Origin of the sequence: Streptomyces sp. KL109B (genome assembly GCF_030766935.1) — a bacterium.
Taxonomy (GTDB): Bacteria; Actinomycetota; Actinomycetes; order Streptomycetales; family Streptomycetaceae; genus Streptomyces.
In genome coordinates, this window is sequence record NZ_JASERL010000002.1 from 974,461 (window position 1) to 1,030,873 (window position 56,413).

Consider the following 56,413-nt stretch of genomic DNA (forward strand, 5'->3'; position numbering starts at 1 on the left):
GTACTTGTCGTCGAAGCGCTCCTTGATGACCTTGCGCAGGTCCTTCGTGTAGACGTCGCCCTCGCGGGTGTCCCAGACGAGGAAGCCGCTGCCCTCGCCCCGGTGCTCGCGCAGATACGCGTCGAGGGCGCGGACGAACTCCTCGTTGTTGGGTGAGGTCTTGAAGAGGTACTGGTAGTTCAGCGAGGTCGCGCTGATCACCGGGCCCACGGTGGGGATGGAGCGCCCGGACAGGTCGGCGACCGCGCTGCGGGTCTCGGCGGTGCTGTTCGGGATGCCGGTCACGCCGATCAGCGGCGTCTTCTTGTCCTGGGCCAGCTCGTCGAGCCGGTCGACGACGTCCTCCCACTGGTCGAGGCCGCGGCCGTCGGGGGCGAGCAGCAGCTGGTAGTGCGGGCCGCCGCCGGCCCGGTTCGCCTCCTGCTGGGCGGCGAGGGCGCCGGCCAGACCGCGGCGGATCGTGTCGTGGGTCATCGCGCTGGTGGCGTCGGCGGTGAACGGCATCATCAACGCGATCCGCGCGTACGGGACGGGAGCCTGCCGGCCCTCCGGGTCGTCCCGCTCGCGCTGGACGCGCGCGTTCTCGTCGGCCACCTTCCGGATCAGGCCGTCGATGGCGGTGTCCCCCGTCTCGAAGGCGTGCGCGGTGACCCCGACGCAGTCCTTGCCGCGCGGTTCGAGGTCGTCGCCGCAGTCGCCGGGGCGGGACTGCACGAACCAGATGACGCCGCCGACGAGTGCGAGCACCGCCAGGAGGGCGACGCCCCAGTCCAGCGGGCCCCATTCCTTGGGTCGACCACGGAACATCAGGATCCTTCGCTGGCTGGGATGGGCAGGGGAAGCCGCTTGCGGGCGGCGGGCGGCCAGTCGCGGGCGGCCCGGCCGAGCGCCCCGTGCCACGTGTCGTGGCGGCGGGCGAGAAAGCCGAGTTCGGTACCGACGGCCTGGCACATTTCTCCGGCGTCCTCATCGATGTCCGCGTCGGCGTACGGCTCGGACAGGTACCACAGGGCGTGCAGCAGCCGGTTGATGGCGCGGTCCGTCTCGTCACGCGGGGCGGAGCGGCCCTGGTGCTCCTCCCGCGCGAGCCGTACCCGCTGGTCGGTCCAGGGCTCGACGCCCTCCGGAGCGCTGCCCGCAGGCGGTGTCGGCGCGGTGGCGCAGCTGCGCAGGCACGCCATCCAGTGTTCGACGCTCTCCTGGACCGCGGGGCTGCTGAACCCCTCGTAGAGCCGGTCCACGACCTTCCGCGCGTCCCCGGTGGCGAGCTTGTGCCACAGCGCCTCGGCCTCTTCCGTGTCGGCACGCGGTACGTGGTACTTGTGCAGGAAGTTGTGGATCCCGTGCCAGCTGTGCGCCCCTTCGGTGGGCGGCAGCGTGCGGCGCGCCTCGTGCACGAGCAGCCGTTGCAGCAACGGGTCGGCCACCAGGGGCTGTTCGAGGGGGACGGGCGGCTGCCACTGCCGCTCGACGAGGTACTGGGCGGCGGAGTTCACCGGCAGCTCCGGGCCGTCGAGGTGCAGATGTTCCTTGGCGAGTTCCTCGGCGGCCGCGTGATTCCTGGCCAGGCAGAACGTGATCAGCCGGTCGCGCTGGCGGCGCTCGGGCAGCAGCTGTTCGAGCAGCACTTCGGTGACGGGTCGCCCGCCTTCGGTCTTCAGGTGGAGCAGGTCCTTGGGCGTGACGGCGCGGCCTTGCCCCACCGCGTGCACCACGGCGTCGCACAGCAGGCTCGCGGAGAGCGGGTGCCCGTCGGTCAACGCGTGCAGGGCGGACGCCAGATGGGGGTGGAGCAGCAGCGAGGCGGTCGGGTCGAGCAGGTTCAGTATGTCGTCGCGGCCGAGCGGGGTGAGCGGCACGACGAGCAGTCCGGCGGACGCGTGGTGCCCGACGCGTTCCCATACGGGTGGCGCGTGCTCGCGCTGCGCGGTGCCGGCCGGGGGCAGCAGGTCGGCGAGTTCGCAGCGCACGGCGTACGGCGCCTCGTCCTCGGTCAGGTCGCCGAGGTGGGTGGCGACGACGGTGATCCGGTCGCGGCCCGGCCGCTGGGGTGCGGCGCGGTGGTCGAGCAGCAGCTCCAGGAAGCGCCGCCCCGGCGGGGTGTGTGCCTCGTCGAGCAGGATCAGCGGCCACGCCTCGCGGTTCCAGCGGCGTACGGTCGCGTAGGCGGAGCCGATCTCGTCGAGGAAGGCCGCCATCAGTTCGGTCTCACCGGCCCGCCGGAAGTCGCCGCCGTAGCGGAAGTTCCCGCCGAGCCGGACGAGGGCTTCGTGCCCCGCGTCGGGCGGGTGCCCTGGTGGTCGGCGCTGGGCGTACCACTTGCGGACGGCGGAGCCGATGCCGCCCAGCGAGGCCAGTTCCCGCAGGACGGCCCGTGTGACGCGCGGCGCATCCGGTGCCTCCCCGCCGTCGGCGCCCGGCTCCGTCTCCGGGTCCTCCTGCGCGTTCCCGGCCAGGGACGCCTCCACCTTCGCGGCCCATTCGCGGGCCACCGCGCGTTCGTCGCCGCGCATCAGTCCGCAGGCGAGGAGCATGCGGGCGTGGCGGGCGCAGACGGCGTCGCGTTCCTCGGCGTTCCCCTCGCGCCAGCCGGACACGGCGAACAGGCTGGGCACCAGGACGGGAAACCGGCTGAGCCCGGGGGCGAACGCGCACACCAGGCGCTCCAGGATCTCCACCAGGTCGGCGGCGGGCCCGACCCCGTCGGGCCGCGCCTCGCCCGGCTGTGCGGCGCGGCCCGACGGCACCACGCTGACGTGGGCGAGCGGCAGCCGCCCGCGGTAGTGCTCGTCGAGCGCGTCGAGGACGGCGCTGCGGCCCGTCCCGTGCCGGCCGGTGAGCAGGACGACGGGCAGATCGTCGCCGAACGTCTTCTTCCTGCGGGCCCGTTGCTCGTAGGCGAGGCCGACGAGGGCCGGTACCAGAGCGTGCACCACGGGGTCGCGCGCGTACAGTGGCGGCACCTGCGACCTGCCCATCAGAAGCGTCCCGCTTCCCCTCGGCGTGCTCAACTCCCCTTCGAGCCCACGAATTTACCGGGACGGCCGATCGCCCACCAGGGGATCAGCAAGGTGGTCGCGGCAGGTCGGAACCGGGCCGGGGATGTCCGTGACGGATCAGGAACGGGGGTACATTTCCAGCTCGACGCCGTCCCGCAGCTCTTCGGCGGCCCGTACGTTCCCGGGGTAGGCGAGCCGTACGCGGCGCAGCGCCGCAAGCGGATTCAGGTGGGACAGGTCGATGTCGTCGACCTGGATGAGGTGCAGCTCCACCAGGCCGGGCAGCCTGAGGGCGATACGCCCCAGGGGCACGGGCTTTCCCGGTTTCGCGTACACGTAGAGGTGGGTGACCTGGGGCATCCGGACCTGCGCGTCGAACAGCAGCAGGCTCAGCTGTTCCGGCGACAGGGTCAGGGTGCGCAGTTCGGCGACTTCGGCGAGGGGCCTGCCCCAGTCCTCGGGCAGCAGCTTGTCCCCGGCTTCGTGCAGCCGCAGTTCCCGCAGCCGGGTGCAGCGGGTGGTCGCGGAGAGGTCGATGGCGCCCGGGGGCAGCGCGAGAGTGTGCAGCCGGTCGAGGTAGGGCAGTTCGGCGAGGCCGCGCCAGGGCACGCCGGGTCCCAGGTGCAGGGCTTCGAGGCCGCGGCAGCCCGCGAGGCCCGACAGCGGCTCGAACTGCGGAAGGTCGGCGAGGGTGAGGCCGCGCAGCCGCGGCAGCCGGGTGAGCGGCGCCGATTCGGTGAGGTTGCGGCAGCTCTGCAGGGTCAGCTCCTCCAGGGCGTCGAAGCCGTCGAGGAGGGCCAGGTCGGACACGCGCAGGGCGCCGCGCAGCCGCAGTCCGCGCAGCACCTCCGGGTCGAGTGCGGCGCGTACGGCGGCGGGGTCGAAGTCGCCGTGGATGCCGACGCGTTCGCAGCCGGGCAGCTCGGCGAGGACCGCGAGCTCGGCCGGCGAACGCACGGTGACGGTGTCCCCGCGGGGCTCGGCGAGGAGCGGCCGGATGATCTCTTCGGCGTACACGTCGGTGTCGAACCGGTCCCAGTGGCCGAGGAGTTGGCCCCGTACGGCGGGTTGGGTGGTGCCGAGGAACTCGCGCAGGCGCGGGATGGCGGCGTCGCCGCCGATCTGGCAGAGGGCGTGCACGGTGGCGAGTTCCTCGTCGCCGTGCAGGTCCTCGGCGCGCGGCAGCAGCCCGAGCAGGAGGGGGCCGGTGCGGGCGAGGTCCTTGGCCTGGCGCAGGCTGCGCGGCGGCAGCATGCGGGCCGCTTCGGCCTCGATGGTCTGCCGTACGGTCGGCTCCAGGCGGGTCGCCTGTTCCAGGGAGGCGAGGGCGAGCAGCCGGATGCGGGCCCGGACGGTGGTGTCGTGCTCCCGGTTGCCGCGGTCGCTCAACTGCCGCAGCAGTTCGGCGCGTTCCCTGTGGTCGCCCTGTGCGACGGCCATCTGGACCACATCCTCCCACTGGTCGAGGTGGGCGTGCTTCACCAGCATGCCGAAGTCCCGCTCCTCCAATACAGCCTTGGCTCCCAGGTAGTCCTGAAACGTGCGGTGGATGAAGTCGATGGCGCCCACGGAAGGTTCACGGAGCAGACCGGAGCGTTCGAGTAGGTACTGGAGGGCGCCTTCGGCCTTCCCGAAGGCGTCGAGGCCGGGAACCTGGGACTGGAGCCGGCGCACCACGTCGACGGCGACGCTCCGCTCGATCTGGGCGCGCTCATTGCGGATCAGCCAGTACGCGAGGCGTTTGAGGGGCTCGGTGGCGGCCTCCTCGTCGAGCAGGGGGCCACGCTCGTACAACTCCTTTTGCGTGTCGCGCCGTTCGAGCAGCATGGACAGGGCCGCCTTGTAGAGGGCGGCGCGTCCGCGCGGCAGGAAACCGCGGCGTTCCCGGTGCAGGGCGCAGATCAGGCTGCACATCAGCGGGTTGGTGGCGAGCCTGCTCAGCCCGTGGTTCGCGCGCAGCGCCTGCGTCAGTTCGTCGTCGAGCCCCGCACGCGCGCCGACCGCCTCGTGCCAGCGGCGGATGAAGTGCCGCAGTTCGGCGGGGCGCAGCGCGTCCAGCGTGCACTCGTGGAAGTCCTCGCCGCGCAGCCAGTCGGGGCCGAGGGCGGCGGGCCGGGTGGTGGCGAGCCACAGGTTGCCGGGGAGCGTGCGCAGGAGCCCGACCAGCCACTCGCGGGTGCGATTGCGGTCGTCCTCGGGGATCTCGTCGAGTCCGTCGATGAGGACCACGCCACGGCCGTTCTTCAGCACGCGCGGCGCCCAGCCGTCGGGTTCCGTGCCGACGAGCGGGCACCTCATCCACCTCAAGAAGTCCTGGGGCATGGGCAGTTTGCCGCCCTCGCGGGCGAGGTTGCGCAGCGGCAGCACGAACGGGACCCGCCCCACGAGCTGTGGCAGATGTCCCGGCACGGTGTCCTGCCGTGCGGTGGTGACCGCGAGCCACTGCACGAGGGTCGTCTTGCCGGTGCCCGCGAGACCGTGCAGCAGGACGCGGCTGTGCGTGGCGAGCGCGTCCTCGACGCGCTCCTCCACACCGGCCTCCGGCTCACCGCCGGACTCCTCGGAGGTGTCGGTGGCGCCGGAGACCGGAGCCGCGATGGCGCGCTGGCCCAAATAGGCGGTCTCCAGGGGCCATTCCAGGCCGCCGGGGTCGCGCAGGTCGACCCCGTAGATGGTGATCCGCCTGTGCCGGTCGATCACGTATCGCGAGTAGTCCTCCTCGAAACGGATGTCGGCGGCCAGGTGCTCCTCCCCGGACACGATCCGCAACAGCTGCTCCAACAGTGCGGTGTGTTCGTTCAGTTGACCGGCGATCGAGAGTTGGGCGCGGGCGGCGAACCCCGGCCGCTCGGTGAAGATTCGCACGAGGTGCGTACAGGCGGTGACGAGCAGTCCGTTGTAGAAGTCGGCGGCTTCAGGAGTGAGCAGCCCCTTGATGTGCCGCTCCGCCGCCTTCCTGAGCTTGTCGGCCAGCGCCTCCGGACCGAGCAACAGCACATCGATGTCGTTCATGTCGAAGTCGCCGAGGGCACTGAGCGTCTCGGTGAGCGCATGCCCCACGGCGATCTGCTCGTCGTCGGACAGCGTGCCTTCGAACGAGGAGTCGGAGGCACGCACGGCGCGACGCACGAGTTCCAGGGACAGCCGGTGCATGTCGTCGCGGCTGAGGGCGGGACGGTCGCCGACGAAGGCCAGCAACGACCGTACGCGGACGGGCTTTTCACCGGGATACTCGGCGCCCGGCGCCTTCTTCGGCGGCAGCACGAACCGCTCAAGCAGCGGCTTCACCACCGAGGACGCCACCTTCAAGCCCACTGTGCCCAGTTCCATGGCCCACCCCCGTCACCCATGTGTCCTCACACCATACGAGCACGGGCACACGGCGACAGGAGGCCGAACTCACACCACACCACCTTGCCCGGGTCCCGCTCCCCCACTCCCCACGCGTCCGCGATCTCCGCTACGAGGACCAGGCCGCGGCCGCCCTCCCCGGTGCGCACCTGGCGCGGTACGCCGTCGCCGCTGTCGTGCACCTCTACGCGGAGACCTTGTTCGTGGGGCAGGAGGCGCAGGAGGTAGCCGCGGCCGGGCGGGACGCCGTACAGGAGGGCGTTGGTGGTGAGTTCGCTGACGCAGAGGAGGACGTCGTGCGCGCGGTCGGGCGCCACGTGCCAGTCGGTGAGCGCGGCGCGGGCGAACTCCCGGGCGGCGGGGATCGATTGGCGTTCGCGGCGGTAGAAGTGCTCGCGGGTTTCGCTGTTCATGCACCGCATGGTTACGGAGGGTGATTGACTGGCGGCAGTCGATCCACCCCGACAGATTTTTTGTCGGGGTTCGAGTGGGGTCAAGAAGGAACGGGGGCGGGGAGATTGCCCGTCATGAGCCCTGCGCAACATCAGCCGAAGAACCCGTCGGCGATGCGGTTGGTCGCCGACCTCGTCGCCCTCTTCCGCAAGGCCGCCGGTTACACCCAGGCGACGCTCGCGGAACGGCTGATAGTGGCCGAGTCGACCATCGCGGCGATCGAGCAGGCGCGGCGCCCGCTGGTCCCGAAGATGGCGGAGGCGATGGACCAACTCCTCGTAACGAAAGGGGCGTTGGCGACGGCCGTCGCGGCGATGCCGGAGATCGACCAGTTCCCGCTCTTCGCCGAGCAGTACATCCAGCACGAGCGGGAGGCCATCACCCTGGCCTGGTACGACGCGCTGGTCATCCCCGGCCTCCTCCAAACCGCCGACTACGCAAGGGTGTTGCTCCAGCAGCGCGTGCCCGCGTACGACGAGGACGAGATCGAGACGAAGGTGGCCGCCCGTGTCGAACGCCGGGAGATCCTGCACCGCAAGGACCCGCCGACCACGAGCTTCGTCATCTGGGAGCCCGCGCTGAAGATGGCCTTCGCCGAACCCGCCGTACGCAAGGCACAGTTGAGGTTCCTGCGCGAGTGCGCGGATCTCCCCGGGATGTCGGTGCAGGTACTGCCGCTGGATGCCCCCGAGAACGCTGGAGACGCCGGGTCCTTCATCCTCCTGGAGACTCCGGACCACCAACACCTCGCGTACACCGAGTCGCAGCGCGGCAGCCAGTGGGTTTCCGACCCGAACGAAGTGTCCATCCTGGAGCGCAAGTATGCGATGCTGCGATCACAGTCCCTCACTCCCAAGGAGACCAAGGGCCTGCTGGATCGCTTGCTAGGAGAGTCATGACCATCGCGCTTCACTGGTTCAAGTCGAGCTACAGCAGCAGCGAGGGCGGCGCCTGCCTCGAAGTCGCCTACGACTGGCGGAAGTCCAGCTACAGCAGCGACGAGGGCGGCGCCTGCGTCGAGGTCGCCGCCCACCCCACCGCCGTCCACGTCCGCGACTCCAAGAACGCCGACGGCGGCCCGCACTTCACGGTCACGCCGGAGGCGTGGACCGCGTTCGTCACGCGCCGCGCCTGAACCCCGGTCACTCCCCCTCGTAGAGCCGCTCCAGGTCCACGAGGATCACTTCGCCGCGCCGCTCGGCCTCGCGCAACTCCGGCGTGAACCCGGCCCCGCTGTAACAGGCGGGCCGCGTACGGCTGGTGTCCACTCCGCGCGCTGCGAGGAGTTCCAGGATGCGACGGAGCCGGTGCAGGTCGCGGCCGCTCATCTCGCGGTGCCACTTGGCCTCGCCGATGGAGAGCAGGATGCCGGTGTCCTGGCCGACGATGCCGTGCACCGCGACATCGACCTCGTGCGCGGTGCGCCCGCCCGGGTCGGAGACCACCCCGCTGCGCACCTCGGCCGGCAGTCCGCCGAAGGTCTCCGGCGCGGCGAACGACACCGCCCACTGACGGCACAGCTCCTCGAAGTGCGGTCCGAGGACCGCGCTCGCGAAGCGCTCCTTGTGCTGGAGCCACGCCGTCTCGGGGCGATGCCGTTCGATGTGGGTGAGAGCGGGCTGCATCACCGCGTGGTGGAAGGTGAGCAGCGGTTCGGCGATGCGGTACGTATTGCGGTTCGCGCGGAAGGCGTCGGGTTCGGCGCGGACCAGGCCGCAGCCCTGGAGAACCTTCAGTACGTGGGTCAGATCGGTGGCCGACCGTCCTACGTAGTTGGTGATCCCGCCACGCGTGTGGTTGCCGCTCGCGATGGCCGTCACCACGGCGGCGTACAGGGACCGTTCCCGCATGTCGGGTTCCTCGGCGAGGAGGTAGCGGGCCTCCCGGAAGAGCGCGTTGTTGGGGTTCATCACGGTGCGCATCAGCCACGGCTCGAAGTCCGCCGGGGAGTCGGGGCTGTCGCCTTGCGCGTAGTCCCGGTAGGCGGGCGTGCCGCCCACCACCGCGTGGACGAGGGCGGCGAGGCGCCGGTCCGTGATCCCCCAGAACTCGGCCGCCTGCCGGAAGTCCAGCGAGTGCACCACCATGTCGAGCGAGGCCCGGCCGCGCAGGGGCGCGGCTCCGGAGAGGAGCCTTCCCATGAACGAGATCGCGCTGCCGCACAGCAGCAGCCGGGTGCGCGAGTGGAGACGTTCCTTGCGGCGCGGGCCGTACGCGGCCTGGATGACCGAGGGCAGGGCACCGCTCTGCCGTGCCAGATAAGGGAATTCGTCGATGACGACCGGCACCGGCCGCTCCGCCCCCAGCAGGAGCAGTTCGTCGACCGCCTCCTGCCATGACTCAAGGCGGAGCGGGCTGGTGCCTCGAAAGCGCCCCAACGCGGCACCGAGTTCGTGCAGCGACACGGCCTCGGTCGATTCGAGCGCCTGGAAGTAGAAGCCCCCTGCCGCCTGACAGAGCGAGTCGAGCAGGAACGTCTTCCCCTGCCGCCTGCGCCCGGAGACCACCCCGAGCGTGGCTCCGGGGGCGTCCTGGGTACCGAAGGCGACGAGGTCGCTCCACTCCACCTCACGGTCGAACATGGCCGGGGGCCGGGGCAGATGTTTCGTCCGGGGGCGGGGCATGGCACTCCAGGAGGTCGCCGATTTCCTCGTTCATTTCCTAGTTCTACGTTTCTAATAACTGTGCGACTAGGAAAACGACACGCCCCTCAGGCGTATACGACGGGAGGCGGAGCGCCATGCCGGACGAGGACGGGCACCCCACGACCCACCCGTGGTGCCCCGCCTCCTCTGCCGGCCTGGTCGGGGCCGACCGGGGACGACGTCGAGGCGTTCCTGCGGCTCGCCGCCACCCTCGGCGTACCCGAACCACCAGGCGTACGAGCCGAGTTGGCGGAACTGCTGACGCGCCTGGCGCGGACCGCGCGTCCTGGCGCGAGGCCACCGGGACCGAGGCGCTTGGCGATGTCACGGACGCCTGCTCGGGGTGGGCGCTGCGCGGCGACGCGCTGGTGCCGAGGGCGGAGCGCGGCACGGTCGACCACCTGGGCCGGGTGCCGGAGGGCGACTGGGAGTGGGGCACGGCCACGGCGCGGCAGCGGAGCTTGACGTACGCGAGGGCTTGCCGCCAACTCCCGTTGGTGCAACGTTGATTACATGCTTACAGCCGAACAGCACGAGAAGTTGCGCGGCTGGTTCGCCGGCCGTCTGCCGGACGGGCTCTTCGAGGGGCCCGTCGACATCACCGTGGACCGCGAGGAGATCACCGTCGTCGGCCCGATCGCGGAGCCACAGCTCGCCGAGGACGCCTCCGACGCGGAGCGTGCCGCCGCCACCGAAGGCCGCATCCAGGAGTTCCGGGAGCGCACGCGCGAAGACCGCGTCGGCGTCGCCCGGGAGGCCGAGCACCGCTTCGGCAAGAAGGTGTCGTGGGGCGTGCGCTGCGGCACGGAGCACGTTCTGTTCACGCACGTGTCGGCGCCGGTGATGACCCGCCTTCGACAGCCCGAACGCCAGGTCCTCGACACGCTGGTCGCGGGCGGCGTGGCGCGCAGCCGCAGCGACGCGCTGGGGTGGTGCGTGCGGCTGGTGCAGCGCCATGCGGACGACTGGCTGGGCGAGTTGAGCGAGTCCCTTGAGCAGGTGCGGCGGGTGCGGGCGCGGGGGCCCGACGCGTCGACGTAGAGAACGGGGAAGGGCCCCTGGCCACCTACAACTCCTCGTCAACTGGATTGCCTCTCGCGGCGGCCGAAGCAGAGCCTGGAACAGCACCTCGCTCTTCCTTCGTGAATCCTCCATCGAGAAGGGGCCCACCTCGCCATGGCCACCGCACCGCCGAAGGACGCAGGAACCGCCTACAGCGCGGAACACGCAGCCATCTACGACCTGATCCACGCCGCCCGCGGCCGGAACTGGGCCGCGGAGGCGGACGACTTGGCCGCCCTCGTCCGCGAGCGGAACCCCGGGGCGCGGTCGCTGCTCGACGTGGCCTGCGGCACCGGCGCCCATCTGGCCGCCCTTGCCCCCCACTTCGAGGAGACCGCGGGCCTCGAACTGTCCTCGGCCATGCGGGAGATCGCGCGGCGCAGCGCGCCGGACACCGTCATACACCCGGGTGACATGCGGGACTTTGACCTCGGCAGGACGTACGACGCCGTGCTGTGCATGTGCTTCTCGCTGGGTTACATGACCTCACAGGCCGAGCTCGACGCCGCGGCCGGAGCGCTGGTACGGCATCTGGCTCCCGGCGGCGTGGTCGTCGCGGAACCGTGGTGGTTCCCCGAGAAGTTCCTGGACGGCTTCGTCTCCGCCGCGCTCGCCGAGGAGCCGGGCCGCGCCGTCAGCCGCCTCTCGCACTCGGTGCGGGACGGCGGCCTCAGCCGGATGACGGTCCGCTACACCGTGGCCGACGGCGACGGCATCCACGAGTTCACCGAGTACGAGACCTACTCGCTGTTCCCCCACGACGCCTACACCACCGCCTTCCGGCGGGCCGGTGCGGCGGTGGAGTTCCTGGAGGGCGGGCCGAACGGACGCGGCCTGTTCGTCGGCCGGCGCGGCTGACCCCAGAGCGGCCACCAATCCGGAGACGGCTGAGCCCCGGACCCGGTCACGCCGGGCTCGCGGCGATCTCCCCGGTGAAGGTGAATCCCACGCCCCTGACCGTACGAATCCAGGCGCTGGAGCCCAACTTGCGCCGGAGGATGCTCACATGGGTGTCGATCGTGCGGCTGACGGCCGAACCCGCGGGGTAGTTGCGCATCGGGTCGCCCCAGATCTCGGCCATCAGCCGCCTGCGCGACACCACCACTCCCGGGTTGCTGGCGAGGTAGTACAGCAGCTCGAACTCCTTGCGGCTGGTTTCGATCGTCCGGCCGGCGAGCTGCACCTCACGGGTGGCGGCGTTGATGCGCAGCGCACCGTGCTCGACCATCTTCATCCGCTCCGCGATCCCCCCGGCACGCCTCATGACGGCGTCTATACGGGCCACCAGTTCCCGGAATCCGTAGGGCTTGTCCAGGCAGTCGTCCGAGCCGGCCTGGAGGCCGAGGACCCTGACGAGCTCGGAAGGCTCGCTCGTGAACGAGATGATCGGTGTGTCCGACACGGCACGGATACTGCGGCACACCTCCAGGCCGTCGATGTCCGGGAGCTGTAGATCGAGCAGGACCAGATCCATCTGCTCGTGCACCTTCAGCGCCTGCGCCCCGGTGCGCGCCTGGGCCACGCCGTACCCCTGCTGCCGCAACCCACGGAGCAGGCAATCCGAGATGCCGAGCTCGTCTCCGACCAGCAGTACATGCATCGTGCGCTCCCCAACCGTGAGTACAGGACCGTACGCCACCCAGCATAACAAACCAACCTGATTGTTTTTCAAGGTGACGTCAACTTCTGCCCCGTCCGCACATCACCGCTGCTCGGCAAGGTACAAGTACACATAACGGGTCAGGCTTGCGGGGGCGCCTGCGAGGGCACTCCCTGAGGGGACCCGCCCCGCGGTGGCAGGTGACCAAAAAACAGATGAGTTGGTTTTTTCCGAGACGGACGCACCACCGCCTCCGTCGGAGAGCAAGGGAAGTGCCCCTGTGCAGCTACGTGCCGAGCAAACCCGCAGCGCCCTGATCGATGTCGCGGCATCGCATTTCTACGCCCGGGGAACGAGGTCCACCGGACTCGTCGAGATCAGCCGGGAGGCGGGGGTGAGCAAGGGGGCGCTGTACTTCCACTTCTCCTCGAAGGAGGAGCTCGTGGCCACGATCCTGCGCGAGGCCCGGGAGCACGCGCACGCCCTGGTCCGGCGCTACCTCGGCGAATCCGCCCCGCATCCGGGCGACTTGGGACGGTTCACCGCGGCGTTCGCCCGCGAGCTGCGCCAGAACGTGGTCCTGCGCGCGGGGCTGCGCCTGGAGAGCGACGGCGAGGGGGAGCCGCCCACCCTGCGCCAGGAGTGGACCGCCTACCTGCGCCGCCACTTCTCCCGGGGAAAGGGGGGCGAGGGGGAGCTGGCCGAACTGATCTCGGTCGTCACGATCGGCCTGGCCGAGCTGGGGCGTGACGACTGCACGTGGTGGGCCGAGGACACCGTCTGCGGCATTTGGAACCTGATGCTCGCAGGCCCGGCCGAACTCCAGGACCGGCTCGGGGGCATGCCGCTGGAGGACCGACTCACGCTCGCGCCGGGCGACATCGATCCGGCATGACGCCCCTACTCCCCCGGCCCGAAGTGGTGCGCGTGGTCGCGCACCCAGTCTGCGAAACCGCCCGCGGGACGGCCGAGCAGCCCGGGCAGCGTCGGGTCGACCTCGCTGCGCCGGGCGGCGACCGCGAGCAGCGCATCCGCCAACTCGCCGCCGTAGCGGCGTGCGTGCCCGGCGCGCACCCGATCGGCCGGCTCCTCCTCGAAGCGCAGCGGCCGGTCGAGCACCCTCGCGACGATGTCCGTCCGCTCCCGCGCCGTCAGCGGCTCGGGGCCGGTCAGCGCGTACGCGGCTCCGGCGTGCCCGGCGCCGGTGAGCGCGGCGGCCGCGACGGCCGCCACGTCACGCGGGTCGACGCAGGCCGCCGGGACGTCGGCCGGCCAGGTCCGCACTGTGGCCGACTCCCGGACGGAGGCCGCCCAGGACAGGGTGTTGGACATGAAGGCACGCGGCCGCAGCAGCGTCCACTCCAGGCCCGAGGCCCGTACGACCTCCTCGGTCTCCCGCTGCCAGGCGGTGATCCGGTCCTGCGCCCCGGCATCGGTGACGCCGAGCCCGGAGAGCTTCACCAGCCGCCGCACTCCGGCCTCCCGCGCGGCGCCGGCCAGGCGCTCGTCGTCGGCGGCGCTCCTGGGGTCGTTGGTCACCGCCAGGACGGCGTCGACGCCGACCACCGCCTTGCGCAGCGAGTCCGCGTCGGCGTAGTCGCCCACCGCCACCTCGCAGCCGCCCGGAGGCGGACCGAGGCGGGCGCGGTCGCGGGTCAGCAGTCGTACGGCGTGGCCCTCCCCCGCCAGGATGCGGGCGGTGTACCCGCCGATCGTGCCGCCGGCACCGGTCACCAGGATCATTGCGCTCCTCCCCTTTTCCGCCCCCGCGCACGCGGGGACAGGCTCACACGGCCAGGTGCCGCTGCTCCTGCTCCTGCTCCTGCTCCTGCTCCTGCTCCTGCTGCCGAGCGAGTTCGGCAGCCACCCGGGTGCCCCGGTCCGCGCCCACGTCGAGGGTGATCAGCATGGCCGGCACGGCGATGGCGGGCAGCACGTGCCGGAACAGCGTGGCGACCCGCGGCTCCATCGCCTCCGGAGCTTCGCTGGCCTGTACCACCAGCTGGATACCGACCCACGACTGGAGCGCGAAGGTGGCCGTCTCCGCGGGGACGACCTGCGGCAGCAACTCGCCCCTGCGGCCGGCCTCATCGAGCAGCCGGGTCGACCGCTCGATCCACGAGCCCCACGGCCCCCGGGCCATCCGCTCCCGCAGCGCCCCATCGGCACTCAGCCGGACCCCGGCCCGCAGCACCGGATCGCGGAATGTCCGGTAGGCCAGCAGCATGCCCAGGTCCGTCCACTCCTGGAGCTTGCAGGCGCGTTCCGGCACCCGCACCTCCAGGATCTGCTCGTCGAGGACGGCCTGGAGGAGCTCCTCCTTCGAGTCGAAGTGGAAGTAGAGCGCGCCCCTGGTCACGTCCGCCCGCTTGAGGATCTCGGTGATGGTGCTCGCGCCGTACCCCGCCTCCGCGAAGACCTCGGCTGCCGCCTCAATGATCTGGCGACGGGTCCGCAGCGCCCGCTCCTGCTGTGCCACCGGCCATCCCTCCTGCGTCATCACCCGGGTCCCGGCGTTGTCGCGGCCTCACGTTCCCCGGAAAACAAACCGAACAGGTTGCACTTTACATGCCGTCAGGAGCGGACGTACCCGTCGTCCGCCCCAGCAATACGGGCAATGCGCGGTGGCCGTGCGAGATGAACGACTCCAGCGGCTGGAGCCCGCCGGCCTCGCGGGCCGGCCGCATCGAGGGAAAACGGGCGAAGAGAGCGGACAACGCGATCTCCGCCTCCAGCCGCGCCAGGGGCTGGCCCAGACAGAAGTGCACCCCGTGCCCGAACGCCAGGTGCTCGTCACGGGTCTTGCGGGTGAGGTCGAACTCCCCCGCGTCCGCGCCGTGCACGGCCGGATCACGCCCGGCCGCACCGAGCGCCACCAGGATCGGCTCGCCCTTGGCTATCACCCCGCCCGGCACCTCGATGTCCTCGACGGCGTAGCGCAGCGGGATGTTGGCGACCGGCCCCTCGGCGCGCAGGGTCTCGTCGATGACGGCGTCCCAGCCGACCTCCCCCGACTCGACGAGGGCGCGCTGGTCCGGGTTCCGCAGCAGCGCGCACACCGCCTGGTCCAGCAGGTTCACGGTGGTCTCGTGGCCGGCCCCGATGATGAGCAGCACGGTGTCGACGAGCTCCCGCTCCGACAGCCGGGAGCCGTCCTCTTCACGGGCCGCGATCAGGGCGCTCATCAGGTCGTCGGCGGGGGTGGCGCGGCGATGGGAGACCAGGCGGTGGACCAGCTCGTACAACTCGCCCTGGTTGGCCCGCGCTTCGTCGGCGGAAATGTTGGTGGAGAACATGACGTCGACGTGCCGCCGCAGCGCCGGCTGGAACTCCGGCGGGACGCCGAGCAGGTCGCAGATCATCTTCACGGGCAGCGGGTAGGCGAACTCCCGCCGCAGGTCCACCGCTTCGTCCGGTGGCAGCTTGGCCAGCCCGTCCAGCAACTCCTCGGTGGACGCCTCGATCCGAGGACGCAGCGCGGCGGTCCGGCGCGCGGTGAAGGCCTTGGCCACCAGGCGCCGCAGCCGGACGTGGTCGTCTCCGTAAGCGGTGAGCATGTTGCGGACCGACACCCAGAAGGCCAGCGGCCACTGCTCGTCGACCTCACCGCTGATCCAGGCGGGCCAGTGCTGGTAGGCGTCCTTGGAGACACGGGGATCGAGCAGCAGTTGCTTGACGAGGGCGTGGCTGGTGACCGCCCAGGCCCGCACGCCCCCGGGAAGTTCGACCCGGGCCAGTGGGCCGCGCTCGCGCAGCCGGTCCTGTTCGCCGTGCAGGTCACCGCCGTCGGGGTCGAGGCGTATCGGGCAGGACTGCGAACTCATGATCTGTTCTCCCCTCGTCACTGCGGGCAGCAGGTACGCCGCGGGTGGCCGCGGCGTCCAGCCAAGGAGAGCAGATTTTACTTGAAAAAAACCGTCTTATCGGTACTGTTTTACTCAGTTTCCATGTCGCCATCCACCTTTGTCGAGGGAGATGACCTTGCCTGGAACAACCCTCTCACCTGAGCCAGAGGCGTTGCCCGCACAGAGATCCACTGCGCCACCATGCCTCACCACGACGGTGCCACGAGAGCTCGTCCACCGCAGTGCCCTTGCGGAAGTGCTGCTCACCGGGAGTGCGAAGCTTTCCGACGGCCGCTTCACGCTCACCGGCCAATGGCCGCGCGCGCACTCGTTCTTCACCGAGGACACCAGCGCCGGCCCTCGGCACGACCCCTTGATCGCCGCGGAAACAATCCGTCAGGCCGGACTGTATCTGGCACATACGGAGTTCGATGTTCCGGACAATCACGTCTTTCTGATGCGCCGTATGGAACTAAACGCCGTCGAGGACCAGCTCGCCATCGGCACCGAACCCACCGACATCACTCTTGACGCTAAGGCCGGAAAGGTGCGGCAGAGCCGCACCTCCACCGTGGTGGAGCTGGGCTTCACCATTCGCCGCGGCGGTCGCACAGCGGCCACCGGCGGCGGGGAGTTCACCTCCCTCTCGCCGGCGGTCTACCGCCGTGTGCGCGGACCGTACGCGGGGCTCGACGTCCGCACCGCGGACCTTCCCCGGAAGCACGCCGTGCCCCCGGCCCTCGTCGGCCGGAGCCGGCCCCAGGACGTGGTACTCGCCGCGACGAGCACGCCCGGCCGCTGGACGGTCGGCCCGGATCCGTGCAACGCGGTCCTGTTCGATCACGGCGGTGACCACCTGCCCGGCATGGTGCTCCTTGAGGCCGCTCGCCAGGCGGCGCACATTCTTCTGGCCCCCGAAGGCGGCCGTCCGATCTCCGCGTCCGCCACCTTCGACCGCTATGCGGAGCTGCACGCGCCGTGCGTCGTGGAGGCGCGGTGGCACGGTGCGCCCGGCCCCACCGGCAGCGTGCGGGTCACCGGCGTCCAGGCCGGCGAGACCATATTCACCAGCCTCCTCGGTGGCGGCGTCCAGTCACCGGCCGCGGCGCGGTAGCCCCGGGCACCGTCGCACCACACGCATGACGGGCGGCGGCCCGGTGTCACAGGACACCGGACCGCCGCCCGCCCCGTTGCTAGCCGACCCGGCCCTCGCGCTGCCGCATGCTCGCCGCCACATCGCCGCCGTGGTAGTACGTGCGCCGGGCGCGGCACTGTCGCCGCCAGCCGTGCTCGCCGGCGATCCGGTACACGCTGCCGGTGGGGATGCGCCACAGCCGTGAGATGTCCGCGGCCGTCAGCCAGGACGCGCCGCGCCGGCCGGCCGCACTCCCGCTCGCGCCCGCACTCCCACTCGCGCCCGCACCTCCGCCCGCGATCCTGCCGCCGGCCACCAGCCGCCCGAGACGGGTCCACTCCTCCCCGGCCCAGCGGTGGCCGGCGTCCGCCGAGCACCGGATCTCGGCCGACCCGCCGGCCCGCTCCGGGCGTACGTACGCGGTGAGTTCACCGGCACACCCCGGCTCGACGCACGCGCCCACCGGTATGCGGCGCCGCGGCTCGGGATCGGTCACCCGGCGGGCCCGGCGGGCGAGCCGGGTCACCTCCTCGCTGAACTCCCCCGCGGCGGGGTGGCGGCCGAGCCAGTCGTGATGCCGCTCCAGATAGCCGGCCAGGTCCGCCACGCTCCGCCGCGGCCGGCGCAGCCCCCGCTCGTCGGCCACCGTGGCCGCCCAGGAGCCGAGCGTGGCCAGCAGCGACGAACGCACGTCCGCCGCGGCGTCGTTGAACGGCATGCCGGTGGCAGGCGAGCCCCCGGTACGAGCCGCCGGATCCGCGGAGCGGCCGCCCCCCAGTATCTGCTCGCAGGCGACGAACAGCCGCGGCAGCGACTGCAGGTCGACGACGAGCCGGCGCAGGCAGGCCGCGCAGAGCCTGCGGCCGCCGTCCGCGATGCCGTGGCCCCGTGCGGCCCTTCCCCGGCCGCGGCAGCCGTAGCCGCTGCAGAGCGCCAGAGTCTTCATGAAAATTCCCTCCCCTTGCGTTCGGACGCATCCATTCCGAAACAGAAGGTACGGGCCTGACGCAGAAATCTTCAAGAAGTTCTCCGCAGGGTTATCAGCCCCGTAACCCCTTCTTTAGCGACCGGGTGGCTTTCAGTTGACACACAGGGACTTGTCACTCCCTTAAAAGTTCGACCTTGACGCGGCGAGCAGCGGCGAAGAAGCTGTTGTCTAGCTTCAGCAGGCATGTGCCCGACGGGAATCGACCCCGCGGCCGAGCGCCGGCGCAGACCGGACAGCCCGAAGCCTCACCAAGTCATCCGGCCAGGTCAGCCGCTCTGTGCTGAGACCTGCGCCCGCTCATTCCCGCTCCTTTGAGGAGAGGTTGATGAATGTTCCAGTCATTGTCGTGGGTGCCGGCCCCGCCGGGCTCATGCTCGCGGCAGAACTTCGGATTTCCGGCGTCGAAGTCACCATCCTGGAAAAACTCCCCGAACGCACCGGAGAATCCCGCGGCCTGGGGTTCACCGCGCGCACGATGGAGGTTTTCAGTCAGCGCGGAATTCTTCCGCGTTTCGGCGAGGTGGAGACGAGTGACCAGGGCCACTTCGGCGGAATTCCAGTGGATTTCGGGGTGCTCGACGGCGCCCAGCAGGCGGCCAAGACGGTGCCGCAGTCCACGACCGAGGCCATCCTCGAGAGGTGGGTCCTTGACCTGGGCGCGGACCTGCGCCGGGACCACGAGGTGCTCTCGGTCGACGACGACGGCGACGGCGTCGACGTAAGGGTGCGCGGCCCCGAGGGCGAGCAGACGCTGCGCTGCGACTGGCTCGTCGGCTGCGACGGCGGCCGCAGCTCCGTGCGCAAGGCGTGCGGCTTCGACTTCCCCGGCACCGCCGCATCGATGGAGATGTACCTCGCCGACCTGCGCGGCGTGGACCTCGAACCCCGCATGATCGGCGAGAACCTGCCCGGCGGGATGGTCATGGTGGGCCCGCTGCCCGGCGGGATCACGCGCATCATCGTCTGCGAGCGCGGCACGCCCCCGCAACGCCGCACAGGGCCCCCGCCGTTCCAGGAGGTCGCGGACGCCTGGAAGCGGCTGACGGGGGTGGACATCTCGCACGCCGAGCCCGTCTGGGTCAGCGCCTTCGGCGACGCCACCCGGCAGGCGACCGAGTACCGGCGCGGCCGCGTCCTGCTGGCCGGGGACTCCGCGCACATCCATCTCCCGGCCGGTGGCCAGGGCATGAACACCAGCATCCAGGACTCGGTCAACCTCGGCTGGAAGCTGGCCGCCACCGTGCACGGCACCGCCCCGGCGGACCTGCTGGACAGCTATCACACCGAGCGGCACGCGGTGGGGCGCCGGCTCCTGATGAACACCCGGGCACAGGGGCTGATCTTCCTCGGCGGCCCCGAAGTCCAGCCGCTGCGGGAGGTGTTGGGCGAGCTGGTGGGCTACGAGGACGTCAGCCGCCACCTCGCGGCGATGGTCAGCGGGCTCGAGATCACCTACGACGTGGGCGGCGGCGGTCATCCGCTGCTCGGCAGGCGCATGCCCCGGCTCGCCCTGCGCCCGGCCGCGGGCGGGGCCAGGACCAGTGACACCACGACCGCCCTGCACGCGGCGCGGGGCGTCCTGTTCGACCTCGCGGACAATCCGCGGCTGCGCGAGCGGGCCGCGCCGTGGACCGACCGCATCGATGTGGTCACCGCCGCGCCCGACGCCGACGCCGGGCCGATACCCACCGGGCTGTCCGGTACGTCCGCGCTGCTGGTACGTCCCGACGGCCACGTCGCCTGGGCGGCCCCCGGCAGCCACCACGACCTGCCGATGGCCCTGGAGCGCTGGTTCGGTCCCGCCAGGCGCTGACCGGACCCCGACCTTCCCGACAAGGAGGCACGTACATGCACAGCACGTTGATCGTGGCCCGGATGGCCGAACACGCGGCCACCGACGTGGCGGACCTCTTCCGCGCGTTCGACGACACCGAGATGCCGCACCGCATGGGCACCCGCCGCCGGGAGCTCTTCGCGTACCGCGGCCTCTACTTCCACCTGCAGGACTTCGACTCGGCGAACGGCGGCGAGCGGATCGAGGACGCGAAGACCGACCCCCGCTTCGTGCGGATCAGCGACGATCTGAAGCCGTACGTCGAGGCGTACGACCCGGCGACCTGGCGCTCGCCCGCCGACGCCATGGCCCGGCGCTTCTACCACTGGAGCGCGCGGTGAGCGGGCGCCGTGTCGTGATCACCGGCATGGGCGTCACGGCCCCCGGCGGCGTGGGCACCAAGTCCTTCTGGAAGCTGCTGACCGACGGGCGCACCGCCACCCGCCGGATCAGCTTCTTCGACCCGTCGCCCTTCCGCTCGCAGGTGGCGGCCGAGGCCGACTTCGACGCCGAGTTGCACGGGCTGACGCCGCAGGAGACGCGGCGGATGGACCGCGCCGCCCAGTTCGCGGTGGTCACCGCGCGCGAGGCGGTGGCCGACAGCGGTCTCGAGTTCGCCACGACGGCCCCGCACCGCATCGGCGTGAGCATCGGCAGCGCCGTCGGCGCGACGATGGGGCTCGACCAGGAGTACCGCACCGTCAGCGACGGCGGCCGGCTCGACCTCGTCGACCACACCTACGCGGTGCCGCACCTGTACGACTACTTCGTGCCCAGCTCCTTCGCGGCCGAGACCGCCTGGGCGGTGGGCGCCGAGGGGCCGGCCACGGTCGTGTCCACCGGCTGCACCTCGGGCCTCGACGCGGTGGGCCACGCCGTCGAGTTGGTGCGCGAGGGGTCGGTGGACGTGATGGTCGCCGGGGCCACCGACGCGCCGATCTCCCCCATCACCGTGGCCTGCTTCGACGCGATCAAGGCGACCACGCCGCGCAACGACGATCCCGAGCACGCCTCCCGTCCGTTCGACGCCTCCCGCAACGGCTTTGTGCTCGGCGAGGGTTCGGCCGTCTTCGTACTGGAGGAGCTGGAGAGCGCCCGCCGCCGCGGCGCCCACGTCTACGCGGAGATCGCGGGCTTCGCCTCGCGCTGCAACGCGTACCACATGACGGGGCTGCGGCCGGACGGCGCCGAGATGGCCGAGGCCATCACGGCGGCGCTGGACGAGGCCCGGATCCCCGCCGAGGCCATCGACTACATCAACGCGCACGGCTCCGGCACCAAGCAGAACGACCGGCACGAGACCGCCGCGTTCAAGCGGAGCCTGGGCGAGCACGCGTACCGCACGCCCGTCTCCTCCATCAAGTCGATGGTCGGGCACTCGCTCGGCGCCATCGGCTCCATCGAGATCGCCGCCAGCACCCTGGCCATGGAGCACGGCGTGGTGCCGCCCACCGCCAACCTGCACAGCCCCGACCCCGAGTGCGACCTGGACTATGTGCCGCGCACCGCTCGCGAGCAGCGCACCGACACCGTGCTCTCCGTCGGCAGCGGGTTCGGCGGCTTCCAGAGCGCCATGGTGCTGGCCCGTCCCGACAGGAGTGCCCGGTGACCGAGACCGCCACCGCCCCGGCCGCCGCCCCCGCGGACGCACGGCCGGCCACCGCCCGGGTCGTGGTCACCGGCCTCGGCATCGCCGCGCCCAACGGCCTGGGCACGGAGAGCTACTGGTCCGCCGTCCTCGCGGGCCGGCACGGGATCGGCCGCGTCCAGCGGTTCGACCCGTCCTCCTACCCAACCCGACTCGCAGGGGAGATCGACGACTTCGTCGCGGAGGACCACCTGCCGGGACGGCTGCTCCCGCAGACCGACAGGATGACGCGGATCGCCCTGGCCGGCGCCGACTGGGCCTTCGCGGACGCCGGTGTGACGCCCGGCGAACTGCCCGCGTACGACATGGGCGTGGTCACCTCCAGCTCCTCCGGCGGCTTCGAGTTCGGGCAGAACGAGCTGCGGAAGCTGTGGAGCAAGGGCGGCCGGCACGTCAGCGCGTACCAGTCCTTCGCCTGGTTCTACGCCGTCAACAGCGGCCAGATCTCCATCCGGAACGGTCTGAAGGGTCCCAGCGGAGTCCTCGTCAGCGACCAGGCGGGCGGGCTCGACGCGCTCGCGCAGGCCCGCCGGCAGATCCGCCGGGGCACGCCGCTGATGCTCTCCGGCGGCATCGACGCCTCGATCTGCCCCTGGGGCTGGGTCGCCCAGCTCACCGGCGACCGGATGAGCACCAGCGAGGACCCCGAGCGCGCCTACCTGCCCTTCGACGCGGCCGCCCGCGGGCACGTTCCGGGCGAGGGCGGCGCCCTGCTCGTCCTGGAGGACCTGGAGCGGGCCCGTCGCCGCGGCGTGCCCCGCGTTTACGGGGAGATCGCCGGGTACGGGGCTACCTTCGACCCCCGGCCGGGCAGCGGCCGCGGCTCCCGCCTGGGCAAGGCCGTCGAGGTGGCGCTGGCGGACGCGGAGCTCGAACCCGGGGACGTCGACGTCGTCTTCGCCGATGCCGCCGGGCTGCCGGAGCCGGACCGGGACGAGGCCGACGCCCTCGTGGAGATCTTCGGCCCCCGCGGGGTGCCCGTCACCGTGCCGAAGGTCCTGACGGGACGGCTCAACTCCGGCGCCGCGCCGCTGGATGTGGCCACCGCGCTGCTGGCGATCCGGGACGGGATCATCCCCGCGACGCCGCACGTGGCCCTCTCCGACGGCTACGGCATCGACCTCGTCACGGGCCGCGGCCGCACGGCCGACATCCGTACCGCGCTGGTGATCGCGCGCGGCCACGGCGGCTTCAACTCCGCCGTCGTCGTACGCAAGCACGGCCGCTGACCGGCCCTCGTACCGCACCACCACCCAGCAACCCAGGAAGGCAGACCTGTATGTCCGACAGCCGCTTCACCCTCGACGACCTCAAGCGGATCCTGCGCGAAGGCGCGGGCGCCGACGAGGAGACCGACCTCGACGCGGACATCCTCGACACCGAGTTCGAGCTGCTCGGCTACGACTCGCTCGCGCTCCTCGAGACGGGCAGCCGCATCGAACTCGCCTACGGGGTCGTCCTCGACGAGGCCGTGCTGCCCAAGGCGAGCACGCCCCGGGCCTTCATCGACCTGGTCAACAGCCTGCTGCCGACGGACCAGCCGGCCTGACGCCGCGAGACGACCCGCATCACCGACCCAGGAGACACCATGACCGAGCAGCACAAGCCCGTCGCCCTCGTCACGGGAGCGACCAGCGGCATCGGGCTCGCCGTGACCCGACTGCTGGCCGAGCGGGGGCACCGCGTGTACCTGTGCGCCCGTACGCAGGACACCGTCGACCGCACCGTCAAGGAACTCCGCGGCGAGGGCCTCGAAGTGGACGGGACGGCATGCGATGTGCGCTCCTCCGACGACATCACCCGCTTCGTGCGCTCCGCGGTCGACCGCTACGGCCCGGTGGACGTGCTCGTCAACAACGCCGGCCGCTCCGGCGGCGGGCCCACCGCCGGCATCGCCGACGACCTGTGGGAAGACGTCGTGGCCACCAACCTCACCAGCGTCTTCCGGATGACCCGGGAGGTGCTGAACGCGGGCGGCATGAGCGCCAAGGACAGCGGCCGCGTCGTCAACATCGCCTCCACGGCGGGCAAGCAGGGCGTCGTGCTGGGCGCGCCGTACTCCGCGACCAAGCACGGCGTCGTCGGCTTCACCAAGTCCCTGGGCAACGAGTTGGCGCCGACGGGCATCACCGTGAACGCCGTCTGCCCGGGTTACGTCGAGACCCCGATGGCCGAGCGGGTGCGGCAGGGGTACGCGGCCGCCTACGACGCCACCGAGGAGGAGATCCTCAAGAAGTTCCAGGCGAAGATCCCGCTCGGCCGCTACTCCACACCCGAGGAGGTCGCGGGACTCGTCGGCTACCTCGTCACCGACACGGCCGCCTCGATCACCGCGCAGGCCCTCAACGTCTGCGGCGGCCTCGGCAACTTCTGAGCCCGTCCGCCGGCCGGAGCACCCGCGAACCACACCCGAGAAAGGAGCGCGCATGACCACGCGCGAGGTCGAGCACGAGATATCCGTCGAGGCGCCGGCGGCCGAGATCTACCGGCTGCTGGCCGAGGTCGGCAACTGGCCGCGGATCTTCCCGCCCTCCGTGCTCGTCGAGCAGGTGTCACAGGACGGGGCGCAGGAGCGCATCCGGATCTGGGCCACCGCCAACGGCACGGCGAAGTCCTGGACGTCCCGCCGCACGCTCGACCCCGAGCGGCTGCGCATCTCCTTCCGGCAGGAGGTCTCCGCGCACCCCGTCGCGGCGATGGGCGGCACCTGGATCGTGGAGCCGGACGGCGCCGCCGCCTGCCGGGTGCGGCTGCTGCACGACTACCGCGCGGTCGACGACGACCCGGACGACCTGGAGTGGATCGACCGCGCCGTCGACCGCAACAGCCGCTCCGAGCTGGCGTCGCTGAAGGCGAACGTCGAACAGGCCACGCACCGCTCCGAACTGACCCTGTCCTTTGAGGACTCCGTGGAGATCGGCGGCTCCGCCAAGGACGTCTACGACTTCCTCAACGAGGCCGGGGAGTGGAAGGAGCGGCTGCCGCACGTCGCCGAGGTGGACCTGCGCGAGGACGTACCCGGGCTGCAGGTGCTGCGCATGGACACCCGTACCAAGGACGGCTCCACGCACACCACCGAGTCGGTGCGCGTCTGCTTCCCGCACGAGCGCATCGTCTACAAGCAGACCACCCTGCCCGCCCTGATGACGCTGCACACCGGCTACTGGCAACTGGCCGAGGACGAGCGCGGGGTGACCACGGCGACCTCGCAGCACACCGTCGTGCTGAACACGGAGAACATCGCCGCCGTGCTCGGCCCCGACGCCGGGGTGCCGCAGGCCAGGGAGTTCATCCGTAACGCACTCGGCGGCAACAGCCGCGCCACGCTCGGCCACGCCAAGGAGTACGCGGAAGCGCGGAGTTGACCGTGGGCGCACCGGACACCGACGTGATCGTGGTCGGCGCGGGCCCCGTCGGACTGCTGCTCGCCTGCGAGCTGCGGGACGGCGGGGCCCGGGTCACCGTGCTGGAGCAGCTGACCGCGCCGACCACCGAATCCCGGGCCTCCACCCTGCACACCCGCACCATGGAGCTGTTCGAGGAGCGCGGGCTGCTGCCGGAGCTCGGCCCGCCCCCGGCCGGCGGTCCTGGCCACTTCGGCGGCCTTCCGCTCGACCTCACCGCGGCCGACCCCGGGCACCGCTTCGCGGGCCAGTGGAAGGCGCCGCAGACCCGCATCGAGGCCGTGCTGGCCCGCCGCGCCACCGCCCGCGGCGCCGAGGTGCGGCGCGGCACGCGGGTGACGGGGCTCGCGGAGCACGCCGGCTCCGTCACCGTCGAGGCCACGGGGCCCGGCGGGGCGGCGTACACCCTGGAGGCCCGCTACGTCGTCGGCTGCGACGGCGAGCACAGCACCGTGCGCCGCCTGGCGGGATTCGGCTTCCCCGGCAGCGACGCCACCAAGGAGCTGCTGCGGGCCGACGTCGCCGGGATCGACATTCCCGGCCGCCGCTTCGAGCGGCACCCCGGCGGGCTCGCCATCGCCTCCCGCTGGCCGGACGGTACGACCAGGGTGATGCTGCACGAGTACGGCCGCGCGCCCGAACCGCGCGCCGGGGACCCGGAGTTCGGCGAGGTGGCCGCGGCCTGGCGGCGGATCACCGGCGAGGACATCGGCGGCGGCACCCCGCTGTGGGTGAACGCCTTCGGCAACGCGCGGCGCCAGGCGGACCGGTACCGCCGAGGGCGGGTGCTGCTCGCCGGGGACGCGGCCCACGCCCAGCTGCCCGTCGGCGGCCAGGCCCTCAACCTCGGCCTCCAGGACGCCGCCGACCTCGGCTGGAAGCTCGCCGCGCAGTGCCGCCCAGGGGCCGACCCGGCGCTGCTCCACTCGTACCACGAGGTCCGTCACCCGGTCGGGCGGCGGACGCTCGCCAACATCGAGGCGCAGGCCCAACTGCTGCTCGGCGGGCCCGAGGTGGACGCGCTGCGCACGGTGACGGGCGAGCTGCTCGCCCTCGCCCCGGCCCGCCGCCACCTCGCCGCCATGATCAGCGGCCTCGACGCCCCCTACCCGGGGCCGCCGCGCAGCGGCCAACAACTCGCGGCGGACCGGCCAGGACCGACCCCGCACCACGGCACGGACAACGGCACGCACAGGAGGACCTCCATGGGAACGCTCAACGGCAAGGCAGCGCTCGTCACCGGCTCCAGCCGCGGCATCGGCCGGGCCGTGGCCGAACGGCTCGCGCGCGACGGCGCGCTGGTCGCGGTGCACTGCGCCGGCAACCGGGAGGCGGCGGACGACGTCGTCGCCTCGATCGAGGGCGACGGCGGCCGCGCCTTCGCCGTCCAGGCGGACCTGGCCGAACCGTCCGCCGTGCACGACCTGTTCGTCCAGCTGGAGCGCGGGCTCAAGGAGCGCACCGGCGGCACCACCCTCGACATCCTCGTCAACAACGCGGGGGTGATGGGCGGGGTGGCCCCGGACGAGGTCACGACGGAGCTCTTCGACAAGCTGTACGCCGTCAACGCGCGGGCACCCTTCTTCCTGGTGCAGCGCGCGGTCGGCAACATGCCGGACGGCGGCCGGATCGTGAACATCTCCTCCGGCCTCACCCGCTTCGCCAACCCCGACGAGGTGGCGTACGCGATGACCAAGGGCGCCGTCGACCAGCTGACCCTGCACTACGCAAAGCACCTGGCGCCGCGGAACATCACCGTGAACAGCGTCGGCCCCGGCATCACGAACAACGGCACCCCCGTCTTCGACATCCCCGAGGCCGTCGAACAGATGGCGGCGCTCTCGGCGTTCAACCGGGTCGGCGACACCACGGACATCGCGGACGTCGTGGGCTTCCTCGCGAGCGACGACTCCCGCTGGATCACGGGTTCCTACCTCGACGCCAGCGGCGGCACGCTGCTGTGATCCCCCGGACCGGACCGCAGGCGCCCCCGCGCGGGGGCGCCGCGGCGGGCGCCCGGCTGGGGGCGCTGCTGTTCGTACTCGCGGGGAACATGCTGATCGACGCGCTGGAGGTGTCGGTCGTCCTGCCCGCGCTGCCCGCCACCGCCGAGGGGCTCGGGCTGTCCCTGAACGAGGTGCAGTGGGTGATGAGCGGCTTCGCGCTCGGCTTCGCGGCGCTGCTGCTCATCGGCCCGCGGCTGACCGCCCGGTTCGGCCGCCGCCGCGTCTACCTCGCGGCGCTGGTGGTGTTCGTGCTCGCCTCCCTGGCCGGCGGGGCGACCGACAGCGGGGCGCTGCTCGTCGCGACCCGCGTGGTCAAGGGCGGCTGCGCCGCCCTCACCGCCCCCGTCGGTCTTGCCATCATCGCCACCGTCTTCCCCGACGGGCCGCGCCAGCGGCGCGCCGTGTCCGTCTACTCGCTCTTCGGCGCCGCCGGGTTCACCGTCGGGCTGCTGCTCTCCGGGCTGCTCACCGCGTTCAGCTGGCGCCTGACCCTGCTCGCCCCGGCCGCCGCCGCACTGGTGCTGCTGCCGTTCGCCTGGCGGCTCGTCCCGGAGCAGAGCGGGGAGCAGAGCGGGGAGCAGAGGCACCCTGTCGTGCCGCGTGCGCTGCTGGGCCACCGCCCGCTGCTGCGCGCGGCCGCCGGTGCGGCCTCGCTCAACGGCTCCCACCTGGCCCTGCTCCTGACGGCGGTCTTCACCCTTCGTACGGAGCGGGGCTGGCCGCCCTGGCTGACCGCCGTGGCCTTCCTGCCCGCCTGTGTTCCCCTCGTGGGCGCGGCGCTGTTCTCCGGCCGCATGGTCGAACGCTTCGGCACCGCACGGCTGGTGGCGCTCGGCGCCCTCGCCTCGGTCCTCGGCTACGGCTGGCAGCTGGCCGGGCCAGGACCCGGCGCGTACGCCACGGGGCTGCTGCCCACGCTGCTGCTGACCGGGACCGCCTTCGTGCTGGCCTTCGGCGCGCTCAACATGCAGGCCACCGCCGGGATTCCGGCGGCGGACCGCGGCCTGGCCGTCCCGCTCTACCAGACCGGTGTCCAGCTGGGCGCGGTGGTCGCCCTCACCGCCACGGCCGCGCTGCTGAGCAGCGCTGCGGGCACCGTCCCCGCGCTGGCCTTCATCACGGCCGCCGGAGCGTTCGGCCTCGTCGCCGCGCTCGCCGGCCTGGCGGACCGGACGTCCACGGATGCCGCAGCCGTCCGCTGACCCGGTCACCCCGATTGATCCGATCGCCCCGATTCCGCACAGCCGAGAGGGAGTTGAACCAGGCATGCTGACTACGGACGCGCCCACCGGCGCCGCCGAACGGCTCACCGAGCTGGCCGAACGCAAACGGGAGGCCCATCAGGGCCCGGACCCCCGCGCCACCGAGCGGCAGCACGCGAAGGGCAAGCTGACCGCGCGCGAGCGCATCGAACTCCTCATGGACAAGGGGAGCTTCACCGAGGTGGAGCCGATGCGGCGGCACCGCGCCACCGGCTTCGGCCTCGAGCACAAGCGTCCTTTCACCGACGGGGTGGTCACCGGCTGGGGCACGGTCGAGGGCCGGACGGTCTTCGTGTACGCCCACGACTTCCGCATCTTCGGCGGCGCCCTCGGCGAGGCGCATGCGCAGAAGATCCACAAGCTGATGGACATGGCCCTGGCGGCCGGCGCCCCGCTGGTTTCGCTCAACGACGGTGCGGGCGCCCGCATTCAGGAGGGGGTGGCGGCGCTCGCCGGGTACGGCGGGATCTTCCGCCGCAACACCCGGGCCTCCGGGGTGATCCCGCAGATCAGCGTCATGCTCGGCCCGTGCGCCGGCGGCGCGGCGTACTCGCCGGCGCTGACGGACTTCGTCTTCGCGGTGCGCGGCAGCTCGCAGATGTTCATCACCGGGCCCGACGTCGTGGAGACGGTGACCGGCGAGAAGGTCTCGCTGGACGGCCTCGGCGGCGCCGATGTGCACGGGGCGACGTCCGGGGTGGCGCACTTCGTCCACGACGACGAGGAGTCCTGCCTCGCCGACGTCCGGTATCTGCTCTCCCTGCTGCCGCTGAACAACCGGGACCTCCCGCCGGCCGAGCGCGGCGAGGACCCCGTCGACCGCGAGGGCACGGCGCTGCTGGACCTGGTGCCCGCGGACGGCAACCGCAGCTACGACGTCACCGCGGTGATCGCGGAGCTGGTCGACGACGGCGAGTACCTGGAGGTGCACGCGGACTGGGCGCGCAACCTGGTGTGCGCGTTCGCCCGCGTCGACGGGCAGGCGGTGGGCATCGTCGCCAACCAGCCGGCCGTCCTCGCGGGGGTCGTCGACATCCACGCGAGCGAAAAGGGCGCGCGGTTCGTGCAGTTCTGCGACGCCTTCAACATCCCCCTGGTGACCCTGGTGGACGTGCCCGGCTTCCTGCCCGGCGTCAGCCAGGAGCACGAGGGCATCATCCGGCGTGGGGCGAAGCTGCTGTACGCGTACTGCAATGCCACCGTGCCGCGTATCTCGGTCGTGCTGCGGAAGGCCTATGGCGGGGCGTACATCGTCATGGACTCGCAGTCCATCGGGGCCGACCTGGCGTATGCCTGGCCCACCAACGAGATCGCCGTGATGGGCGCCGAGGGCGCGGCGAACGTCATCTTCCGCCGCGAGATCGCCGCGGCGGCGGACCCCGAAGAGGCGCGCCTGGCCCGCGTCAAGGAGTACAAGGCCGAGCTGATGCACCCGTATTACGCGGCCGAGCGCGGCCTCGTCGAGGACGTCATCGACCCCCGGGAGACCCGGGAGGTGCTGGCCCGCTCGCTGGCGATGCTCCGCTCGAAACACGCCGACCTGCCGCGCCGCAAGCACGGCAACCCGCCGCAGTGACGGGCCCGGTGGGCGAGCCGACGCCCCTGCTGCGGGTGGTGCGCGGCCGTCCGGACGCGGAGGAGCTGGCCGCGCTCACGGCGGTGCTGCTGTCGGCGGCGGCCCCCGGCGCCGAACCCGACGACATCTCCCGCAGGGAGCGCGCCGTGGCCCGCTGGTCGCGCCTGGAGCGCGCCCCTGGCTTCAGCGGCGCCCGCAGCTGGCAGGACGAACCCGGCTGAGCCCGCCGCAGGAGAGCGGACCGGCCACCGTGGCGACGTGGAATACAAGCCTTCGTTAACTGCCTTGCCCGGGGCCATCGCGATCACCAACAGTGGAAACCAGGTGAATTCGCCCTGGTCGTCCCAGTACCGCGAGTCACCTTCAGCACCCCAGATTCAGGAGGATCCCCATGTCCGGAGAGCCCATCCGCGTCGCAGTGATCACCGGCAGCACCCGGGACGGCCGGTTCGGTCCGACCGTGGCCGATTGGTTCGCGGACCAGGCGCGGCAGCACGGCGGCGTGGCCGTCGAGGCGATCGACCTCGCGGACTACCCGCTGCCCACCGTCCTGCCCGACATCGCGGTCGGTGCGGAGCCGCCCGCCGCCACCCAGAAGGTCCTCGACGCGCTCGCCGCCAGGCTCTCCGCGGCCGATGCCTTTGCCGTCGTCACCCCCGAGTACAACCACTCGGTGCCGGCGTCGCTGAAGAACGTCATCGACTGGTACCTCGACGAGTGGAAGGCCAAGCCGGTCGGACTGATCTCGTACGGCGGCATGGGCGGCGGCCTGCGGGCGTCCGAGCACCTCCGCCAGATCTTCGCCGAGGTACACGCGGTCACGGTGCGCGACATGATCAGCTTCCACAACGCCTGGAACGCCTTCGAGCAGGGCGGGAAGCGGGTGTGCCCCGAGGGCAGCGACGCCGCGGCGAAGGGCCTGCTCGACCAGCTGGTCTGGTTCGGCCGCGCGCTGCGCGACGCGCGGGAGAAGGTCCCGTACCAGGGCTGAACCCACCAACTGCCGCACCACCCCTGAGCGGGCACGGACACCGGGAAGCACTCCCGGGCCGTGCCCGCTTCGCGTGCGGCCCGTAGCGAGACGACCCAGCAGACCCAGAAGACCCAGAAGACCCAGAAGCAAGCGAGCGAAGGAGAAGCCCGCATGGATACGACACGACGCGTCCTGGTCACCGGCGCGACCGGGAACGTGGGCCCGCACGCGGTCGCCCAGTTGCTGCGGGCGGGGGTGCCGACCCGCGCGCTTCTGCTGCCGGACGACCCGCACGCCGACCGCGTCCCCGCTGCCGCGGAGGTCTGCCACGGCGACCTCGCGGATCCCGCCGGCCTCGACGCCTGCCTGGAGGGGGTCGACGCGGTCTTCCTCATGTGGCCCTTCTTCACCCTGGACGTCGCCACGGTGCCCGCCGTGCTGGACAAGCTGCGCGAGCACGACTGCCGGGTGGTGTTCGTGTCGTCCATCGGCGTGCACATCGGCCTGGAGCCCGTCGACAACAACTGCCACGCCTACCTGGAGCAGCAGATCGAGAAGGCCGGTCTCGAGTGGACCTTCCTGCAGACCACCGGATTCGACTGCAACGCCAGGCTCAGCTGGGCCGCGCAGCTCCAGGCGGGCGACGTCGTGCGGTCCCCGTACGGCGAGGCCGCCCGCACCCCCGTCCACGAGGCCGACGTCGCCGCCGTGGCCGTGCGCGCGCTGACCGAGGACGGACACGCGGGCAAGCGGTACGTGACCACCGGGCCCCAGGCCCTGACGCAGATCGAGCAGCTGCGCATCATCGGCGAGGTCGCCGGGCGCGACCTGCGCTGGGAGGACGTGCCGGGGCACGCCGCCAGGGCGGCGATGGTCGAGGCCGGTTGGCCGGAGGCGTACGCCGCGGGCGCGCTGGACTACTTCGAGACGCTCGTGGACCAGCCGGAGACGCTCACCGACCACGTCGCCGGCGTCCTCGGCCGCCCGCCACGCACCTTCCGGGAGTGGGCCGAAGAGCACGCCGGCGACTTCCGGTGACCGGGCGGCACAGGGAGTACGCCATGACGCAGCACGCACCGCGGCCGGCGGACGGCGCCGGACCGCCGACACCCGGATACGTCACCTTCTCCACCCTGCGGGCCGACGACCGCACCGCGGCGGCCGAACTGGCGCGCGCGCTCGCACACGAGACGCGGCGGTGGCTGCGGCATCGCGAGGGGTTCGTATCGGCCCGGATCCACACCGGCGTGGACACGGCCGCCGCCGTCGTCGTCCGCGAGGAGTGGCGGTCGCGGGCGTCCCACCGCGCGGCCGGGGAGGACGCCGCGGGCGCGGCGCTGCGCGCTCTGCTCACCGGCCCAGGCGTACGGGAGACCAGCGTGTTCGGCGGCGTACCGGAGGAGGGCATCGCGGGCCCGTACCCGAGCGCCCCGCCGGGGCTCGTCTGCGTCGCCACGCGCCACCTCGGCTCGCCCACGAACGCCCGGCGCCTGGCCGGGCTGCTGCGCGAAGGCGACTGGAAGCGGCACTTCCCCGGCTTCATCTCGGCCACGCCCTACATCGGCGACGAAGGCACCTACGTCAACTACCCGCAGTGGACGGACGCGGCCGCCTTCGACGCCTACATGAGAGACCCCCGCAACGCGGCGGGTCAGCCGGGCATCGCCGAGCTGGAGGTGGCACCGCCCGAGATCGTGATGTGCACCGTCCTTGACGAGGTCATCGCCAGAACACCGACGCGAGGTACGAAATGACGTCAACGTCAGGTACGAGCACCGGCTCGCTGACGCGGGGGCAGCTGTCCCCGCTCGATCAACTTCGGCTCTTCGAGCGCAAATACGACCCGACGACCCGGTCCGTCATCGATTCCCTTTCGCCTCGGCCGACCTGGCGCTGCCTCGAACTCGGGGCAGGCGCCGGCTCGATGGCCCGCTGGCTGGCCGAACGCGCCACCAGCGGCAGCGTCCTGGCGGTCGACACCGATCCGCGGCACCTGACCGGCTCCGACGCCCCGAACCTGACGGTGCGCGAGGCCGACATCACCGAGGCGGAGTTCGGCGACGCCGCGTACGACCTCGTCCTGGCCCGCGCCGTCCTGGAACACCTCGACCGGCCGCAGGAGATGCTCGACCGGGCCGTGCGATGGCTGGCGCCCGGGGGCCGGCTCGTCGTGCAGGACTTCTACTACCTGCCGAGCGAGCACGCGGCCTCCCCCGTGACCAGGGCGCTGGTCGCCGGCTATGTGCGGCGCATGCAGGAGCAGGGCGCCGATCTCAGCTGGGGCCGGCACCTGCCCGCGGCGCTGGGGCGCGCCGGGCTCACCGGAATCGGCTCCTCGGTGACGCCCGCGGGGCCGGGCCAGTCGCCCGCCGACGACGAACTGATCGGCACCCGGATGCGGCAGGAAGGCCACACGCTCGTGAACAGCGGTCTGGTGACCAGGGAAGAGCTCACCGTGTTCCTCGACGCGCTCGGGACACCGCAGGGGCGGGACATGACGACCCTGCTCGTCTCCGCCTGGGGCCGCCGGCCGGAGGAGTCATGAAGGTCCTGTTCGTCGGCGGCGGCAGCCCCGCCACCATATTCGGGCTCGTCCCCTTCGCCACCGCCGTGCGCAACGCGGGCCACCAGGTCTTCATGGCGGCACCCAAGGGGATGGCTTCGGTGATCTCCGGCAGTGGACTGCCCGCGCTGACCGTCACCCCGCACGACTTCTGGCACTACCTGGGGCGGGACAGGGCGGGCAACCCCACGACGGTGCCGACGGAGCACCGGCCGCTGATGGAGTACACGGGCTCCTGGTTCGCCCAGGTCTCCGCCGTCGCGTACGCCGAACTCAAGGACGTCACCGCGCGGTGGCGCCCGGACGTCGTGGTCGGCGGCACGATGTGCTACGCCGCTCCCCTGACCGCGGCCCGCCTGGGCGTGCCCCACGTCCTTCAGGCCTGGGACGCCAGCGAGTGGGAGTGGACCGACGAGGGCGCACGCCGCACGCTCCGGCCCGAGCTGGACGAGCTGGGTCTCGACGACATTCCCGCGCCCCGGCTGCGCATCGAGGTGACGCCGCCCAGCATGGCCGTCCCCCGCCCCGGCGACGTGCGGCTCATGCGCTGGACCCCCGGCAACCTGCAGCGCGATCTGGAGCCTTGGATGTACGCCCGGCCGGACCGGCCGCGCATCTGCCTGACGGCGGGCAGCCGCGCGAACAAGGAACACAGCCTGGAACGCCTGGTGTGGCTGGCCGAGCGGCTGCAACAGCTGGACGCCGAAGTGGTCGTCCCCGCCCCCGAGGAGCTGGCCGCGGAGCTCGGACGGCGGCTGCCCGCGGTGCGTACGGGCTGGATTCCGCTCGACGTACTCGCCCCCACCTGCGACGTGTTCGTGCACCACGCGGGCGGGGCCACCACCATGACGGCGCTGAACGCGGGCGTGCCCCAGCTGATCATTCCCGAGTCGGTGGGCTTCATGGCCCAGGCCAGGCTCCTGGAGAAGCTCGGCGCCGCGCTGGCCCGCAGTCCGCAGGAGGCCGACGACGCCGAGCTGGTACGGGCCTGCCGGCGGCTGATCGAGGACCCCGGCTACCGGCAGGGCGCCCAGGCGCTGAGCCGCGAGATCGCCCAACTGCCGCCGCCCGCCGAGTTCGTCGGCGAACTCGAAAGGCTCGCCGGCCGCTGAAGCGGGTGCGGCACCCCAGGCACCCCAGGCATCCCTGGCATCCCCGGCATCCCAGGCACCCCTGACACAACTGGACAACTGGACAACTGGACAACTGGAGAAGACATGCGCAGAGCGTTCCGTATCACCGCTGTCGGACTGGCCGGCGGCGCGCTGGCCATCGGGGTGGGCATCTCCCCGTCCCTCGCCGGGACCCCCGCGCCCGGCCCTGCCGTCGCGTCCGCGGTCGCGCCCGCGGCGGAGGAGCAGATATTCGACATCCACTCGACGGCCGACGCCTTGCGGGCGCCGAGCACGGCGCGGCCCGGAGCGGCGACGTTCCGTACCACGACCGACGCCCAGGGCTCGGGCACGGTCGGGCTCGCCCGCCCGCACCCGGGCGTCGGCTGGGACGAGTTCCGTACCGTGCTGCGGAAGGTCATCCAGAACGACCCGGACGACATCATCGCGGGCAGCAGGGAGCTGGAGAGCACCGCGGACCTGCTCGGCGGCACGGTCATCTACCCGGGCATGAAAGCCTCGTTCAGCCAGAAGCTGGAGACCGGCAGCTACTTCCTCTTCGACTTCAGCCACATCCACGATGCGACGCCGCGTTACCAGACTTTGCAGGTCAGCGGCGAGCCGGCCGGCGCCCTGCCGCAGGCGGAGACCACGCTGACGGCCACGATGGACGGCGACGAGCCCGTGTACGAGCTGTCGGCCCCCGTGCGCGCGGGGCAGCCGCTGCGGTTCGTGAACTCCATGCCGGCCCGGCAGCCCGCCGAGGCGATCGTCTTCAAGCTGGAGGACGGGGTGACCGAGGAGGAACTCGTCGCGTGGTTCGACAAGTTCGGCGACCACGGCGAGTTCCCGCCCGGCGAGGACCCGCTCGGCTACGGGCCGGGCGCGCTGCCGCTGACCCCGGGTCAGGCGCAGGTCGTCGACCTCCCCCTGCAGCCGGGCCGGCACATCGTCATCGACTGGTTCCGGGACGCCAACGACGCCGTGATGCTGCTGAAGAAGGGCCACTACAAGATCATTGAGGTGGTCTGAGGCCATGCGGGCCGAACTACCCACCACCTGCCACAGCGTCCGGCTCGCCGCCCGGCCCGACAAGGCGCTGGGGCCCGAGCACTTCGAGCTCGTGGAAGGCCCGGTCCCCGTCCCCGGTCCTGGCCGCCTACTGGTGCGCAACCGGATGATGGCGGTCACGGCCGCGATGCGCAGCCTCATGGCGGAGGACTGCCCGCTGCCGATGCCCGGCTTCGCCGTCGGCGAGACGATGCGCTCCCCCACCGTCGGCGAGATCGTCGATCCCGGTGACACCGGCCTGCAGCCGGGCGGGCTCGTCAAGCACCGTGCGGGGTGGCGCGAGTTCGCCGTGCTGGAGCCGGGCGAGGCGACGCCGCTGAACGTGGCGGACCTGCCCGACCCGGCCGCGCACCTCTCCCAGGCGTTCGCGGCCTGGGTCGCCGTGACGCGCGGCGCGCAGGTGCGTGCCGGGGACCAGGTGTTCATCGCCGGCGCGGCAGGCGGAGTCGGCGTCCTGGCCGGCCAGTTCGCCCGGCTGCGCGGCGCGACCCGGGTCGTCGGCAGCGCGGGCTCGCGGCAGAAGGCGGACTTCCTGGTCAAGGAGCTGGGGTACGACGCCGTGGTGCTCAGGGGCGAGGGCGAAGGCACCTTCGAGGAGCGGCTGAGCGCACAGCTGCCCGAGGGGATCGACGCGACGGTGGACAGCGTGGGTGGCGATCAGCTCAGGGCGGCGCTGTCGCTTGCCCGGCGCGGCGCCCGCGTCTCGGTGTTCGGCACCCTGGCCGAGCAGGCCGGGGGCGCGGCGCTCACAGGGATCGACACCGCGGCGCTCATCGGCAAGGGCATCACGCTGCGGGGAACGCTGGTCCACGATCACACCGACGTCGTGCCGGAGTACGAGGCGGCGTTCGGGGCCGGGCTGCGGGACGGCTCCCTCGCCTTCCCGCACGTTCGCTACACGGGAATCGAGAACGCCCCGTTGGCACTGCGGGAGTTGCTCGCCGGCATCCACACGGGCTCGGTTCTCGTCGAACTCTGATACGGCCGCGAACTCGCCCGCTCCTGCAAGTCTTTGTTAAGTGCCTTGCTCCCCCGACGTGGGCCGAAGACGATTGTTGATGTGCTCGGAGAGCGTTCCGGAAACCATCCGCGCACCGTAAGAGAAAGGTGGTTTCCGGTGAAGATCCTGATAACGGTTCCTCCTGCGTTCGCGCATATCAACCCGGTAATTCCGCTCGCCGGAGCCCTGCAAGGGGCGGGCCACGAGGTGCGCGTCGCCACCCATCCGGAGAGGGTGGAAACGGTGCGTCAACTCGGCTTCTCGGCGGTCTCCGTGGGCACCGAGGGATTTGGCCGGGTCGCCGCGCCCGGCCAGCAACAGCTTTATTCCGAGGTAATGGCGGCGCTCGCTCCCGAAATCGAAGGGCCGGACACCGTCGGGCGAATTCCCGCGCAACCCGTTCTCCATGCCTTCGCGTACTACTGCTCTCTTGAACCGCTCACTCCCGGCGGTCGAGCGATGGTTGTCGACCTCGTCGAATTCGCCCGCTCCTGGCAGCCGGACCTCGTCCTGTGGGACACGGTGTCCTTCCCGGGTGCCATCGCGGCGCGCGCCTGCGGGGCCGCCCACGCACGCATGGTGTGGGGCAAGGACGACTTCGGCTGGGCCCGGCTGCGGCTGGCCGCGCGGCAGCAGCCGGACCCGATGGCCCGGATGCTGCGGCCGGTGCTGGCACACTTCGGCCTCGAGTACGACGACGAACTGCTGCTGGGCCAGTGGGTGCTGGACAACTTCCCGGCCATCGGCCTGCGGCTCCCGCTCGGCCTGCGCAGCCTCCACGTCCGCCCCGTGCCCTTCAACGGCGCCGCCGTCGTGCCCGAGTGGCTGCACCGCGACCCCGGCCGCCGGCGCGTGGCGCTGTCGCTCGGGGCCGGCATCCGCAGTTTCTTCCCGGACAGCAGCGTCGTCGGGCTCGACACTCTCTTCGCGGCGGCCGAGGAGCTGGACGTCGAGGTGGTCGCGACACTCGACGAGGCCCAGCTCCGCTCGGTGAAGCGCCTGCCCGAGCACGTGCGCACCGTCGACTACCTGCCGCTCAATCTGCTGCTGCCGACCTGTTCCGCACTCGTCCACCACGGCGGCGGCGGGACCTTCGGGGCCGCGGTCGCCCACCGGGTCCCGCAGCTGGTGTGGCCGGAGCGGAGCCAGTACTACGACGACATCGCCGGGTACGTGGAGCGCAGCGGCGCCGGACTGGCCGTGGACCGCAACCGGGCCTCCTACGACGTCGTCAGAAAGCAGCTCGCCCGGGTGCTGGACGAACCCGCGTTCCGTACGGGCACCGAGGCGCTGTACCGGGACATGCTGGCCGTGCCGAGCCCGGCCGATGTCGTCCCCGTACTCGAAGGACTCACCTCGTGCCACCGCGGCCACGCCGCGCCGCCGCGGTGAGCCCGCACCTGCGGCGGCGGCCCGTCGAGCCCGCCGACCCGATACGCATGGGGGTGCTGGGCACCGCCTCGATCGCCTGGCGGCGCGTGCTGCCCGCGATGGCCGCGGTGCCCGGCATGGAGCTGGTGGCGACGGCGAGCCGGCGGCGGGAGAAGGCGCAGCGCTTCGCGGACCGGTTCGGCGGCGTGGCGGTCGAGGGATACGAACGGCTGCTGGCCCGCGACGACCTCGACGCCGTCTACATCCCGCTCCCCGCCACCCTGCACGCCGAGTGGGCCGCGCGGGCGCTGCGCGCCGGGCTGCACGTGCTGTGCGAAAAGCCGATGACGAGCGACCGGCACGGCACCGCCCGGCTGCTGAACCTGGCCCGCGAGCGAGGGCTGACGGTGATGGAGAACCTCATGTTCCCGCACCACTCCCAGCACGAGACGGTCCGGGAGCTGCTCGACGCCGGCCGGATCGGCGAACTGCGCAGCCTGACCGCGGAGTTCGCCTTTCCTCCGAAGCCGCCGGGCGACATGCGCTATCTGCCGGTCGGCGGCGGCGCGCTCGTCGAGATCGGGGTCTACCCGCTGTCCACGGCTCTGCTGCGGCTCGGCGAAGACCTCGAGGTCCTGGGCGCCGTGCTGCGCCACGACGGGCCGTACGGCGTGGATCTGTCGGGGGCCGCGCTGCTGGCCGACCCGCGGGGCGTACCCGCGCACCTCACCTGGGGCATGGAGCACGGCTACCGGTCCTCCTACGAACTGTGGGGAACCGCCGGGCGGATCGTCGTCGAGTGGGCCTACACCCCGCCGCCGTCGCACTCCCCGGTCGTCAGGGTCGAGACGCAGGGCCGCCAGGAGCGGATCACGCTGCCGCCGGACGATCAGTTCGCCAACGTGCTCCACGCCTTCGCCGAGGCGGTGCGCGGCACGGACATCCGCGACTGCACCGACCGGAGCCTGCGGCTCGCCGAGCTCATGGACGAGGTCGCCGCGCGAGCGGGGCTGTCCGGCACCGACGTGTCCAGACGCCTGCCCACACGCTCACTGCACCCGGCGTGACCCGGCCCTCCCGGGCCACCCAACAACCAACGGAGAGAGACCCATGGCTGAACAAGCGCCACCCCGCGCCGGACGGCGAGAGTGGCTGGGCCTGGCCATTCTCGCGCTGCCGACGCTGATGCTCGCGCTGACGATGACGTCGCTGAACCTGGCCATCCCGCACATCAGCGCGGACCTGAACCCCAGCGGCACACAACTGCTGTGGATCATCGACATCTACGGGTTCCTGATCGCCGGGACCCTGATCACCATGGGCTCGCTGGGTGACCGCTTCGGGCGGCGCAGGCTGCTGCTGATCGGATCGGTCTTCTTCGCCACGGCGTCCGTGGTGGGCGCGTTCTCCACCAGTCCGGGCATGCTCATCGTGATGCGGGCGGTGCTGGGGCTCGCCGGAGCGACGCTGATGCCGTCCACGCTGTCGCTGCTGAGCACCATGTTCAAGGACAAGACGCAGCAGGCCTTCGCCATTTCGGTGTGGATGTCGGTGTTCATGGGCGGCATGGCCGTCGGCCCGCTGGCCGGCGGTGCGCTGCTCGACCACTTCTGGTGGGGCTCGGTCTTTCTGATGGGCGCGCCGGTGATGGTGCTGCTCGTGCTGACGGGGCCGTTCCTGCTGCCGGAGAGCAAGACCTCGGACACCGGACCGATCGACCTCGTCAGCGTGGCGCTGTCGCTGGCGGGCATTCTCAGCAGCGTCTACGGGCTCAAGCAGGTGGCGGGGCACGGCTTCGGGGTGGTCCCGGTGGCGTTCATGGTGGCCGGTGTCGTCCTGTGCGCCGCGTTCCTGCGCAGGCAGGGCCGTTTGGAGCGGCCCCTGCTCGACCTGAGCATCTTCCGGATACGCGCCTACTCCACGCCGATCGCAGGCGTGGCCATCGCCATGATCATGAACGGTGGCCTCAACTTCTTCATGATGCAGTACCTGCAGACGGTGCTCGGCCTGTCGCCGCTGCAGGCCGGGCTGTGCACGCTGCCGCCCACCGTCATCAACATGGCGGGCTCGATGCTGGCTCCCAAGCTGACCCGGCACGTGCGGCCCGGCTTCGTGATCGGCCCCGCCTACCTGCTCACCGCCATCGGTTTCCTCATCATCACCACGGTGGACACGGACTCCAGCGTCTTCCTCGCGGTGGGCGGCACCGTGGTGATGTCCGTCGGCTTCGGCCCCGCGATGGCGCTGTCCACCGCGCTGGCCCTGGGCTCCATCCCCTCGGAGAAGTCCGGTGCCGCCTCCGCGGCCTCGGAGACCAGCAGCGAGCTCGGGATGTCCCTGGGCATCGCCTTCCTCGGCAGCCTGGGGACGTACGTCTACCGCGACCAGATCCGCGAACTGGCCCCGTCCGGACTGTCCGGGGCCTCCCTGGACACGGCCGCGAACTCCATCGGGGCCGCCCTCACCGAGGCGGAGCGGCTTTCGGGACGCCTCGGCGACGACCTGTTCTCCGCCGCGAGCCAGGCCCTCGTCACGGGTCTGCGGGTGGACGCGATCGTCGGCGCCGTCGGCATGGCCCTCGTCGGCACGGCCGTGGCATACCTGCTGCGGAAGGTGCCCGCGCCGGCCACCGACAGCGAGAGCGGCACGGAGGAGCCGACGGAGGAGCCAATGGCACGGCCCGCCGCGGAGCATCCGACACAGAGCGGCGTCGGAGGCACGGAATGATCAACGTATTCCAGCCCAGCCTCGGCGAGGAGGAAGCCGCCGCCGTGGCCGAGGTGTTCGCGGGCAACTGGCTCGGGCACGGCCCGCGCACCAAGGCGTTCGAGGCCGAATTCGCCGCGCACCTGGGCACAGGTGCCGAGAACGTGCTCTTCATCAACTCCTGCACCGCGGGGCTCTTCCTCGCCGCCGAACTGCTCGAACTCGGCCCGGGTGACGACGTCGTCCTCCCCTCGGTGAGCTTCGTCGCCGCGGCCAACGCGGTCGCGGCGACCGGGGCGCGCCCCGTCTTCAGCGACTGCGACCCACGCACGCTGAACCCGACGGCCATGGACATCGAGGCGGCGCTCACCCCCCGTACCAAGGCCGTCATCGTCCTGCACTACGGCGGCCGGCCGGGCGAGATCGCGGCCATCGCCGAGCTGTGCAGGCGGCACGGCATCCCGCTCGTCGAGGACGCCGCCTGCGCGGTCGCCTCGACGGCGGACGGGCAGGCCTGCGGAACCTTCGGCGACATCGCGGTATGGAGCTTCGACGCCATGAAGGTCCTGGTCACCGGCGACGGCGGCGCGATGTGGGTCCGCGACCCGGAACTGGCGGCACGGGCTCGCACGCTGGCCTACCACGGCCTGGAGCAGCCGAGCGGGTTCACGGCGCGGGTCTCCCACCGATGGTGGGAGCTGAATGTACGGGCCTTCGGCCACCGCATCGTCGGAAACGACGTGACCGCCTCGATCGGCAGCGTCCAACTGCGCAGGCTCCCCGGGTTCCTGGCCCGCCGGCGCGCGGCCTTCGACTCCTACGACCGGCTCCTCGCGGACGCGGACGGCATCCGGACACCGCCACCGCTTCCCCGGGGCCACACCAGCTCGTACTACTTCTACTGGGTACAGCTGGACCCGGCCATCCGCGACCAGGTCGCCGCCGACCTGCTGGACCGCGGCATCTACACCACCTTCCGCTACCCCACCTTGCACCGGGTGCCCGCCTACGGCAGCGAGATCCCCGCCCTCCCCGGCTCCGACGAGGCCGCCGAGGCGACACTGCTGCTGCCCCTGCACCAGGCCCTGCGGGAGGAGGACGTGCGTACGGTCGCCGCCGAACTGCGCAAGGCGGTGGCGAACCGCCTCCCGAACGGCTGATCCGGAAACCGCCCGAGGCCCCGACGCATGCGTCGGGGCCTCGGCCGTGCCCACGCAGAGAGGACTGGCGATGCTGATCGAACCGACCGCCGTGCCCGGCGCCTACGTCGTCACCCCGCACCGGCACGGCGACCGGCGGGGCGACTTCTTCGAGGGCCTGCGCGCCGACGCGCTCGAAGAGGTCATCGGCCACCCCTTCGTCCCCCGCCAGATCAACTACTCGGCGTCCCGCGGCAATACGCTGCGCGGCCTGCACGGGGTGGCGACGCCGCCCGGCCAGGCCAAGTACGTGAGCTGTGTGCGCGGGGCGCTGCGCGACATCGTCGTGGACCTGCGCATCGGTTCGCCCGCCTTCGGCCGCCACCAGGTCACTGAGCTCGACGCGCACTCCGGCCGGAGCGTCTACGTCCCCGAGGGCGTGGGCCACGGCTTTCTGACCCTCACCGACGACACCTGCGTCTGCTACGTGCTGTCCACCACCTATGTGCCGGGCACCCAGATCGACATCGATCCGCTGGACCGTCAGCTCGCTCTTCCCTGGGGATTCACCCGGCCACCGCTGATGTCCGACAAGGACGCCCGGGCCCCGTCTCTCGCCGGGGCCGTCGCCGCCGGGCTGCTCGCCCGCTGGGACGACCCGGCCCGCATTACTCCACGTGAGGAGAGAACCCGATGAAGGCTCTGGTGCTCGCAGGCGGGTCCGGTACCCGCCTGCGCCCGTTCAGCCACTCCATGCCCAAGCAACTCATCCCGATCGCCAACAAGCCCGTGCTGACGCACGTTCTGGAGAACCTCCGCGATCTCGGCGTACGGGAGGCCGGCATCATCGTCGGCGACCGGGCGCAGCACATAGAACAGGCCGTGGGCGACGGCTCCGGCCTGGGCATGGGCATTACCTACATCCCCCAGGAGAAGCCGCTCGGCCTGGCCCACTGCGTCTCGCTCGCCCGGCCCTTCCTCGGCGCGGACGACTTCGTGATGTATCTCGGCGACAACATGCTGCCGGACGGAGTCGCGGACATCGCCGCGGAGTTCACCGCCCGCCGTCCCGACGCGCAGGTCGTGGTGCACAAGGTCGACGACCCCCGGGCGTTCGGCGTGGCGGAGCTCGCCGCGGACGGCAGGGTCGAGCGGCTGGTGGAAAAGCCCCGACAGCCGCGCAGCGACCTCGCCCTGGTCGGCGTCTACTTCTTCACACCCGCCATTCACCGCGCGGTCGCCGCGATCCGGCCCAGCGCCCGCGGCGAGCTGGAGATCACCGACGCCGTCCAGTGGCTCGTCGCCCACGGCCATGACGTGCGGGCCAGCGTGTACGACGGCTACTGGAAGGACACCGGCAGGGTCGAGGACGTGCTGGAGTGCAACCAGCGGCTGCTGGAGGGCCTTTCCCCGCGCATCGCCGGCCACATCGACGCGGACAGCACGGTCGAAGGCAACGTCGTGATCGAGGCGGGCGCCCGCGTCCTCGCGTCCCGTATCGAGGGCCCGGCCATCATCGGCGCCGGAGCCGTGATCGAGGACTCCTACGTCGGCCCCGACACCTGTATCGGCGCGGACTGCGAGCTGCGCGGCACCCGGCTCACCGGCTCCATCGTCCTGGAAGGCGCCCGGATTCGCGGCGTACCCGGGCTGCACGGCTCGCTGATCGGCCGCGGCTCGCAGGTCGGCCCGTCCGAGCCGCGGGCGGCCCACCACCGGATCGTGGTGGGCGACGACACCTGGATCGAGGTCGCATGAGGCTGCTGGTCACCGGAGGGGCCGGGTTCATCGGCTCCCACTACGTGCGCACCCTGCTGGGGGGCGGCTATCCGGGCTTCGAGGACGCCCGGGTCACGGTCCTCGACAAGCTCAGCTACGCCGGCAACCGCGACAACCTGCCGCTGTCGCACCCGCGGATGGACTTCGTACGCGGCGACATCTGCGATCTCGACATGCTGAGGGAGGTCATCCCCGGGCACGACGCCGTCGTGCACTTCGCGGCCGAGTCGCATGTGGACCGCTCGGTGGAGTCGGCCGCGGAGTTCGTGCGGACCAACGTCGGCGGCACTCAGTCCGTGCTGGACGCCTGCCTGGCGGCGGGCGTCCAGCGCATGGTGCACATCTCGACGGACGAGGTGTACGGCTCCATCGACGAGGGGGCGTGGACCGAGTCGTGGCCGCTGGCGCCCAACTCCCCGTACGCGGCGTCGAAGGCGGCCTCCGACCTGATGGCCCGCGCCTACTGGCGTACGCACGGCCTGGACCTCTCGATCACCCGCTGCTCCAACAACTACGGCCCGTACCAGCACCCGGAGAAGGTGATCCCGCTCTTCGTCACCCGGCTCCTGCGCGGAGAGCGGGTGCCGCTGTACGGCGACGGCCGCAACGTGCGCGAGTGGCTGCACGTCGACGACCACTGCGCGGCGGTGCAGTTGGTGCTCGCCAAGGGACGGGCGGGCGAGATCTACAACGTCGGCGGCGGCAACGCGCTGACGAACGTCGAGCTCACCGAGCGGCTGCTGAGGCTCTCCGGCGCCGACTGGTCCATGGTGCGCCGGGTCCCGGACCGCAAGGGCCACGACCTGCGCTACGCCCTGGACGACAGCAAGATCCGCGACGAGCTCGGCTACCGGCCGCGGGTTCCCCTGGAACAGGGGCTCGCCGACGCCGTCACCTGGTACCGCGACAACCCCTACTGGTGGAAGCCATGACTGATCACAAGGCCCTGGTTCTCGACGAGACCCGCAAATACCACATCGAGCACCAGAGCGGCCCGTTCGTGCCCGGCGTGACGGAGATCTGGCCGTCCGGCGCGGTGCTGGACGCGGACGACCGGGCGGCGCTGGTCGAGGCCGCGCTGGAGCTGAAGATCGCGGCGGGCGCCCGCTCCCAGCGCTTCGAGTCCCGTTTCGCGAAGCTGCTGAAACGGCGCAAGGCGCACCTGACCAACTCCGGTTCCTCGGCCAATCTGCTCGCGCTGACCGCGCTCACCTCGCATGTGCTCGAGGACCGGCGGCTGCGCCCCGGGGACGAGGTGATCACGGTCGCGGCGGGGTTTCCGACCACGGTCAACCCCATCGTGCAGAACGGGCTCGTCCCGGTGTTCGTCGACATCGAGCTGGGGATCTACAACACCACGGCGGAGCGGGTGGCCGCGGCGATCGGGCCGAAGACCCGCGCCATCATGATCGCGCACGCGCTCGGCAACCCCTTCGAGGTCGCGGAGATCGCCCAACTCGCCAAGGACCACGGCCTGTTCTTCGTGGAGGACAACTGTGACGCGGTGGGCGCCACCTACGGCGACCGCCTCACCGGCACCTTCGGCGACCTCACCACGGTCAGCTTCTATCCGGCGCACCACATCACGATGGGCGAGGGCGGCTGCGTCCTCACCTCGAACCTGAAGCTGCACCGCGTGGTGGAATCGCTGCGCGACTGGGGCCGCGACTGCTGGTGCGAGCCGGGCAGGAGCAACACCTGCCTCAAGCGCTTCGACCACCAGATGGGGTCGCTGCCCGAGGGCTACGACCACAAGTACATTTTCTCCCACGTCGGTTACAACCTGAAGGCCACCGACCTGCAGGCCGCGCTCGGCCTGACGCAGCTCGACAAGCTGGAGGGCTTCGTCGCGGCCCGGCGCAGGAACTGGCGGCGGATGCGCGAGGGCCTCGACGGCGTGCCGCACCTGCGGCTGCCTGAGCCGACGCCCGGCAGCGAGCCCAGCTGGTTCGGCTTCGTCATCTCCGTGGACCCCGGGGCCCCGTTCACCCGGGCCGCGCTGGTCGACTTCCTGGAGAGCCGGAAGATCGGTACCCGGCGGCTGTTCGCGGGGAACCTCACCCGGCAGCCCGCGTACGCCGAGGTGCCGCACCGGGTGGCCGGATCCCTGCGCAACAGCGACTTCGTCACCGAGCACACCTTCTGGACCGGCGTATATCCGGGGCTGACCGACGAGATGATCGACTACGTCGTCGCCTCGGTGCGGGAGTTCGTCGGGAGGCACGGGTGAGCGCGCCGGCGCCGCTGCGGGCGCGCGTGGACACCCGGCTGCCGGGGCGGCTGGCCCACTCGGCGACCGAGCGCACCGGCGGCGTGGGCCCGAGCACGCCGGACTTCGCCGCGTGGCTGGCCGCGCGGGAGCGGGCGCACCGCTTCGCCGTGGAGCGCATCCCGCTCGCGGAGCTCGACGGCTGGTCGTTCGACGCCGGCACCGGGAACCTGACGCACCGCAGCGGGCGCTTCTTCAGCGTCGAGGGGCTGCACGTGACCACCGGCGCGCCGCCCTTCCCCGAGTGGCACCAGCCCGTCATCCATCAGCCGGAGACCGGCATCCTCGGCATCCTCGCCAAGGAGTTCGACGGGGTGCTGCACTTTCTGATGCAGGCCAAGATGGAGCCGGGCAACCCCAATCTGCTCCAGCTGTCGCCGACCGTGCAGGCCACGCGCAGCAACTACACCAAGGTGCACCGGGGTTCGGACGTGAAGTACATCGAGTACTTCACCACCCCGGGCCGGGGCCGGCCGCTCGCCGATGTGCTGCAGTCCGAGCACGGGTCCTGGTTCTACCGCAAGGCCAACCGGAACATGCTCGTCCTCACCGACGAGGACGTGGCCGTGGACGAGGACTTCTGCTGGCTCACGCTCGGGCAGCTGGGCGAGCTGCTGCGCCAGGACACCGTGGTCAACATGGACTCCCGCACCGTGCTCGGCTGTCTGCCGGGCCTGCCCGCGGAGCCGTGGGCCCGGCACCCGGACACCGAGCTGCTGTCGTGGTTCACCGGCGAGCGCTCCCGGCACGAGGTGCGCGCCGAGCGGACCCCGCTGCGTGACGCCGTCGGCTGGCACCGGGACGCGTGGACGGTCAGCCACGCGGCCGGCCGGTACTTCCGGGTGGTCGGGCTCGCCGTACAGGCCGGGAACCGGGAGGTGACCAGCTGGAGCCAGCCCCTGTTCGAGCCCGTCGGCCAGGGCGTCACCGCCTTCCTGTGCCGCCGCATCGCGGGCGTCCCGCACGTCCTGGCGCACGCCCGGGTCGAGGGCGGCTTCCTCGACACCGTGGAGCTCGGGCCCACGGTGCAGTACACGCCGGACAACTACGCCCACCTGTCCGGGCCCGACAGGCCGCCCTTCCTCGACGACGTCCTGTGCGCCGACCGCCGGCGCATCCGCTACGACGCCGTGCACTCGGAGGAGGGCGGGCGCTTCCTGAACGCGGTGAGCCGCTATCTGTTCGTGGACGCCGAGGACACCGGCGCCGCCGCGGACCCGCCCGCCGGCTACCGCTGGGTGACCCCGGGCCAGCTGTCCGCACTGGCCCGGCACGGGCACTACGTCAACGTCCAGGCGAGGACCCTGCTCGCCTGCCTGACCACCGGCGCGGTGCGGCTGTGAGCGGCGCGGGGCGCGGGCCGGTCCGGATCGGGGTGCTCGGCTGCGCGGAGATCGCCCGCCGCAGGTTGCTGCCTGCCATCGCCGCAGGCCCGGACACCACGCTCGTCGCGGTGGCCTCCCGGGACGCCCGGCGGGCGGAGCGCACGGCGGCGCCGTACGGCTGCCGCGCGGTCCACGGATACGAGGCCCTGCTCGCCGACGCCGAGGTCGAGGCGGTCTATGTCCCGCTGCCTGCCGCGCTGCACGAGCGGTGGGTGGCGGCGGCGCTCGACGCGGGCAAGCACGTCCTGGGCGAGAAGCCCCTCGCCCTGGACGCGAGCGGCGCCCGGCGGCTCTTCGCCCGCGCCGGGAAGCTGGGCCTGGCCCTGATGGAGAACGTGATGTTCCTCCGGCACGGCCAGCACGAGGCCGTCCGCAAGGCCGTGGCGGACGCGGCGATCGGGCAACTGCGCGCCTTCCGCGCCGAGTTCACCGTGCCCGCGAGGCCCCCCGGGGACATCCGCCTGCGCCCCCAGCTGGGCGGGGGCGCGCTGCGGGACACCGGCGTCTATCCCGTACGCGCCGCGCTGCACCTGCTCGGCCCGCGGCTGTCCGTCGTCGGCGCCCACCTCGGCCTCGACGAGCGGTACGGCGTGGACACCGCGGGCGCCGCCCTGCTGCGCACCCCGGAGGGGGTGACCGCGCACCTCGCCTTCGGCCTGGACCACGGCTACCGGTCCGCCTACGAACTGACCGGCGAGCACGGCCGGATCACCCTCGACCACGCCTTCACTCCGCGCGCCGACCATGCGCCGCGGCTGCGACTGGAGCGGGCCTGGGGTGATGAGGAACTGGTCCTCGAACCGGAGGACCAAGTGGCGGCCTCGGTCGCGGCCTTCGCCGCCGCGGTGCGGGCGGGGGCGGCGCCGGGGGCGGAGGAGACCGTGCGGCAGCTCGAACTGCTCGACAACATCGCCCGAGCGGCGGGGAGTTGACCTGGCCGACACTTCAAGTTGTACTGGTTTAGCAGGATTTATCCACTTACGAAAGCTGGAGGAGAGCCATGCACGGACGCTTTGCCCTCACCGTCATCTACTGCGCCGACCTGGAGCCGATGGCGGCCTTCTACCGGGACACCCTCGGCCTGAAAGTGATCGCCGAGAAGGAGGGCGAGTACGTACTCGACGGGAACAGCCACGCGCTGCTGCTGCAGGCGCGGCCGGACCGCCCGACCCGCGAGGCCGAGACGATCTTCATCGGCGTGGACGTGGAGACCGCCGTCCAGGATCTGGCCGCCCTCGACCCGGTGCGCATGCCGGGCGAGGAGAGCCGGGGCTTCCGTGTGCAGGACCCGGAGGGCAACTCGGTCTGCTTCGTCAATGACTGACGACCACCGGGCCACCGCCCGCGTCCGGCGGATCACGCTGGACGCGGGCGGTGGCATCGCCCTGTCCGCGCTGCTGGCCGAGCCGGCCGCGGCGGCCGCCGAGCCGCCGCGCGCGGTGATGGTCGCGCTGCACGGCGGCGGGATGCGCGCCGGGTACTTCGACGGCCCCGGCCGGCCCCCGACATCGCTGCTGACGCTGGCCGCCGGCCTCGGCTGGACCGTGCTCGCACCCGACCGCCCGGGATACGGCGGCTCGGCCGACCGGCTGCCCGATGGCCTGCCGCTGGCGGAACAGGCCGCCATGTTGCGCACCGCCCTGCGGCGGTACGCGCGTCAACACCCGGTCGGCGCGGGCTACTTCATCGCCGCGCACTCCTACGGCGGAAAGCTCGCCCTGACCACGGCGGCCGCCGCCGATGGCGACGGACTCCCGCTGCTCGGCGCGGACATCTCCGGCCTCGGCCACCGCTGGGCCGTCGACCCCTCGGCTCCGGGAGCGTCCGGGCGGCAGAGCCCCGGCCTGCACTGGGGCCCGCTGCGCTGCTACGAGCCCGCGGCCTTCCGGCACGCCGCACAGCTCGCCGGTCCCATGCCCGCGCGGGAGGCCGCTGAACTCCCCCACTGGCCCCGGACCTTCGACGCGCTCGCTCCACAGGTGCGGCTGCCGCTGCGACTGACCTTCGCGGAGCACGAGCGCTGGTGGCGCCACGACGAGGCCACGCTGGGCGACATGGCCGCCCGCCTCGGCAGCCGCACCGTGCGGCTCGACCGCCAGCCAGGCGCCGGACACAACATCAGCCTGGGCCGCACCGCCCGCGCCTACCACCTGCGGCTCCTTGGGTTCCTGGAGGAGTGTCTGGCCACCGGCGCCGACGGTGCGCCCGCCCCCGTACCCGCGGCCGCCGCCGGGGAGGCGACGTGACGCACGGCCCCGGCACCCGGCCACGCGGCACCTTCCGCTCCCTGCGCGTACGCAACTTCCGGCTCTTCGCGCTCGGCCAGGTCGCCTCCGTCACCGGCACCTGGATGATGGTCACCGCCCAGGACTGGCTCGTGCTGCGGCTGACGGACGACTCGGCCGGCGCGCTCGGCCTCGTCACGGCGCTGCAGTTCGCTCCCGTGATGCTGCTGACGATGCTGGGCGGGCGGCTGGCGGACCGCTGCGACAAGCGGAAGCTGCTGATGGCCGCGAACGCCGTGTCGGCGGCCTTCGCCCTGCTGCTGACCGTGTCCGTGGCCACCGGCGTCGTCCGCCTGTGGCACGTCGCGGCGGCGGCAGCGGCGCTCGGCACGGTCAACGCGGTGGAGATCCCGACCCGGATGTCCTTCGTCGGCGAACTCGTCGGCCCCCGGCTGCTGCCGAACGCCTCGGCGCTGAGCGCCGCGTACTTCAACACCGCGCGGGTGCTGGGCCCCGCGCTCGCCGGGCTGCTCCTCAGCACCGTCGGCACCCCGGCGGTCATGCTCCTCAACGCGGTCAGCTACCTCGCCACCCTCGCGGGGCTCGCGCTCATCCGCCCGGCCGAGCTGCGGCACCGCGCGAGCCTCCCGGGCAAGGCGCGGGTCGCGGACGGGCTGCGATACGTCGCCGCCCGCTCCGACCTCGTCATGCCGCTGCTGCTGACGGCCGTCGTCTGCCTCGCAGGCTTCAACTTCCAACTCACCCTGCCACTCCTGGCGAAGACCACCTTCCACACCGAGGCCGCCACCTTCGGGCTGCTCACGACCGCCCTGGCCGTCGGCTCACTGGCGGCGGCGCTCGTCACCACCGCCCGCAGGGGCCGTCCCGCGGCGCGTACCGTCGTCGTGGCGGCGGTGGCGTTCGGGGCCCTGGAGCTGCTGGCGGGGTTCGCCCCCGGGCTGCCCTCCGCGGCCGTCGCGCTGGGGCTCACCGGCTTCGCGATGCTGTACTTCTCGCAGGCGGCCAACCACCGGATCCAGCTCGGCACGCCCCCCGAGTACCGGGGCCGGGTGCTGGCGATGTACACGCTCATCACGCAAGGCAGCACTCCGGTCGGCGCCCTGCTCACCGGCCTGCTCATCGACCGCTTCGGCGCCCGCGCGGGCCTGTCCGCCGGCGGGCTGATCTCCCTGGCCGCGGCGCTGGCCGCGCTCCTGTGGCTGAAGTCGGCGGCTCCCCCGCTCCCGGCGGAGCCGGCCGCGGCTCCACCCGCCCGCACCCGGCCATCGGTGAACCCGCCGGAGGACAAGCCGGAGAACAAGGAGGACATCGCGGCATGACCAAGTACTCCGACGCCGTCAACGACGCCCTGGAACGACTCGACGACCTGGGCTACGAACGCGGCCCCGAGCCCGAGGGGTTCGTCGCGCACGGCACCATGTGCGCCGAAGCGCTGGCGACCCTCGGCTATCCCGAACGCATCCCCGGCTACATCGACGGCTACCGCAGCGGACTCGCCCACCACGACCGCCCCGAGCCGCGCTTCGCCCTGGACCCCGACGACTGGCGCGAGGCGCTCGGCGACTTCCCCCGGGTCGGCGACTGGGAGGTCCTCTTCGCACGGGAGTTGGCCGAAGCGCCCTGGCAGGAGGTGCTGGTGCGGTGGTGGCCCCGACTGCTGCCGGGCGTCGTCGCCGGCACCACGCACGGGCTGATCCGCACCGCCCACGCCGTGCGGTCGCTGGCGGCCACCCCGCGGCCCACCCGGGCGCAGCTCACCGAGCTGACCCGGGGGCTGGCCTTCTGGGCCGCGCGCTGGACCCGCCTGCCCGGCCGGGTCAGGTTCGAGGGCGACAAGACCCTCGCCCAGGCGATGGCCGCCCTCCCCCGCGACGAGCTGCGGCACTCACGCTTCCGCGGCGGCCGGGGCCGCACCGACGACACCTCGGCACTCGACACGTACGCGGGCTACCACGAGGCGCTGCGCGCCCTGCGGCCGCAGCACGCCCAGTGGCTGATCAGCGAGATGACCGCGGAGTTCGCGGGCGTCTACCTGGCGCATCCGGAGGCGCTGCCCGTACCGCCGATCCATGGGATCACCGCGCCGGCGGCCGCCCGCCTGGTGCTGCCGCACCTGCCCGAGGCGCTGCACGGCCCGACGGTCGCCGCGGTGTGGCAGGTGCAGGCGCTCTTCCTGATCGACCTGACCAACGACCGGAACGGCGAGGACACCGCGCTCGCGGACGCGGACGCGGCGCGCACCCCGGGCCTTGCCGAACTGGCCGCCCGCGCCGTCGAGCACGGCGACGACCACGTCATCAAGGTGGCCGAGGCCTGCCTGCGCGAGCACGCGCTGCGCCCCGACCCGCGCTATGCCGCGGCCGCCTACGCGGCCCAGGAACGGATCCCGCCGTACGAGTCCACGCTCGGCCGCGCCATGTACCTGGAGATCGAGCAGCGCGGCGCCCGCTATCTCGAACTGTCCCGGGACAAATACGGCAGAAGCACACCCTATGACCGATTCCTCGCGGAAAAGCCCTAGTTCGGCATCCGACCAAAGGAGCTCCGGCATGAGCACGCACATCGCCAGTGACCACAAGACCGTTTCCATGACCCCGGAGATCTACCGCTATCTCGTCGACCAGGCGGAACCGCCGACCTCCGCCCAGCGGGAACTGACCGAACAGACGCATGCGCTGACCGAATGGGCGGTGATGCAGATCCCGCACGAGCAGAGCGCCTTCCTGACCCTGCTCACCCGGATCACCGGCGCCACGCGGGTCGTCGAGGTCGGCACCTTCACCGGCTGCTCGACCCTCGCCTTCGCGCTGGGGCTGCCCCCGGACGGCACGGTGACCACCATGGACCTGTCGGCGGAGTGGGCCGCCATCGCCCGCAAGGCATGGGAGGCCGCGGGCGTCGACGACCGCGTCGAGCTGCGCCTGGGCCCGGCCGAGGACTCACTGCGCGCACTTCCCGAGGAGGCGGTGATCGACCTGGCCTTCATCGACGCCAACAAGGACGGGTACGAAACGTACTGGGACCTGCTCGTCCCCCGCCTTCGCCCCGGCGGGCTGCTGCTCGCGGACAACGTTCTGTACGCGGGCCAGGCGGCCGACCCCGACTGCACCCACGACGCCGCCGCCATCCGCCGCTTCAACGCCAAGGTCCGCGCCGACCCCCGGACGGAGTCCGTCATGCTCCCCATCGCCGACGGTCTGACCCTCGCCCGCAAGCGGACCGGCGCTACCGGCCGTTGATACGGCCCGCCTCCCTCGCGTCCGCGAACGCCCGCCGGAACGCCGCCTCCGGCTGCGCCCCCCGCAGCCGGAGGCCGCCGCCGAAGTCGAAGAGCGGTACGGAGCGGATGCCCAGGGCGCGCACGCGGGCGAGTTCGGCGCGCAGTTCCCCGGCGCCGACAGCGCTCCGCTCGACGCCGGCCTCCGCGGCGAGGACGTCGAGGGTCGCCCGGTCCCCGATGTTGCGGCCCTCCGTCAGGTACGCCCTGAAGAGCCGCTCGGCCACCGGCTCGCCGCGCCCGCGGCGGGCCGCGGCCGCCAGCAGGCGGTGCGCTTCGAAGGTGTTGACGTGCACGGCACGGTCGAAGTTGAACTGCAGGCCGTCCCGGGCGCCGATGGCCGCCATCTCCGCGGCGGCGCGCTCCGCCTCGGCGCTGCCGCCGAAGAACTCGCGGTGCACCTCGCTCAGCGGCCGCCCCTCCGGCGGCGCGTCCGGGGAGACCTGGAAGGGCAGGAAGGCCACCTCGAGCCGGCCGCCCGCCGACAGGTGGCCGTCGGCGACCCGCTCGAAGCGGGTGAACCCGAGGTAGGAATGGACACAGGTGAGGTCGAGCGCGATCTCGACCCGCAGGGATACAGAGCTGTCAGCCTTCATGGTCGTACGCTCCCTCGAATCAGTGTGAACGGGCCTGTGCCACCGGCTCGTTGTCCGGGACCGGCCGGTCGCCGCCGCCCTCGGACCGCACCGTGTCCAGGCGGGTGGCCGCCAGGAAGCCAAGCGCCGCTACCGGCACGGCCGCCGCCAGCAGAAATCCCGTCATCGGCGAAGTCGCCTCGATCAGCGGGCCGATCAGCAGCGGAGAGGCGAACTGCCCCGCGAATATGGCCGTTCCCGACAGGGCGGTGGCCTTCCCCTGCGCCTCGCCCGGCGCGCCGTCGCCGATGAGGACGGTGGTCACCGGGAGGAAGACGCCGCTGGCGAGTCCGAACAGCATCGGCGCCAGGAACAGCACCGGGGCGTTGGGCGCGACGGCGAGCAGCAGGAAGGCCACCGCCCACAGGGCCAGCACCCCTCGCAGCAACTGCCGGTAGGCCAGCCGCGCGCGCAACGACGCGTACGCGAGGCCTATCAGGCTCATCGCGCCGGACATGCCGACGGTGTAGAGCGAGACCAGCAGCGGATCCTCCACGCCGAACGCGGACAGCCGGTCGGGGACGAAGACCACCAGGGCATACATCAGGATGGACGAGCAGAACTGCAGCGCGTACCAGACGATCAGCCGGGGATACGCGCGCAGCATGCCCCACGCCCCGAGCCGCGGCCCGGCCCCGCCGCCCGCACGCGCGGGCTTCGTGGCGGGCAGCAGCAGCGCCGTGGCGATGCCGAGGGGCACGCCCACCAGGTAGATCCCGAAGGGCAGATGCCACGACACCCCGCCGAGGACTCCGGCCAGCAGCGGCCAGAGCACACCGCCCAGGCTGGTGGCGGTGCCCCGCAGGCCCATCACCCGGTCCCGGGCGGCCCCTTGGTAGAGGTTCAGCACGGCCACGGTGGTGCCCGAGAACACGAAAGCCGCTCCGATGCCGAAGACGGCGCGCGTGGCGATGAGCGCGGCATAGCTGTCGACGATCAGCCCGGTGCCGCCGGCCAGCCCGTACAGGATCAGTCCGGCCGCCAGCGGCATGCGTACGCCCCAGCGGTCGATCATCCATCCGACCAGCGGGCTGGCGACGGCGATGGCGAGACTGTGCGTGGTGATGATGAGTCCTGCGGCGGTGCCGCCGACCCCGAGGTCGCCCCTGATGACCTGGATGACGGGCGCGAGGATGGAGCCCGCCATCACCGCCAGGGTCGACGCGAAGAGCAGCAGGGGCAGCGTCGCCGGGCGGGTGGGCGCGGCCTCGGGCGCCCGCACCGCGGCGCTCACCGCGCCCCCGCGCTCTCGAGCACCGGACCACCGGCCCCGCCGGGTCGGTTCAGACCGTGGTTGGCCAGGTGGAGCACGCTGCCGTTGAAGGACATAAAGGGCTGGATGAGCCCGTCGACGAAGACCAGGAAGGCCAGGGTGCCGACGCCGACCGGGCCGCCCAGCAGCCAGCCGAGCGTGAGCAGGACGGTCTCGACGCCGACCTTCGCGGCCCAGAAGGGCACCTTCCAGCGCTGGTTGAGGGAGATCACGATCAGGTCCATGGCACGGATGCCGGTGCCGCTCATGATGATCAGGGAGGAGCCGTACGCGCAGAACAGCACGGCGACGACCAGCGAGGGCACGGACGCCATCCAGCCCAGCTCCGCCAGGAGCATCAGGTCGATGAGGCTGCCGCAGAGCAGGAAGGTGACGAAGGGCATCACCACAGGCCGCCGCCGGTTCCACAGGGACCAGATGGCGATGCACACGGCCGCGATGAGCGCCTGCGCCACCCCGATCGTGAGCGAGACGTGCTCCAGCATCCCGAGGGAGAGGACGTCCAGGGGGTCCACCCCGAGGTCGGAGTGGATGAACAGCGTGGCACCGGCGGCGAAGACGACGCAGCCGGCCAGATAGAGGGCGTAGCGCGCGAGGTTGTCGCGGCGGGTCCAGGCGCTGAGGCCCTGGGCCGGCGCATGAGTGGTACGCGAAGCAGACATGCGGAACTCCGGGAAGCGGGAAGGGGCGTTCAGGAGGGAGGGCCGTCAGGCGTTGACGAAGATGAGCCGGTTGCCCTCCGGGTCGGCGGCCTCGAAGCGCTCGCCGGTCTTGTGCGGGAAGACCTCCGTGGTGCCGAGGTCCTCCAGGGCCCGATGGGCCGCGGGAATGTCGACCTGCGTGAAGGCGATGGCCGTGGGCTCCGCGCCCTGCTGCACGATCAGTTCACCGCCGTGGCCGGTGTCGAACACCACGCTCACGCCCGGGTACTCCTCGCGGACTTCGAGACCCAGCCGGTCGCGGTAGAAGGCGGTCATCGCGTCGAGGTCCTGGCAGTAGACCTTGATCACCGTGAGCTTGCCGAACATGGCGTCCGTCCTCTCTGTCGTGACAGAAAGTAAACTACACGGTGTAGGGCAATAAGTAAACCGGAGCGTGCATTTAGTCGGCGGCCGCGCTCCCGGCGCGACCGGGTACGGCGGGTAAACCAGGCGGTACAGTTCCGACCGGCAGGTCCGACCGGCAGGTCCGACCGGCAGGTCCGATCAGCAGGTCCGATCAGCAGGACGTACGAGACGAGCGCGAAAGCGAGGCGCCATGACGGCCGCCGCAACCCGGCCCCCGCAGATGGGCAGGCCCACCAAGCGCGTGGCGATCGGTCGCGCCGCGCGGGTCGTCTTCAGCCGCGAGGGCTACACCCGGGCCAGCGTGGAGAGCATCGCCGCCGAGGCGTGCGTCTCCAAGCGCACCATCTACAACCACTACCGGGACAAGGAGCACCTGCTCCTGGACGTGCTCAGCGAGAGCACGCACGAACTGGCCGCGCATCATGAAGAGGTCATCGACCGGCACTTGGACGCCCCGGACGACCTGCGGTCCGCGCTCGTGGCCCTCGGCCGCGCCCTGGCCACCCCGCAGAGCGGCTTCGACGAGCACTTCGCGCTGGTTCGGGTCATCTTCGCCGAAGCGTCCAGGCTGCCGGCCGAAGTGACCGACAGCTGGCGCAGGGACGGGCCACAGCGCACACAGGAGCGGCTGACGGAACGGTTCACCGCGCTCTCCGGGGACGGGCGGCTGCACGCGCCCGACCCCCGGGCGGCCGCGGCCCACTTCACCCAGCTCGTCACGTCGGAGCCGTACGAGCGC

The 56,413-nt window shown here is 72.0% G+C and carries 54 protein-coding genes (2 of these 54 running past the window's edge); 40 read left to right on the plus strand and 14 right to left on the minus strand.

Translation table 11 applies throughout. The features are described from left to right. From RBJ65_RS10060 to RBJ65_RS10075, 4 genes are all read right to left on the minus strand, one after another. Positions 1 to 807 carry the 5' portion of an ABC transporter substrate-binding protein gene (locus RBJ65_RS10060; RefSeq protein WP_306318246.1) on the minus strand. It extends 762 nt beyond the left edge of the window, so the window shows 807 of its 1,569 coding nt (coding positions 1–807); its start codon is at positions 805 to 807; its stop codon lies beyond the left edge, outside the window. Continuing rightward, complete coding sequence (locus RBJ65_RS10065; RefSeq protein WP_306318245.1) at positions 807 to 2,978, minus strand: ATP-binding protein; 2,172 nt, start codon at positions 2,976 to 2,978, stop codon at positions 807 to 809. The genes RBJ65_RS10060 and RBJ65_RS10065 overlap by 1 nt, the downstream gene beginning before the upstream one ends. 138 nt (positions 2,979 to 3,116) lie before the next feature. Continuing rightward, a complete protein-coding gene (locus RBJ65_RS10070; RefSeq protein ID WP_306318244.1) occupies positions 3,117 to 6,329 on the minus strand; it encodes an NACHT domain-containing NTPase in 3,213 nt (1,070 codons plus the stop codon). Positions 6,330 to 6,355: 26 nt separating this feature from the next. Beyond that, positions 6,356 to 6,763: an ATP-binding protein gene (locus RBJ65_RS10075; RefSeq protein WP_306318243.1), complete on the minus strand. Its 408-nt coding sequence runs from the start codon at positions 6,761 to 6,763 to the stop codon at positions 6,356 to 6,358. 114 nt (positions 6,764 to 6,877) lie between these two features. Here RBJ65_RS10075 and RBJ65_RS10080 point away from each other — a divergent pair, with 114 nt between their 5' ends. Continuing rightward, entirely contained in the window at positions 6,878 to 7,702 is an 825-nt protein-coding gene (locus tag RBJ65_RS10080; RefSeq protein WP_306318242.1) for a helix-turn-helix transcriptional regulator, read from the plus strand. Beyond that, complete coding sequence (locus RBJ65_RS10085; protein WP_306318241.1) at positions 7,699 to 7,938, plus strand: DUF397 domain-containing protein; 240 nt, start codon at positions 7,699 to 7,701, stop codon at positions 7,936 to 7,938. Before RBJ65_RS10080 ends, RBJ65_RS10085 begins: the two co-directional genes overlap by 4 nt. A 7-nt stretch (positions 7,939 to 7,945) precedes the next feature. Here the strand turns inward: RBJ65_RS10085 and RBJ65_RS10090 are convergent, their stop codons facing one another. Continuing rightward, positions 7,946 to 9,427, minus strand: coding sequence for an ATP-binding protein (locus RBJ65_RS10090; RefSeq protein WP_306318240.1), 1,482 nt, complete (start codon positions 9,425 to 9,427; stop codon positions 7,946 to 7,948). A gap of 534 nt (positions 9,428 to 9,961) precedes the next feature. Between RBJ65_RS10090 and RBJ65_RS10095 the strand changes: the two genes are divergently transcribed. Next, positions 9,962 to 10,489, plus strand: a complete 528-nt coding sequence (locus tag RBJ65_RS10095; protein ID WP_306318239.1) for a hypothetical protein — start codon at positions 9,962 to 9,964, stop codon at positions 10,487 to 10,489. A 135-nt stretch (positions 10,490 to 10,624) separates the two neighbouring features. Further along, positions 10,625 to 11,368, plus strand: coding sequence for a trans-aconitate 2-methyltransferase (locus RBJ65_RS10100; RefSeq protein WP_306318238.1), 744 nt, complete (start codon positions 10,625 to 10,627; stop codon positions 11,366 to 11,368). A 46-nt stretch (positions 11,369 to 11,414) separates the two neighbouring features. Here RBJ65_RS10100 and RBJ65_RS10105 read toward each other — a convergent pair whose 3' ends face one another. Next, entirely contained in the window at positions 11,415 to 12,110 is a 696-nt protein-coding gene (locus tag RBJ65_RS10105; protein ID WP_306318237.1) for a response regulator transcription factor, read from the minus strand. 280 nt (positions 12,111 to 12,390) lie between these two features. On the opposite strand from RBJ65_RS10105, the gene RBJ65_RS10110 reads away from it, so the two are divergent. Continuing rightward, entirely contained in the window at positions 12,391 to 13,005 is a 615-nt protein-coding gene (locus RBJ65_RS10110; protein ID WP_306318236.1) for a TetR/AcrR family transcriptional regulator, read from the plus strand. Between the two features lie 5 nt (positions 13,006 to 13,010). Here the strand turns inward: RBJ65_RS10110 and RBJ65_RS10115 are convergent, their stop codons facing one another. From RBJ65_RS10115 to RBJ65_RS10125, 3 genes are all read right to left on the minus strand, one after another. Beyond that, a complete protein-coding gene (locus RBJ65_RS10115; RefSeq protein WP_306318235.1) occupies positions 13,011 to 13,853 on the minus strand; it encodes an SDR family oxidoreductase in 843 nt (280 codons plus the stop codon). Between the two features lie 43 nt (positions 13,854 to 13,896). After that, a complete protein-coding gene (locus tag RBJ65_RS10120) occupies positions 13,897 to 14,589 on the minus strand; it encodes a ScbR family autoregulator-binding transcription factor (protein ID WP_306318234.1) in 693 nt (230 codons plus the stop codon). Between the two features lie 85 nt (positions 14,590 to 14,674). Then, on the minus strand, positions 14,675 to 15,934 hold the full coding sequence (locus RBJ65_RS10125) for a cytochrome P450 (protein WP_306318233.1): 1,260 nt from the start codon (positions 15,932 to 15,934) through the stop codon (positions 14,675 to 14,677). Between the two features lie 151 nt (positions 15,935 to 16,085). Here RBJ65_RS10125 and RBJ65_RS10130 point away from each other — a divergent pair, with 151 nt between their 5' ends. Continuing rightward, entirely contained in the window at positions 16,086 to 17,069 is a 984-nt protein-coding gene (locus RBJ65_RS10130) for a ScbA/BarX family gamma-butyrolactone biosynthesis protein (RefSeq protein WP_306318232.1), read from the plus strand. Positions 17,070 to 17,148: 79 nt separating this feature from the next. Here the strand turns inward: RBJ65_RS10130 and RBJ65_RS10135 are convergent, their stop codons facing one another. Further along, positions 17,149 to 18,036 carry a hypothetical protein gene (locus tag RBJ65_RS10135; protein ID WP_306318231.1) on the minus strand — a complete coding sequence of 296 codons (888 nt, stop codon included), beginning with the start codon at positions 18,034 to 18,036 and terminating at the stop codon, positions 17,149 to 17,151. A 367-nt stretch (positions 18,037 to 18,403) separates the two neighbouring features. On the opposite strand from RBJ65_RS10135, the gene RBJ65_RS10140 reads away from it, so the two are divergent. From RBJ65_RS10140 to RBJ65_RS10300, 33 genes are all read left to right on the plus strand, one after another. Next, on the plus strand, positions 18,404 to 19,891 hold the full coding sequence (locus RBJ65_RS10140) for an FAD-dependent monooxygenase (protein ID WP_372341234.1): 1,488 nt from the start codon (positions 18,404 to 18,406) through the stop codon (positions 19,889 to 19,891). Between the two features lie 35 nt (positions 19,892 to 19,926). Beyond that, the gene (locus RBJ65_RS10145) at positions 19,927 to 20,253 is read left to right on the plus strand and encodes a TcmI family type II polyketide cyclase (RefSeq protein WP_306318229.1); all 327 of its coding nucleotides are present in this window, start codon (positions 19,927 to 19,929) and stop codon (positions 20,251 to 20,253) included. Continuing rightward, complete coding sequence (locus tag RBJ65_RS10150) at positions 20,250 to 21,521, plus strand: beta-ketoacyl synthase (protein WP_306318228.1); 1,272 nt, start codon at positions 20,250 to 20,252, stop codon at positions 21,519 to 21,521. Before RBJ65_RS10145 ends, RBJ65_RS10150 begins: the two co-directional genes overlap by 4 nt. Then, positions 21,518 to 22,789 carry a ketosynthase chain-length factor gene (locus RBJ65_RS10155; protein WP_372341233.1) on the plus strand — a complete coding sequence of 424 codons (1,272 nt, stop codon included), beginning with the start codon at positions 21,518 to 21,520 and terminating at the stop codon, positions 22,787 to 22,789. Before RBJ65_RS10150 ends, RBJ65_RS10155 begins: the two co-directional genes overlap by 4 nt. Positions 22,790 to 22,839: 50 nt before the next feature. Further along, positions 22,840 to 23,109 (plus strand): acyl carrier protein, encoded by a 270-nt coding sequence (locus tag RBJ65_RS10160; protein ID WP_306318227.1) that lies wholly within the window; start codon positions 22,840 to 22,842, stop codon positions 23,107 to 23,109. 39 nt (positions 23,110 to 23,148) lie between these two features. Beyond that, entirely contained in the window at positions 23,149 to 23,934 is a 786-nt protein-coding gene (fabG, locus tag RBJ65_RS10165) for a 3-oxoacyl-ACP reductase FabG (protein WP_306318226.1), read from the plus strand. Positions 23,935 to 23,986: 52 nt separating this feature from the next. Beyond that, a complete protein-coding gene (locus RBJ65_RS10170; RefSeq protein ID WP_306318225.1) occupies positions 23,987 to 24,925 on the plus strand; it encodes an aromatase/cyclase in 939 nt (312 codons plus the stop codon). A gap of 2 nt (positions 24,926 to 24,927) precedes the next feature. Continuing rightward, positions 24,928 to 26,928 carry an SDR family oxidoreductase gene (locus tag RBJ65_RS10175; protein ID WP_306318224.1) on the plus strand — a complete coding sequence of 667 codons (2,001 nt, stop codon included), beginning with the start codon at positions 24,928 to 24,930 and terminating at the stop codon, positions 26,926 to 26,928. Continuing rightward, complete coding sequence (locus RBJ65_RS10180; protein WP_306318223.1) at positions 26,925 to 28,172, plus strand: MFS transporter; 1,248 nt, start codon at positions 26,925 to 26,927, stop codon at positions 28,170 to 28,172. Before RBJ65_RS10175 ends, RBJ65_RS10180 begins: the two co-directional genes overlap by 4 nt. A 64-nt stretch (positions 28,173 to 28,236) precedes the next feature. Beyond that, positions 28,237 to 29,808 carry an acyl-CoA carboxylase subunit beta gene (locus RBJ65_RS10185; protein ID WP_306318222.1) on the plus strand — a complete coding sequence of 524 codons (1,572 nt, stop codon included), beginning with the start codon at positions 28,237 to 28,239 and terminating at the stop codon, positions 29,806 to 29,808. Further along, positions 29,805 to 30,029, plus strand: a complete 225-nt coding sequence (locus RBJ65_RS10190; protein WP_306318221.1) for an acyl-CoA carboxylase subunit epsilon — start codon at positions 29,805 to 29,807, stop codon at positions 30,027 to 30,029. The genes RBJ65_RS10185 and RBJ65_RS10190 overlap by 4 nt, the downstream gene beginning before the upstream one ends. A gap of 170 nt (positions 30,030 to 30,199) precedes the next feature. Continuing rightward, positions 30,200 to 30,799 carry an NADPH-dependent FMN reductase gene (locus RBJ65_RS10195; RefSeq protein ID WP_306318220.1) on the plus strand — a complete coding sequence of 200 codons (600 nt, stop codon included), beginning with the start codon at positions 30,200 to 30,202 and terminating at the stop codon, positions 30,797 to 30,799. A gap of 153 nt (positions 30,800 to 30,952) precedes the next feature. Beyond that, positions 30,953 to 31,819, plus strand: coding sequence for an SDR family oxidoreductase (locus RBJ65_RS10200; protein WP_306318219.1), 867 nt, complete (start codon positions 30,953 to 30,955; stop codon positions 31,817 to 31,819). A 23-nt stretch (positions 31,820 to 31,842) separates the two neighbouring features. After that, positions 31,843 to 32,535 (plus strand): putative quinol monooxygenase, encoded by a 693-nt coding sequence (locus RBJ65_RS10205; RefSeq protein ID WP_306318218.1) that lies wholly within the window; start codon positions 31,843 to 31,845, stop codon positions 32,533 to 32,535. Beyond that, positions 32,532 to 33,326, plus strand: coding sequence for a class I SAM-dependent methyltransferase (locus tag RBJ65_RS10210; protein ID WP_306318217.1), 795 nt, complete (start codon positions 32,532 to 32,534; stop codon positions 33,324 to 33,326). The genes RBJ65_RS10205 and RBJ65_RS10210 overlap by 4 nt, the downstream gene beginning before the upstream one ends. Then, positions 33,323 to 34,456: a nucleotide disphospho-sugar-binding domain-containing protein gene (locus tag RBJ65_RS10215; RefSeq protein WP_306318216.1), complete on the plus strand. Its 1,134-nt coding sequence runs from the start codon at positions 33,323 to 33,325 to the stop codon at positions 34,454 to 34,456. Before RBJ65_RS10210 ends, RBJ65_RS10215 begins: the two co-directional genes overlap by 4 nt. Before the next feature lie 105 nt (positions 34,457 to 34,561). Beyond that, positions 34,562 to 35,488, plus strand: coding sequence for a hypothetical protein (locus RBJ65_RS10220; RefSeq protein WP_306318215.1), 927 nt, complete (start codon positions 34,562 to 34,564; stop codon positions 35,486 to 35,488). A 4-nt stretch (positions 35,489 to 35,492) separates the two neighbouring features. After that, positions 35,493 to 36,506 (plus strand): NADP-dependent oxidoreductase, encoded by a 1,014-nt coding sequence (locus RBJ65_RS10225; protein ID WP_306318214.1) that lies wholly within the window; start codon positions 35,493 to 35,495, stop codon positions 36,504 to 36,506. Positions 36,507 to 36,644: 138 nt separating this feature from the next. Beyond that, positions 36,645 to 37,919, plus strand: a complete 1,275-nt coding sequence (locus tag RBJ65_RS10230) for a nucleotide disphospho-sugar-binding domain-containing protein (protein ID WP_372342326.1) — start codon at positions 36,645 to 36,647, stop codon at positions 37,917 to 37,919. Continuing rightward, positions 37,886 to 38,965, plus strand: coding sequence for a Gfo/Idh/MocA family protein (locus RBJ65_RS10235; RefSeq protein ID WP_306318212.1), 1,080 nt, complete (start codon positions 37,886 to 37,888; stop codon positions 38,963 to 38,965). Before RBJ65_RS10230 ends, RBJ65_RS10235 begins: the two co-directional genes overlap by 34 nt. 43 nt (positions 38,966 to 39,008) lie before the next feature. Continuing rightward, positions 39,009 to 40,625, plus strand: a complete 1,617-nt coding sequence (locus RBJ65_RS10240; protein WP_306318211.1) for an MFS transporter — start codon at positions 39,009 to 39,011, stop codon at positions 40,623 to 40,625. Continuing rightward, complete coding sequence (locus RBJ65_RS10245) at positions 40,622 to 41,764, plus strand: DegT/DnrJ/EryC1/StrS family aminotransferase (protein WP_306318210.1); 1,143 nt, start codon at positions 40,622 to 40,624, stop codon at positions 41,762 to 41,764. The genes RBJ65_RS10240 and RBJ65_RS10245 overlap by 4 nt, the downstream gene beginning before the upstream one ends. Positions 41,765 to 41,834: 70 nt before the next feature. Continuing rightward, the gene (locus RBJ65_RS10250) at positions 41,835 to 42,440 is read left to right on the plus strand and encodes a dTDP-4-dehydrorhamnose 3,5-epimerase family protein (RefSeq protein ID WP_306318209.1); all 606 of its coding nucleotides are present in this window, start codon (positions 41,835 to 41,837) and stop codon (positions 42,438 to 42,440) included. Continuing rightward, positions 42,437 to 43,501 carry a glucose-1-phosphate thymidylyltransferase gene (locus RBJ65_RS10255; RefSeq protein ID WP_306318208.1) on the plus strand — a complete coding sequence of 355 codons (1,065 nt, stop codon included), beginning with the start codon at positions 42,437 to 42,439 and terminating at the stop codon, positions 43,499 to 43,501. The genes RBJ65_RS10250 and RBJ65_RS10255 overlap by 4 nt, the downstream gene beginning before the upstream one ends. Continuing rightward, on the plus strand, positions 43,498 to 44,454 hold the full coding sequence (gene rfbB / locus RBJ65_RS10260) for a dTDP-glucose 4,6-dehydratase (protein ID WP_306318207.1): 957 nt from the start codon (positions 43,498 to 43,500) through the stop codon (positions 44,452 to 44,454). Before RBJ65_RS10255 ends, rfbB begins: the two co-directional genes overlap by 4 nt. Further along, positions 44,451 to 45,752 (plus strand): lipopolysaccharide biosynthesis protein RfbH, encoded by a 1,302-nt coding sequence (rfbH, locus tag RBJ65_RS10265; RefSeq protein ID WP_306318206.1) that lies wholly within the window; start codon positions 44,451 to 44,453, stop codon positions 45,750 to 45,752. The genes rfbB and rfbH overlap by 4 nt, the downstream gene beginning before the upstream one ends. After that, entirely contained in the window at positions 45,749 to 47,134 is a 1,386-nt protein-coding gene (locus RBJ65_RS10270) for an NDP-hexose 2,3-dehydratase family protein (protein WP_306318205.1), read from the plus strand. Before rfbH ends, RBJ65_RS10270 begins: the two co-directional genes overlap by 4 nt. Continuing rightward, the gene (locus RBJ65_RS10275; RefSeq protein ID WP_306318204.1) at positions 47,131 to 48,108 is read left to right on the plus strand and encodes a Gfo/Idh/MocA family protein; all 978 of its coding nucleotides are present in this window, start codon (positions 47,131 to 47,133) and stop codon (positions 48,106 to 48,108) included. The genes RBJ65_RS10270 and RBJ65_RS10275 overlap by 4 nt, the downstream gene beginning before the upstream one ends. A 68-nt stretch (positions 48,109 to 48,176) precedes the next feature. After that, on the plus strand, positions 48,177 to 48,500 hold the full coding sequence (locus RBJ65_RS10280) for a VOC family protein (protein WP_306318203.1): 324 nt from the start codon (positions 48,177 to 48,179) through the stop codon (positions 48,498 to 48,500). After that, a complete protein-coding gene (locus tag RBJ65_RS10285; RefSeq protein ID WP_306318202.1) occupies positions 48,493 to 49,422 on the plus strand; it encodes an alpha/beta fold hydrolase in 930 nt (309 codons plus the stop codon). The genes RBJ65_RS10280 and RBJ65_RS10285 overlap by 8 nt, the downstream gene beginning before the upstream one ends. Next, a complete protein-coding gene (locus RBJ65_RS10290) occupies positions 49,419 to 50,741 on the plus strand; it encodes an MFS transporter (protein ID WP_306318201.1) in 1,323 nt (440 codons plus the stop codon). The genes RBJ65_RS10285 and RBJ65_RS10290 overlap by 4 nt, the downstream gene beginning before the upstream one ends. Further along, positions 50,738 to 51,943, plus strand: coding sequence for a hypothetical protein (locus tag RBJ65_RS10295; protein ID WP_306318200.1), 1,206 nt, complete (start codon positions 50,738 to 50,740; stop codon positions 51,941 to 51,943). The genes RBJ65_RS10290 and RBJ65_RS10295 overlap by 4 nt, the downstream gene beginning before the upstream one ends. A 28-nt stretch (positions 51,944 to 51,971) precedes the next feature. Beyond that, positions 51,972 to 52,661: an O-methyltransferase gene (locus RBJ65_RS10300; protein WP_306318199.1), complete on the plus strand. Its 690-nt coding sequence runs from the start codon at positions 51,972 to 51,974 to the stop codon at positions 52,659 to 52,661. Here RBJ65_RS10300 and RBJ65_RS10305 read toward each other — a convergent pair. The 4 genes from RBJ65_RS10305 to RBJ65_RS10320 are packed head-to-tail and all read right to left on the minus strand — an operon-like array spanning position 52,648 to position 55,635. Continuing rightward, a complete protein-coding gene (locus RBJ65_RS10305; protein WP_306318198.1) occupies positions 52,648 to 53,295 on the minus strand; it encodes a DsbA family protein in 648 nt (215 codons plus the stop codon). The two genes, RBJ65_RS10300 and RBJ65_RS10305, sit on opposite strands and share 14 nt — an antisense overlap. A 19-nt stretch (positions 53,296 to 53,314) precedes the next feature. Then, the gene (locus RBJ65_RS10310) at positions 53,315 to 54,568 is read right to left on the minus strand and encodes an MFS transporter (protein ID WP_306318197.1); all 1,254 of its coding nucleotides are present in this window, start codon (positions 54,566 to 54,568) and stop codon (positions 53,315 to 53,317) included. Continuing rightward, positions 54,565 to 55,269 carry a YitT family protein gene (locus RBJ65_RS10315; RefSeq protein WP_306318196.1) on the minus strand — a complete coding sequence of 235 codons (705 nt, stop codon included), beginning with the start codon at positions 55,267 to 55,269 and terminating at the stop codon, positions 54,565 to 54,567. The genes RBJ65_RS10310 and RBJ65_RS10315 overlap by 4 nt, the downstream gene beginning before the upstream one ends. A gap of 45 nt (positions 55,270 to 55,314) precedes the next feature. Continuing rightward, positions 55,315 to 55,635: a VOC family protein gene (locus tag RBJ65_RS10320; protein ID WP_306318195.1), complete on the minus strand. Its 321-nt coding sequence runs from the start codon at positions 55,633 to 55,635 to the stop codon at positions 55,315 to 55,317. A gap of 229 nt (positions 55,636 to 55,864) precedes the next feature. Here RBJ65_RS10320 and RBJ65_RS10325 point away from each other — a divergent pair, with 229 nt between their 5' ends. Further along, positions 55,865 to 56,413, plus strand: partial view of a TetR/AcrR family transcriptional regulator gene (locus tag RBJ65_RS10325; RefSeq protein ID WP_306318194.1) — the 5' portion only. It continues 105 nt past the right edge of the window; the window shows 549 of its 654 coding nt (coding positions 1–549); it begins with the start codon at positions 55,865 to 55,867; the stop codon falls past the right edge of the window.

Coding starts and splice junctions, on each gene's coding strand:
- RBJ65_RS10065 (WP_306318245.1), bottom strand. CDS start 2,978: ATGGGCAGGTCGCAGGTGCCGCCACTGTACGCGCGCGACCCCGTGGTG.
- RBJ65_RS10070 (WP_306318244.1), bottom strand. CDS start 6,329: ATGGAACTGGGCACAGTGGGCTTGAAGGTGGCGTCCTCGGTGGTGAAG.
- RBJ65_RS10075 (WP_306318243.1), bottom strand. CDS start 6,763: ATGAACAGCGAAACCCGCGAGCACTTCTACCGCCGCGAACGCCAATCG.
- RBJ65_RS10080 (WP_306318242.1), top strand. CDS start 6,878: ATGAGCCCTGCGCAACATCAGCCGAAGAACCCGTCGGCGATGCGGTTG.
- RBJ65_RS10085 (WP_306318241.1), top strand. CDS start 7,699: ATGACCATCGCGCTTCACTGGTTCAAGTCGAGCTACAGCAGCAGCGAG.
- RBJ65_RS10090 (WP_306318240.1), bottom strand. CDS start 9,427: ATGCCCCGCCCCCGGACGAAACATCTGCCCCGGCCCCCGGCCATGTTC.
- RBJ65_RS10095 (WP_306318239.1), top strand. CDS start 9,962: ATGCTTACAGCCGAACAGCACGAGAAGTTGCGCGGCTGGTTCGCCGGC.
- RBJ65_RS10100 (WP_306318238.1), top strand. CDS start 10,625: ATGGCCACCGCACCGCCGAAGGACGCAGGAACCGCCTACAGCGCGGAA.
- RBJ65_RS10105 (WP_306318237.1), bottom strand. CDS start 12,110: ATGCATGTACTGCTGGTCGGAGACGAGCTCGGCATCTCGGATTGCCTG.
- RBJ65_RS10115 (WP_306318235.1), bottom strand. CDS start 13,853: ATGATCCTGGTGACCGGTGCCGGCGGCACGATCGGCGGGTACACCGCC.
- RBJ65_RS10125 (WP_306318233.1), bottom strand. CDS start 15,934: ATGAGTTCGCAGTCCTGCCCGATACGCCTCGACCCCGACGGCGGTGAC.
- RBJ65_RS10130 (WP_306318232.1), top strand. CDS start 16,086: ATGACCTTGCCTGGAACAACCCTCTCACCTGAGCCAGAGGCGTTGCCC.
- RBJ65_RS10135 (WP_306318231.1), bottom strand. CDS start 18,036: ATGAAGACTCTGGCGCTCTGCAGCGGCTACGGCTGCCGCGGCCGGGGA.
- RBJ65_RS10140 (WP_372341234.1), top strand. CDS start 18,404: ATGAATGTTCCAGTCATTGTCGTGGGTGCCGGCCCCGCCGGGCTCATG.
- RBJ65_RS10145 (WP_306318229.1), top strand. CDS start 19,927: ATGCACAGCACGTTGATCGTGGCCCGGATGGCCGAACACGCGGCCACC.
- RBJ65_RS10160 (WP_306318227.1), top strand. CDS start 22,840: ATGTCCGACAGCCGCTTCACCCTCGACGACCTCAAGCGGATCCTGCGC.
- fabG (WP_306318226.1), top strand. CDS start 23,149: ATGACCGAGCAGCACAAGCCCGTCGCCCTCGTCACGGGAGCGACCAGC.
- RBJ65_RS10170 (WP_306318225.1), top strand. CDS start 23,987: ATGACCACGCGCGAGGTCGAGCACGAGATATCCGTCGAGGCGCCGGCG.
- RBJ65_RS10185 (WP_306318222.1), top strand. CDS start 28,237: ATGCTGACTACGGACGCGCCCACCGGCGCCGCCGAACGGCTCACCGAG.
- RBJ65_RS10195 (WP_306318220.1), top strand. CDS start 30,200: ATGTCCGGAGAGCCCATCCGCGTCGCAGTGATCACCGGCAGCACCCGG.
- RBJ65_RS10200 (WP_306318219.1), top strand. CDS start 30,953: ATGGATACGACACGACGCGTCCTGGTCACCGGCGCGACCGGGAACGTG.
- RBJ65_RS10205 (WP_306318218.1), top strand. CDS start 31,843: ATGACGCAGCACGCACCGCGGCCGGCGGACGGCGCCGGACCGCCGACA.
- RBJ65_RS10210 (WP_306318217.1), top strand. CDS start 32,532: ATGACGTCAACGTCAGGTACGAGCACCGGCTCGCTGACGCGGGGGCAG.
- RBJ65_RS10215 (WP_306318216.1), top strand. CDS start 33,323: ATGAAGGTCCTGTTCGTCGGCGGCGGCAGCCCCGCCACCATATTCGGG.
- RBJ65_RS10220 (WP_306318215.1), top strand. CDS start 34,562: ATGCGCAGAGCGTTCCGTATCACCGCTGTCGGACTGGCCGGCGGCGCG.
- RBJ65_RS10225 (WP_306318214.1), top strand. CDS start 35,493: ATGCGGGCCGAACTACCCACCACCTGCCACAGCGTCCGGCTCGCCGCC.
- RBJ65_RS10240 (WP_306318211.1), top strand. CDS start 39,009: ATGGCTGAACAAGCGCCACCCCGCGCCGGACGGCGAGAGTGGCTGGGC.
- RBJ65_RS10245 (WP_306318210.1), top strand. CDS start 40,622: ATGATCAACGTATTCCAGCCCAGCCTCGGCGAGGAGGAAGCCGCCGCC.
- RBJ65_RS10250 (WP_306318209.1), top strand. CDS start 41,835: ATGCTGATCGAACCGACCGCCGTGCCCGGCGCCTACGTCGTCACCCCG.
- RBJ65_RS10255 (WP_306318208.1), top strand. CDS start 42,437: ATGAAGGCTCTGGTGCTCGCAGGCGGGTCCGGTACCCGCCTGCGCCCG.
- rfbB (WP_306318207.1), top strand. CDS start 43,498: ATGAGGCTGCTGGTCACCGGAGGGGCCGGGTTCATCGGCTCCCACTAC.
- rfbH (WP_306318206.1), top strand. CDS start 44,451: ATGACTGATCACAAGGCCCTGGTTCTCGACGAGACCCGCAAATACCAC.
- RBJ65_RS10280 (WP_306318203.1), top strand. CDS start 48,177: ATGCACGGACGCTTTGCCCTCACCGTCATCTACTGCGCCGACCTGGAG.
- RBJ65_RS10285 (WP_306318202.1), top strand. CDS start 48,493: ATGACTGACGACCACCGGGCCACCGCCCGCGTCCGGCGGATCACGCTG.
- RBJ65_RS10295 (WP_306318200.1), top strand. CDS start 50,738: ATGACCAAGTACTCCGACGCCGTCAACGACGCCCTGGAACGACTCGAC.
- RBJ65_RS10300 (WP_306318199.1), top strand. CDS start 51,972: ATGAGCACGCACATCGCCAGTGACCACAAGACCGTTTCCATGACCCCG.
- RBJ65_RS10305 (WP_306318198.1), bottom strand. CDS start 53,295: ATGAAGGCTGACAGCTCTGTATCCCTGCGGGTCGAGATCGCGCTCGAC.
- RBJ65_RS10315 (WP_306318196.1), bottom strand. CDS start 55,269: ATGTCTGCTTCGCGTACCACTCATGCGCCGGCCCAGGGCCTCAGCGCC.
- RBJ65_RS10320 (WP_306318195.1), bottom strand. CDS start 55,635: ATGTTCGGCAAGCTCACGGTGATCAAGGTCTACTGCCAGGACCTCGAC.